Annotated in this window: 43 protein-coding genes (1 of these 43 running past the window's edge); 21 read left to right on the plus strand and 22 right to left on the minus strand. The window is 72.3% G+C overall.

The features are described 5' to 3' along the window. Positions 1 to 491: 491 nt before the first annotated feature. Both FRCN3DRAFT_RS0205875 and FRCN3DRAFT_RS0205880 read left to right on the plus strand, forming a co-directional pair. The gene (locus tag FRCN3DRAFT_RS0205875) at positions 492 to 1,994 is read left to right on the plus strand and encodes an SCO6880 family protein (protein WP_007516926.1); all 1,503 of its coding nucleotides are present in this window, start codon (positions 492 to 494) and stop codon (positions 1,992 to 1,994) included. Further along, positions 1,991 to 4,048 (plus strand): hypothetical protein, encoded by a 2,058-nt coding sequence (locus FRCN3DRAFT_RS0205880; protein WP_007516928.1) that lies wholly within the window; start codon positions 1,991 to 1,993, stop codon positions 4,046 to 4,048. Before FRCN3DRAFT_RS0205875 ends, FRCN3DRAFT_RS0205880 begins: the two co-directional genes overlap by 4 nt. A 125-nt stretch (positions 4,049 to 4,173) precedes the next feature. Here the strand turns inward: FRCN3DRAFT_RS0205880 and FRCN3DRAFT_RS0205885 are convergent, their stop codons facing one another. Beyond that, complete coding sequence (locus tag FRCN3DRAFT_RS0205885) at positions 4,174 to 4,974, minus strand: nuclease-related domain-containing protein (RefSeq protein WP_007516929.1); 801 nt, start codon at positions 4,972 to 4,974, stop codon at positions 4,174 to 4,176. A 542-nt stretch (positions 4,975 to 5,516) separates the two neighbouring features. Here FRCN3DRAFT_RS0205885 and egtA point away from each other — a divergent pair. From egtA to FRCN3DRAFT_RS42885, 5 genes are all read left to right on the plus strand, one after another. Then, on the plus strand, positions 5,517 to 7,061 hold the full coding sequence (gene egtA, locus FRCN3DRAFT_RS0205890) for an ergothioneine biosynthesis glutamate--cysteine ligase EgtA (protein ID WP_007516930.1): 1,545 nt from the start codon (positions 5,517 to 5,519) through the stop codon (positions 7,059 to 7,061). Beyond that, positions 7,058 to 8,563 (plus strand): ergothioneine biosynthesis protein EgtB, encoded by a 1,506-nt coding sequence (gene egtB / locus FRCN3DRAFT_RS0205895; RefSeq protein WP_007516931.1) that lies wholly within the window; start codon positions 7,058 to 7,060, stop codon positions 8,561 to 8,563. The genes egtA and egtB overlap by 4 nt, the downstream gene beginning before the upstream one ends. A 3-nt stretch (positions 8,564 to 8,566) precedes the next feature. After that, the gene (gene egtC / locus FRCN3DRAFT_RS0205900; protein WP_007516932.1) at positions 8,567 to 9,478 is read left to right on the plus strand and encodes an ergothioneine biosynthesis protein EgtC; all 912 of its coding nucleotides are present in this window, start codon (positions 8,567 to 8,569) and stop codon (positions 9,476 to 9,478) included. A gap of 41 nt (positions 9,479 to 9,519) precedes the next feature. Continuing rightward, complete coding sequence (locus tag FRCN3DRAFT_RS0205905; protein ID WP_007516933.1) at positions 9,520 to 10,674, plus strand: L-histidine N(alpha)-methyltransferase; 1,155 nt, start codon at positions 9,520 to 9,522, stop codon at positions 10,672 to 10,674. Positions 10,675 to 10,939: 265 nt separating this feature from the next. Beyond that, positions 10,940 to 13,303 (plus strand): WD40 repeat domain-containing serine/threonine protein kinase, encoded by a 2,364-nt coding sequence (locus FRCN3DRAFT_RS42885; RefSeq protein ID WP_232793938.1) that lies wholly within the window; start codon positions 10,940 to 10,942, stop codon positions 13,301 to 13,303. A 65-nt stretch (positions 13,304 to 13,368) separates the two neighbouring features. On the opposite strand, the gene ilvD is transcribed toward FRCN3DRAFT_RS42885, so the two are convergent. The 3 genes from ilvD to FRCN3DRAFT_RS42890 all read right to left on the minus strand — a co-directional run bounded on the left by ilvD (position 13,369) and on the right by FRCN3DRAFT_RS42890 (position 16,666). Continuing rightward, entirely contained in the window at positions 13,369 to 15,222 is a 1,854-nt protein-coding gene (gene ilvD, locus FRCN3DRAFT_RS0205915; RefSeq protein ID WP_007516935.1) for a dihydroxy-acid dehydratase, read from the minus strand. 423 nt (positions 15,223 to 15,645) lie between these two features. After that, positions 15,646 to 16,332: a hypothetical protein gene (locus FRCN3DRAFT_RS0205920; RefSeq protein WP_007516936.1), complete on the minus strand. Its 687-nt coding sequence runs from the start codon at positions 16,330 to 16,332 to the stop codon at positions 15,646 to 15,648. A gap of 28 nt (positions 16,333 to 16,360) precedes the next feature. Next, positions 16,361 to 16,666, minus strand: coding sequence for an antibiotic biosynthesis monooxygenase family protein (locus FRCN3DRAFT_RS42890; RefSeq protein WP_483414344.1), 306 nt, complete (start codon positions 16,664 to 16,666; stop codon positions 16,361 to 16,363). Positions 16,667 to 16,878: 212 nt separating this feature from the next. Between FRCN3DRAFT_RS42890 and FRCN3DRAFT_RS0205930 the strand changes: the two genes are divergently transcribed. Then, positions 16,879 to 19,395 carry a WD40 repeat domain-containing serine/threonine protein kinase gene (locus FRCN3DRAFT_RS0205930; protein WP_007516938.1) on the plus strand — a complete coding sequence of 839 codons (2,517 nt, stop codon included), beginning with the start codon at positions 16,879 to 16,881 and terminating at the stop codon, positions 19,393 to 19,395. Positions 19,396 to 19,485: 90 nt separating this feature from the next. On the opposite strand, the gene dnaB is transcribed toward FRCN3DRAFT_RS0205930, so the two are convergent. The 6 genes from dnaB to FRCN3DRAFT_RS49210 all read right to left on the minus strand — a co-directional run bounded on the left by dnaB (position 19,486) and on the right by FRCN3DRAFT_RS49210 (position 23,954). Next, complete coding sequence (dnaB, locus tag FRCN3DRAFT_RS0205935) at positions 19,486 to 20,844, minus strand: replicative DNA helicase (RefSeq protein WP_007516939.1); 1,359 nt, start codon at positions 20,842 to 20,844, stop codon at positions 19,486 to 19,488. A 696-nt stretch (positions 20,845 to 21,540) separates the two neighbouring features. Beyond that, positions 21,541 to 21,987, minus strand: coding sequence for a 50S ribosomal protein L9 (rplI, locus tag FRCN3DRAFT_RS0205940; RefSeq protein WP_007516940.1), 447 nt, complete (start codon positions 21,985 to 21,987; stop codon positions 21,541 to 21,543). A 15-nt stretch (positions 21,988 to 22,002) separates the two neighbouring features. Next, positions 22,003 to 22,239 carry a 30S ribosomal protein S18 gene (gene rpsR / locus FRCN3DRAFT_RS0205945; RefSeq protein WP_007516941.1) on the minus strand — a complete coding sequence of 79 codons (237 nt, stop codon included), beginning with the start codon at positions 22,237 to 22,239 and terminating at the stop codon, positions 22,003 to 22,005. Positions 22,240 to 22,432: 193 nt separating this feature from the next. Continuing rightward, complete coding sequence (locus FRCN3DRAFT_RS0205950) at positions 22,433 to 23,086, minus strand: single-stranded DNA-binding protein (RefSeq protein WP_007516942.1); 654 nt, start codon at positions 23,084 to 23,086, stop codon at positions 22,433 to 22,435. Positions 23,087 to 23,114: 28 nt separating this feature from the next. Beyond that, entirely contained in the window at positions 23,115 to 23,441 is a 327-nt protein-coding gene (gene rpsF / locus FRCN3DRAFT_RS0205955) for a 30S ribosomal protein S6 (protein WP_027140301.1), read from the minus strand. A gap of 201 nt (positions 23,442 to 23,642) precedes the next feature. Beyond that, complete coding sequence (locus FRCN3DRAFT_RS49210) at positions 23,643 to 23,954, minus strand: hypothetical protein (RefSeq protein ID WP_007516944.1); 312 nt, start codon at positions 23,952 to 23,954, stop codon at positions 23,643 to 23,645. 191 nt (positions 23,955 to 24,145) lie between these two features. On the opposite strand from FRCN3DRAFT_RS49210, the gene FRCN3DRAFT_RS53885 reads away from it, so the two are divergent. Beyond that, on the plus strand, positions 24,146 to 24,502 hold the full coding sequence (locus FRCN3DRAFT_RS53885; protein WP_157845175.1) for a hypothetical protein: 357 nt from the start codon (positions 24,146 to 24,148) through the stop codon (positions 24,500 to 24,502). A gap of 63 nt (positions 24,503 to 24,565) precedes the next feature. On the opposite strand, the gene FRCN3DRAFT_RS0205970 is transcribed toward FRCN3DRAFT_RS53885, so the two are convergent. The 5 genes from FRCN3DRAFT_RS0205970 to FRCN3DRAFT_RS0205990 form a co-directional block, all read right to left on the minus strand. Further along, complete coding sequence (locus FRCN3DRAFT_RS0205970) at positions 24,566 to 25,801, minus strand: hypothetical protein (RefSeq protein WP_007516946.1); 1,236 nt, start codon at positions 25,799 to 25,801, stop codon at positions 24,566 to 24,568. Further along, positions 25,798 to 27,843, minus strand: coding sequence for a glycosyltransferase family 87 protein (locus FRCN3DRAFT_RS0205975; RefSeq protein WP_007516947.1), 2,046 nt, complete (start codon positions 27,841 to 27,843; stop codon positions 25,798 to 25,800). The genes FRCN3DRAFT_RS0205970 and FRCN3DRAFT_RS0205975 overlap by 4 nt, the downstream gene beginning before the upstream one ends. A gap of 246 nt (positions 27,844 to 28,089) precedes the next feature. Then, complete coding sequence (locus FRCN3DRAFT_RS0205980) at positions 28,090 to 30,816, minus strand: transglycosylase domain-containing protein (protein ID WP_232793939.1); 2,727 nt, start codon at positions 30,814 to 30,816, stop codon at positions 28,090 to 28,092. A 664-nt stretch (positions 30,817 to 31,480) separates the two neighbouring features. Continuing rightward, positions 31,481 to 32,554, minus strand: coding sequence for an inositol-3-phosphate synthase (locus tag FRCN3DRAFT_RS0205985; RefSeq protein ID WP_007516949.1), 1,074 nt, complete (start codon positions 32,552 to 32,554; stop codon positions 31,481 to 31,483). A 71-nt stretch (positions 32,555 to 32,625) separates the two neighbouring features. Next, a complete protein-coding gene (locus FRCN3DRAFT_RS0205990; RefSeq protein WP_007516950.1) occupies positions 32,626 to 33,297 on the minus strand; it encodes a PadR family transcriptional regulator in 672 nt (223 codons plus the stop codon). A 392-nt stretch (positions 33,298 to 33,689) separates the two neighbouring features. On the opposite strand from FRCN3DRAFT_RS0205990, the gene FRCN3DRAFT_RS0205995 reads away from it, so the two are divergent. Continuing rightward, positions 33,690 to 34,124, plus strand: coding sequence for a DUF5318 family protein (locus tag FRCN3DRAFT_RS0205995; RefSeq protein WP_007516951.1), 435 nt, complete (start codon positions 33,690 to 33,692; stop codon positions 34,122 to 34,124). A 14-nt stretch (positions 34,125 to 34,138) separates the two neighbouring features. Here FRCN3DRAFT_RS0205995 and FRCN3DRAFT_RS0206000 read toward each other — a convergent pair whose 3' ends face one another. After that, positions 34,139 to 36,025 carry a substrate-binding and VWA domain-containing protein gene (locus FRCN3DRAFT_RS0206000; protein ID WP_007516952.1) on the minus strand — a complete coding sequence of 629 codons (1,887 nt, stop codon included), beginning with the start codon at positions 36,023 to 36,025 and terminating at the stop codon, positions 34,139 to 34,141. A gap of 415 nt (positions 36,026 to 36,440) precedes the next feature. Between FRCN3DRAFT_RS0206000 and FRCN3DRAFT_RS0206010 the strand changes: the two genes are divergently transcribed. Next, positions 36,441 to 37,883: an MFS transporter gene (locus tag FRCN3DRAFT_RS0206010; protein ID WP_007516953.1), complete on the plus strand. Its 1,443-nt coding sequence runs from the start codon at positions 36,441 to 36,443 to the stop codon at positions 37,881 to 37,883. A gap of 9 nt (positions 37,884 to 37,892) precedes the next feature. On the opposite strand, the gene FRCN3DRAFT_RS42900 is transcribed toward FRCN3DRAFT_RS0206010, so the two are convergent. Then, positions 37,893 to 39,437, minus strand: coding sequence for a CCA tRNA nucleotidyltransferase (locus tag FRCN3DRAFT_RS42900; protein ID WP_051466156.1), 1,545 nt, complete (start codon positions 39,435 to 39,437; stop codon positions 37,893 to 37,895). 274 nt (positions 39,438 to 39,711) lie between these two features. On the opposite strand from FRCN3DRAFT_RS42900, the gene FRCN3DRAFT_RS0206020 reads away from it, so the two are divergent. Further along, positions 39,712 to 40,182 (plus strand): NUDIX hydrolase, encoded by a 471-nt coding sequence (locus FRCN3DRAFT_RS0206020; RefSeq protein WP_027140303.1) that lies wholly within the window; start codon positions 39,712 to 39,714, stop codon positions 40,180 to 40,182. Positions 40,183 to 40,205: 23 nt separating this feature from the next. Next, complete coding sequence (locus FRCN3DRAFT_RS0206025) at positions 40,206 to 42,821, plus strand: DUF6049 family protein (protein WP_269799850.1); 2,616 nt, start codon at positions 40,206 to 40,208, stop codon at positions 42,819 to 42,821. Positions 42,822 to 43,125: 304 nt separating this feature from the next. On the opposite strand, the gene FRCN3DRAFT_RS55935 is transcribed toward FRCN3DRAFT_RS0206025, so the two are convergent. Further along, positions 43,126 to 43,800, minus strand: a complete 675-nt coding sequence (locus FRCN3DRAFT_RS55935; RefSeq protein ID WP_035924384.1) for a hypothetical protein — start codon at positions 43,798 to 43,800, stop codon at positions 43,126 to 43,128. On the opposite strand from FRCN3DRAFT_RS55935, the gene murJ reads away from it, so the two are divergent. The 8 genes from murJ to FRCN3DRAFT_RS0206070 all read left to right on the plus strand — a co-directional run bounded on the left by murJ (position 43,799) and on the right by FRCN3DRAFT_RS0206070 (position 53,322). Beyond that, on the plus strand, positions 43,799 to 45,367 hold the full coding sequence (murJ, locus tag FRCN3DRAFT_RS51080; RefSeq protein WP_035924386.1) for a murein biosynthesis integral membrane protein MurJ: 1,569 nt from the start codon (positions 43,799 to 43,801) through the stop codon (positions 45,365 to 45,367). The genes FRCN3DRAFT_RS55935 and murJ overlap by 2 nt on opposite strands. A 228-nt stretch (positions 45,368 to 45,595) precedes the next feature. Next, entirely contained in the window at positions 45,596 to 47,464 is a 1,869-nt protein-coding gene (locus tag FRCN3DRAFT_RS0206035; protein ID WP_007511656.1) for a protein kinase family protein, read from the plus strand. A 36-nt stretch (positions 47,465 to 47,500) separates the two neighbouring features. Further along, a complete protein-coding gene (gene sigM, locus FRCN3DRAFT_RS42920; protein ID WP_007511658.1) occupies positions 47,501 to 48,241 on the plus strand; it encodes an RNA polymerase sigma factor SigM in 741 nt (246 codons plus the stop codon). Then, positions 48,231 to 49,340: an anti-sigma factor family protein gene (locus FRCN3DRAFT_RS0206045; RefSeq protein ID WP_007511660.1), complete on the plus strand. Its 1,110-nt coding sequence runs from the start codon at positions 48,231 to 48,233 to the stop codon at positions 49,338 to 49,340. The genes sigM and FRCN3DRAFT_RS0206045 overlap by 11 nt, the downstream gene beginning before the upstream one ends. 154 nt (positions 49,341 to 49,494) lie before the next feature. Continuing rightward, positions 49,495 to 50,466 (plus strand): thioredoxin-disulfide reductase, encoded by a 972-nt coding sequence (gene trxB / locus FRCN3DRAFT_RS0206050; RefSeq protein ID WP_007511663.1) that lies wholly within the window; start codon positions 49,495 to 49,497, stop codon positions 50,464 to 50,466. A gap of 34 nt (positions 50,467 to 50,500) precedes the next feature. Beyond that, the gene (gene trxA, locus FRCN3DRAFT_RS0206055; protein WP_007511665.1) at positions 50,501 to 50,827 is read left to right on the plus strand and encodes a thioredoxin; all 327 of its coding nucleotides are present in this window, start codon (positions 50,501 to 50,503) and stop codon (positions 50,825 to 50,827) included. Positions 50,828 to 51,100: 273 nt separating this feature from the next. After that, entirely contained in the window at positions 51,101 to 52,252 is a 1,152-nt protein-coding gene (locus FRCN3DRAFT_RS0206060) for an N-acetylmuramoyl-L-alanine amidase (RefSeq protein ID WP_007511667.1), read from the plus strand. 416 nt (positions 52,253 to 52,668) lie between these two features. Continuing rightward, positions 52,669 to 53,322, plus strand: coding sequence for a hypothetical protein (locus FRCN3DRAFT_RS0206070; RefSeq protein ID WP_007511669.1), 654 nt, complete (start codon positions 52,669 to 52,671; stop codon positions 53,320 to 53,322). A gap of 163 nt (positions 53,323 to 53,485) precedes the next feature. On the opposite strand, the gene FRCN3DRAFT_RS0206075 is transcribed toward FRCN3DRAFT_RS0206070, so the two are convergent. The 4 genes from FRCN3DRAFT_RS0206075 to FRCN3DRAFT_RS0206090 all read right to left on the minus strand — a co-directional run. Then, the gene (locus FRCN3DRAFT_RS0206075) at positions 53,486 to 54,427 is read right to left on the minus strand and encodes a ParB/RepB/Spo0J family partition protein (RefSeq protein WP_007511670.1); all 942 of its coding nucleotides are present in this window, start codon (positions 54,425 to 54,427) and stop codon (positions 53,486 to 53,488) included. Next, positions 54,424 to 55,200, minus strand: coding sequence for a ParA family protein (locus tag FRCN3DRAFT_RS0206080; RefSeq protein WP_007511672.1), 777 nt, complete (start codon positions 55,198 to 55,200; stop codon positions 54,424 to 54,426). The genes FRCN3DRAFT_RS0206075 and FRCN3DRAFT_RS0206080 overlap by 4 nt, the downstream gene beginning before the upstream one ends. A 139-nt stretch (positions 55,201 to 55,339) precedes the next feature. Next, complete coding sequence (gene rsmG, locus FRCN3DRAFT_RS0206085) at positions 55,340 to 56,212, minus strand: 16S rRNA (guanine(527)-N(7))-methyltransferase RsmG (RefSeq protein ID WP_007511674.1); 873 nt, start codon at positions 56,210 to 56,212, stop codon at positions 55,340 to 55,342. 155 nt (positions 56,213 to 56,367) lie between these two features. Next, positions 56,368 to 57,671, minus strand: the 3' portion of a protein-coding gene (locus tag FRCN3DRAFT_RS0206090; protein WP_007511675.1) for a hypothetical protein. 688 nt of this gene lie beyond the right edge of the window; 1,304 of the gene's 1,992 nt are visible here — the last part of the coding sequence; the start codon falls outside the window, past its right edge; the stop codon is at positions 56,368 to 56,370.

Here is a 57,671-nt window from a genome sequence, read left to right on the forward strand (position 1 = left end):
CGGCCATCGCTTCGGCCGCCGGCAGCACCGGTGGCGTTGGCGCCGGTACCAGTGCCGTCCGGGGACGCGCTCGCTCCGCGGCCGCCGCGCTGCCCCCGGCGCAGCCTCGGGTCGGCGCGTCGCGCGCAACGACATCGGCCACCAGCACGTCACACGGTGCGGCCGCGCGGCCGCCGGTGACACAGCCCGCGCGCACCAGGGTCCCCGGCGGCTCCACTCGTGGCAGCTGAACCGCCGGCGCGCTGGCTGGGCGGGATGGCGGTCCAGCCGCCGGCGCCGTACAGGCCTCCGGATGGCGGCACGGCCGACAGGACGGCGGCACGGCCGGGGCGGCAGGGGCAGCGGCAGGACATACGGCAACGACCAGGTGGCCTCGCCGAGCCAGACAGCCACGGCTGGTGCGGCTGGTGCGGCTGGTGTTGTGCTACCGGCGGCACTCGCCTATGACCGCGTTGGAGTAGAGACGTCGCGTTGGAGTAAAGACAGGGGTCATGGTCGCGGAACGCAGCTATAGGTTCGGCCCGCTCGAACGGGGTGGGATCCTGCTCGGCCTGCGCTGGCCGCAACTCGGCCTGATGGTCGGGGTGATGCTCTGTGTGCTCGGCGCGCTGCGCTCACCGTTGCTTCTCGCACCTGCCTGGGTGCTGGTAGCGGTAGCCCTGGGCATCATCGCGTTCATCCGGGTCGAGGACCGTAACCTCGATCAGTGGGTGCCGATTCTGTTCGGCTACACGATGCAGAAGGTGACGGGCGAGACGTTGTTCCGCGGGGGAGTGTTCCGGCTCGGGCCGGACGAAGACCAGATCACCAGGACCGTTCTGCCCGGCCCACTTGCCAACCTGGTCATGCTGTCGGTCCCCGTCGGCAACGGGCGCTACGTCGCCGTCGTCAAGGACACCAAGAAGCAGACCTACACCGCCGTTCTGCAGGTCCAGGGCAGCCAGTTCGCACTGCTGGAGTCCGGCGACCAGCAGGCCAGGGTGGATGCCTGGGGCGAGCTGCTCGCCGGGCTCACCGCCGGTGGCGGCCGGCTCGCGCGCATCCAGTGGCTGGAGCGGACGTTGCCGGACTCGGGTGACACGTTGCAGCGGCACTGGCGGGTGCGGGGCCACCACGACGACTCCTGGGCAGCGGAGGCCTACCAGGAGATCATCGACGCGGCCGGCCCGGTGGCGCAGCGCCACGAGACCTACCTGTCGTTCCAGCTGCGCGCCCGCGACGCCCGCCGGGCGATCCAGCGGGGCGGCGGCGGCGACCGCGCGGCCTGCGCGGTGCTGCTCGGCGAGCTGCGCACGATGGAGGCGGCGCTCGCCAGGGCGCAGATCAGCACGGTCGGCTGGCTCCCGCCGCGGGCACTGGCGGCGGTCATCCGCACCACCTATGACCCGTACTCCGTAGACATGATCGACGCGCGCGGCGGCGCCACGCACGACCTGGCCGGTGGTCTGAAGGGCCTGCCGTCGGGGATCGACCCGGCGGTCGCCGGCCCGGTGCGCGCGGTCGCCTCCTGGGACCACTACCGCACCGACTCCGGTTTCCACACCACCTACTGGATCAACGGCTGGCCACGGGTGCCGTCGCCGGCCGCGTTCCTCGCCCCGCTGCTGATGGAGACGACCTGCCGGCGGACCGTGTCGCTGGTGGTCGAGCCGTTGCCTGGCCGCAAGGCCGAGCGGGCGGTGAACCGGCGCCGGATGACGCACCTCGGGGAGCAGGAGATGCGGGACAAGTTCGGCAAGGTGACGACCCAGCGCGACATGACCGAGGCGGATGAGGTGGAGCGACGCGAGCAGGAGCTGATCGCCGGCTTCGGCGCGTTCCGGTTCCATGGCTTCGTGACGGTGTCCGCCGACGACCTCGACGGCCTCGCCGACGCCTGCGGCGAGGCCGAGACGCTGGCCTCGCGCAGTCGGCTGGAGATGGTGCGCCTCGTCGGCGAGCAGGACCAGGGTTTCCACGTCGGTGCGCTGCCGCTCGCGGTGGGTGTGTCATGACGGACTCCGAGCCGGCCCGGCCGTCCATCACTGACGGCCGCGGCCACGCGAGCCGAGCGGGCGTCGCCGACGGCGCGAGCGCGGTCGACGACAACGACGGCTTCGACGAGGCATACGGCGACGGCCAGTACGACGGGCCCAACGGCCACGGCGAAGGACCTGGAACGGCCGATGGACGGGCGGCCGTGGGCGATGGCGGGTACCACGCCGCAAGCATTGGCTACCCCGACGACGACGGCTACGAGTACGACGCCGGCCCGCTGTCCGGTGACACGGCCCCGGATGGGCCGGTCAGGGGACCGGACTACGACCCGGGCCGGGACGCGACCGGCTACGTCGACCTCGGCGGAAACCCTCGCGGCAGGCGCCGGGCCGGCCGGCGCGACGGTGGGGGGTCTGCTCGCGGAGCACGCCGGGCGGAGAAGTCGGCCGCGGCGGCCGAACGGGCCGACCGCGCGGCGACGCGGCGCGCGCAGGCGGCGCTGCGCCGAGGGGCGCAGCCGCCGCGGACCAGTGGCGCGTTCCGGGGTCAGACGTTCCACAAACTGCGCCTACCAGCGCACATGGAGACGACGGCACAGATCGCCGGGATCTATCCGTTCGTCGTCGACTCAGGGCTGGACGCGCCGGGCATGTTCATCGGCCGGCACGTCTGGTCGGGCAACTCCTTCGTGTTCGACGTCTTCGAGCTCTACCGCCAGCAGGTCATCGAGAACCCGAACTTCGCCGTCTTCGGCGCGGTCGGCTCACGCAAGTCATCGCTGCTGAAGACGCTGATGTCGCGCGGCGCGGCGTTCGGCTACCAGGCGGCGGTGCCCTGTGACCCGAAGGGCGAGTACACCCGGCTCGCCCGCCGGCTCGGCTGCGAACCGACCTACATCGGCCCTGGCATGTCGACCCGGCTGAACCCGTTGGACGCGCCGCCCCGTCCGCGCGGCATTCACGACCACGACTGGGCGCGCGAGGTCAAGCGGGCGCGCTCGTCGCTGCTCGCGTCACTGATCGAGACGGCCAAGGGTGTGCCGCTCACCCCGGCGGAGCACACCGCGATCGACCTGGCCCTCGACGTCGTCAGCCGGCAGATCACCGGCGCGACCACGGACCGCTGGGCGACCCCGCTCCTCGGGCACGTACTGGACGCGATGACGGAGCCGAGCGAGGCGGACTGCGTCGGTCTGCCGATGACGGCCACCGAGCTGCGCGACGCCTCCCGGGATGCCACCCTCACGCTGCGCCGGCTCACGGGTGGGGCGCTGTCCGGCCTGTTCGACGGGCCGACGACCTCTCCACTCGACTTCGACCGGCCGATCGCCGTGCTCAACCTGGAGCGGGTGCAGGGCTCGGACGAGATGATCGCGCTGATCATGACCTGCGCGCAGGGCTGGATGGAGGCCGCGCTGATGCGCCAGGACGGCGTGCAGCGCTACGTGGTCTACGACGAGTGCTGGCGGCTGATGCGGTTCGCCGGGCTCGTCCGAAGGCTGTCGGCGCAGCAGAAGCTCGCCAGGCAGTGGGGCTGCGCGAACGCCATCGTGGCGCACCGGATCTCCGACCTGCTGTCCGCCTCCCCCGACTCGGTGGAGATCGCCAAGGGCCTGCTGGCCGAGACGTCCACCCGGATCCTCTACAAGCAGGCGACCGACCAGGTGGCGGCGACCCAGCAGGCGCTCGGCCTCACCGACGTCGCCGCCGACCTGCTGCCGCGCCTCGACCCCGGGTTCGCCCTCTGGCTGATCGGGCAGCGGGCGTTCTACGTCGAGCACGTCGTCGGCGATCTGGAGATTCCCGTCGTGCTCAACGGCTCGAAGATGCACGGCGAGGTCGACGACATCAACCTCGTTCCCGACGACCTCGACCCCGCCGAGCTCGACCCGCCGGGTCTGGGCCCGGAGGACTTCGCCGGTCACCTGCCCCCCGGCGGTGGAGACGACGGGATGGATGATCGCCTCGACGGCGACGGCGAGGACGTGTTCGACGTGTCCATCGCCTACCGCGACGACGAGGAGCCTGACGGCACCGGCGTCCGCGTCCCGCCTGGCTATCCCGGCTTCTGAGCTCGTTCGCGTCCGGGTGGGCTAGGCCGCGCCTGACGGCCTCCGGCCACGCGAGGCTCCGCCATTATCGCCGCAGGGTCCCCGGGAGGTCAGCGCCAGCCTATCTTTCGTGGGAGCGACTTTGGCTAGAGGCGTTCGCGGCGGCGCAGGCCGCGCAGCTTGGACAGGGCGGACCAGGTCGGCGGCGGGCCGGTTACCTGGTAGGCGGGCAGGACCCGCTCGACGACGTCGACGAGCATCGCGACATCCAGCGGGCGCAGCACCACCCCGGCGGACAGCACGTACTCGGCCACGCCCGCGGCCGGCAGCAGGAGAACGCCGTCGACCAGGGCGAGCCCGCCGGGGACGTCGGCACGCGCGAACGCGAGCACGGTCTGCGCCTGCAGCTGCCAGCCGTCGGGGAGCTCGGCGAGCAGGGCCGTGCTGACCTGTTCACCGGTCCACGCGACCAGTCCCAGCCGGGCGCGGAGCGGTACCTTGCCCACCCACACGCCGGCGCTGCTCTCCCGGACCGGGCCGCGGTGCGCGTCGGTCTCCACCACCCAGACGCCCGAAGGCCCGATGATCAGGTGGTCGATGTTGCCGGCCGACTCGGCTGTCGACCGGTCGTGCAGCACCGTGTAGCCGGCTCGGGTCAGCCGGTCGAGCGCCCTGGCGGTGTGCCGCTCGGCCCCGGCGTCCTGCCGCCAGGCCTCGATCTCCGGCGGGATCCGGTAGAAACGGACCGCCGCGACCACCAGGACCACCAGCGCGACGGCGATCCCGGCGCGGACCAGCGTGACCGCCGAGAGGTTGAGGGCGAGCCCGACCAGCACGACGGCGAGCACGGCACCGCCCGCGGCGAGGCCGGCGAGCACGGCGACGCGGATCCGCCGATCGTCCCGTTCGGCCGTGTACAGGGCCCGACGCCGCTGGTACTCCGCCATCGCCGAACGTCCAGGAGTCGCCCGGTTCCCGCTTCCCGTCAACCGTCCTCCCCAGGGTTCCTGCCGGATCGTCGGAGCCCGGGTTTCCGCCTGCCCGGCTTCGCCGAGCTGGCGGGTCTGCTGGGAGGTCCCCCGATCAGCCTGGTCTGCGTGTCCCGCGAATTCGGCGCCGGCAGGGGTCGGAAGCGGCTCGGTGGAATCCCCATGCTTCCGCCTGGTCTGCGTTCGTCCGCAGGATCACACGGTAAGGCAAGGACGTCACAGACGGCGCACTGGGCAACGGTTGTCCGTGTCTGCCCCTTGGGCTTGTCGTCACACGCGCGGCGAAATGTCGCGGCCCACCGGTTTATCCGCCACGCTCGGGGTGTATCGACGCGTCGGGTGACTGGGCGGCACGCCTGGCCGGGCACCTGGAAGGTCAGCGGGCGGCCAAGCCCGATCGCGGCCGCGCGGAAGTGACGTCGAGTCGGAAGGCGGCCGCGAGAGTGGACGCCAGCTTCCGCCCGTGGCGTGCGGGCCGTGGGCGATCCCGGGAGGATCCGATGCCACCACATCCGACCTCGTCCCCATCCGCGCCGACACCGGTGGCACCGGACGCCGCGCGGGCGGGCGTCCCGGTCGCGGGGGGCTCCCCGCGCCGCTCGCTCGCCGGGCTGACCGTGGACGACGTGTTGCGCTACGCGGCCAGCTGCCTGCCCGCGCGCCCCGGTCCGCGCACCGTCGGAATCGAGACCGAGTGGCTGGTGGTGGACCGGGCGGCGAGTGACACCTCGGTGCCACCGGAGCGGACCTGGGGCGCCCTGGCCGCGCTCATCGGGCGTTCCGGCGAGGCCAGCCGGCAGGGCTCGCCCGCCGGGGCGACCGAGGCCCCTGGCACCGCCGGCGGGGGCATCCCGACCATCGCGGCCGCGGCAGCGGTGCTCGCCGGGGGCAGCCGCGTCACCTTCGAGCCGGGCGGGCAGCTGGAGCTGTCGGGACCGCCATCGCCACTGCCGCTGGCGGTCAGCCGGCTGGCGAGCGACCTTGCCGCCGTGCGCGCGGCGCTCGCCGACGCCGGCCTGGGGCTCGCCGGTCTGGGGCTCGACCCGCTGCGCCCGCCCGTGCGCTGGCTCGCCGCCGACCGCTATGCCGCCATGGCGGGCTACTGGGCGGCGAACGGTCACGAGGCCGGCGAGATCATGATGTGCTCCAGCGCGTCGGTGCAGGTCAACCTGGACGCCGGCCACGACCAGCCCGACGTCGCCCGGCGCTGGCGGCTCGCGCACCAGCTGCAGCCGGTGCTGGCGGCGATGTTCGCCGCCTCTCCCGCCCGGCTCGGCGCGCTCACGGGGTTGCGCTCGGGTCGAACCCGGGTGTGGGAGGCGCTCGACCCGACCAGGACCCGGCCGGTTGGCCACGCGCACATGGCGGCGGCCGACATGACGTGCCGCTGGGCCGAGTATCTGCTCGCGGCCCGCCTCATGATGATCCGCGCCCCCGAGACGAACGCCCCCGCCCCGGACGGCTCCTCCCCGGACGGCCCCGACGGGCCGGGCCAGCGCCCGGCCCTCTCCCGCGACGCGGACGACCACGGCGAGGGCCTGCTCGTACCGGTGCGTGACGGGTCCACGTTCGGAGACTGGCTGCGCGGCGCCGGGCCGACGAGCCGCCCGCCCACCCTCGACGACCTGGTGCTGCACGCGACGACGGTGTTCCCGCCGGTACGGCCCCGCGGCTGGCTGGAGATCCGCTACCTCGACGCGCAGCCGTTCGACCTGTGGATGGTGCCGGTCGCGGTCACCACCGCGCTGCTCGACGACCCCATCGCCGCCGCGGGCGCGGCGGCCGCGTGCTCCGACGCGGACGAGGGGTGGTCCGCGGCGAGCGCGCACGGGCTCGCCGACGACACGCTGCGCACCGCGGCGCTGACCTGCATGGACCTCGCGCTCGACGCGCTCGGGCGCCTCGGCGCGGGCGACGACCTGCGCGCGGTCGTCGCGAGGTTCCGGGACGACTACCCGGCCCGTGGCCGCACGCCGGCCGACCGGCTGGCTGAACGCTTCGCCCAGGTCGGCCCCGCCGGCCTGTTGCGCGAGGAGACCCGGTGACCACGACGGCGGCCGGCTGGGCCGCGGCGCTGGAGGGCAGCCGTCGCCGGACACTCGCCTACACCGACCTCGACGACGACGAGTTGCTGCGCCAGCATTCGCCGCTCATGTCCCCGCTGGTGTGGGACCTGGCCCACGTCGGCAACTACGAGGAGCTGTGGCTGATACGGGCGCTCACCGGAGCCGACCCGCTGCTGCCTGGCATCGACGACATCTACGACGCCTTCCGGCACCCGCGGGCCGACCGGCCCACGTTGCCACTGCTCTCCCCGTCCCAGGCGCGCGCCTATCTCGCCGACGTACGCGACCGGGCGCTCGACACCTTCGCCACGCTTGACGCCAGGGGCACGCTCGCCCCACCGGACGTCGCGCTGGCCGAGTCGGCGCAAGCGGCCGGAGCGGCCAGGATCGCCGGGCCGGCCGCGCCCCCGGCGGCCGCCGTCCCCGGTCAGACCACCCTCGACCTGCCAGGCAGGCTGCTCACCGGCGGCTTCGTCTACGGGATGGTCGTCCAGCACGAGCATCAGCACGACGAGACCATGCTCGCCACGCTGCAGCTGCGCGCCGGCGAGCCCGTGGTCGACGAGGGCGCGCCCCCGCCGCCCGGCCGGCCGGTACCTGGCGACGACGAGGTGCTGGTTCCGGCCGGCGAGTTCGTGATGGGCACGAGCACCGACCTCTGGGCGTATGACAACGAACGCCCGGCCCATCGGGTCGCCCTGCCCGACTTCCGGATTGGCCGGCTGCCCGTGTCGAACCGAGCGCACCTGGCGTTCCTGGCGGACGGCGGCTACGACGACGAGCGGCTCTGGTCCGCGGCCGGCTGGGCGTGGCGGTGCCGCGAGGGGCTGACGGCACCGCTCTTCTGGCGCCGCGACGGCGCGGGCGGCTGGCTGCGGCGCCGCTTCGGCCGGGACGAGCCGCTCCCGCTGGACGAGCCGGTGCAGCACGTCTGCTGGTACGAGGCGCAGGCGCACGCCCGCTGGGCGGGGCGACGGCTGCCGACCGAGGCCGAGTGGGAGAAGGCCTGCGCGTTCGACCCGGCGACCGGCCGCTCACGCCGCTTCCCCTGGGGCGACCAGGCACCGGCGCCGGAGCACGCGAACCTCGGCCACCGGTCGGCGCGGCCGGCGCCGCTGGGCGCGTATCCGGCCGGCGCGAGCCCCTGCGGCGCCGAGCAGCTCATCGGCGACGTGTGGGAATGGACCTCCTCCGACTTCGCCGCCTACCCGGGCTTCGCCGCCTTCCCGTACCGGGAGTACAGCGACGTCTTCTTCCGGCCGCCCGCCGACCCCGCAGACGCCGTCGCCGGCCACGGCGCCGCGAGCGCGGGCGCGGGTACCCCCACCGACATCGAGCGTGAGTTCCGCGGCTACAAGGTGCTGCGCGGCGGCTCGTGGGCGACCGATCCCGGCGCGGTGCGCGCGACGTTCCGCAACTGGGATCACCCGATCAGGCGGCAGATCTTCGCCGGTTTCCGGCTCGCGAGGACAGGTGCCTAGCGCATGTGCAGACACCTCGCCTGGTTGGGCGCCGAGCGGACGCTGGCCGAGGTGGTCGCCGAACCGCCGTTCGGGCTGCTGCGTCAGTCATGGGCGCCTCGGCGGCAGCGGCATGGGCGGATCAACGCCGACGGGTTCGGCGTCGGCTGGTATGCGCCGGCCGTCCGGCCCGAGCCGGCCCGCTACCGGCGAGCAGTGCCGATGTGGACCGACGCCTCGTTCGCGTCGTTCGCCGGGGCGGTGGCGTCGGGTTGCGTCCTGGCCGCGGTTCGCGACGCCACGGTCGGCATGCCGATCGAGGAGACGGCCACGGCGCCGTTCGCCCATGGGCCGTTGCTGCTCAGCCACAACGGCCGCGCCGACCCCGCCATCCTGACCGCGCTGCTCGCCGGCCGACCGGACGCGCCGACGCCGGACTCGCGCTGCGACTCGGCGCTGCTCGCCGCGCTGGTCTGGGAGCGGACGATCGCCGGGGTGGGGCTGGCGGAGGCGGTCGCCGAGGTGGTGACGACGGTCGGGGCCAAGGCGGCCGCCAGCGCGGGGGCCCGCGAGGCGGGTGGCCAGGTGCCGCCGACCAGGCTCAACGTGCTCGTCACCGACGGCCGCCAGATCGTCGCCACCACCTGGAACGAGACGCTCTGGTACCGGCTCGGCCCCGCGGGGGTGCTGGTGGCGAGCGAACCAGACGACGACACCGTCGACGGCCCGGCCGGTGCCGGGCCTGGTCACGGCGACGACGCCACGGCGCTCCAGGCGTCGGCCTCGGTCTCGATCGAGGAGGCACCGTTTCCATCGGGCGCGGCGGACGCGGCGGGGCAGCCCAGCCCCGGTCCGGACGTCTGGGTCGAAGTACCGAACCACCGCTTGTTGGTAGCCGACACACGCGAAGTAACTCTAAGTAATTTGACCTTGTAGGACGACTACCCTGAGTTGACTAACTGACGAAGGACGTCCGCATGACTTCGAGGACACCGCAAGCCACGCGTACCCCGACCCCGGCCGACGTGGCCGCTCTGTTGAAGGCCCGAGGCGGCATCACGATCGAACGGCACCTGACCGAGGCGCAGCGCGCGGCGGCGCTGGCGGCCGACGCGCGCGCGGGGCTCACCGCCACTCCCAAGGAGCTGCCGCCCACCTGGTTCTACGACACGACCGGCAGCATGCTCTTCGGGAAGATCACCGAGCTGCCGGAGTACTACCAGACGAGGACGGAGCGGGGGATCCTGTCGGCGCACGCCGCGGACCTGTCCGCCGCGCTCGCGACCGCGCTGCCGGGCGGGGGAGCCGACACGCTGGTGGAGCTGGGCTCAGGCACCTCGGAGAAGACACGGATGCTGCTGGCCGCCCTGGCCGGTACCGGTCGCCTGCGCCGCTTCGTCCCGCTCGACGTCGACGCCGACGCGCTGTCCAGGGCGGGCGCCGCGGCCAAGGCCGCGCACCCGGGGCTCGCCGTGCACGCGGTCGTCGGCGACTTCCGCCAGCACCTCGGCCTGCTGCCGACGGCGGGCACCGCGACGAGGACCACCACGCGGCCGGAGGGTGCCGCTCTCGGCGTCGAGGCGCCGGGTGAGGGCGCGCCGGGCATGGGCGACGCGCCGGCTGGCACGCTGGTCGCCTTCTTCGGAGGCACGATCGGCAACCTGCGCCCGCCCGAGCGGCACCTGCTGCTGACCGGACTGCGGGAGCGGGTAGGCCAGGACGGCGCGCTGCTGCTCGGGACCGACCTCGTCAAGGATCCGCGCCGCCTGGTCGCCGCCTACGACGACAGTGCCGGCGTCACGGCGGCGTTCAACCGCAACGTGCTCACCGTGCTCAACCGTGAGCTCGGCGCCGACTTCGACCTGCGCGGGTTCGCGCATGTCGCCCGATGGGACCCCGAGAACCGCTGGATCGAGATGCGGCTGCGTTCGGTGCGGGCGCAGACCGTGCGCCTGACGAATCTGGACCTGACCGTCTCGTTCGCCGACGGCGAGGAGATGCGTACCGAGATCAGCGCCAAGTTCGACCGGGCGACGGTGGAACGCGAGCTCACCGCCGCGGGCTGGCGTCTGACCCACTGGTGGACCGACCCCGAGGACGACTTCGCCCTCTCCCTCGCCATGACGAGCTAGGCCGTCTCCTGGCGCTGATCCTGCCCGGGCGGTCACCCGCCCGGGCAGTCGGGCCGCCCAGGTACCGGGTCGCCACGCCGCGCCGGCCGAGGAACGACCGGTCGAGTTGCCAACCGAAACCGACTAAAGCCGGCCAGCGATAGTGGTATCGGGTGGGCTAACCTTTGTGATGGACGATCCGGTACGCGATTCATCGGGAGATGAATGACCGGATCGGCCAATCCGGGGGGCAAGGGTGGTCGGTAAGAGCGACGACGCCAAAAACGTGGCGGCGTTGGGCGAGAGCGACCCGGCCACCGTCGGCCCGTACACGCTCCTTGGCCGGCTCGGCGCTGGCGGCATGGGCACCGTGTACCTCGCCCAACCCACCTCCGACGCGGAGGCGGACAACGACCAGGGCGCCGGAGTCACCGCGCCGCGGCTGCTGGCGGTGAAGGTCATCCGGTCGGACCTCGCCCGCATTCCCGAGTTCCGCAGGCGCTTCCTGCTGGAGGCGCAGTCGGCCCAGCGCGTCGCTCGGTTCTGCACCGCCGAGGTTCTCGACGTCGACACCACCGGCGAACGCCCTTACCTGGTCACCGAATACATCAAGGGACCGACCCTGGCCAGGGCGATCCGGGACCGCGGGCCACTACCGCCGACAGAGCTGGAACGGCTCGCGGTCGCCGTCGCCTCGGCCATGACGGCGATTCACGCGGCCGGAGTCGTCCACCGGGATCTCAAACCGGGCAACATCCTCCTGTCGCCGACCGGCCCCTGCGTCATCGACTTCGGCATCGCCCGCGCGCTCGACGCCGCCAGTGCCATCACGACGGCGACGAGCGCATCCATCGGCACTCCCGCCTTCATGGCTCCGGAACAGGCCCTCGGTCAGGCCATCACCCCGGCGGTCGACGTCCATGCCTGGGGCGCGGTGATCCTCTTCGCGGCCACGGGACGCCCGCCCTTCGGCAACCAGGCCACCTCGACGGTCCTTCGTCACGTCGTCCACAGCACCCCCGACGTGACCGCGTTGCCACGGAGGCTGCGCTACCTGGTCGCCCATGCCATGGCCAAGGACCCGGCTGCCCGCCCCACGTCACGCGAGCTTCTGCTGCATCTCATCGACACCGACCCCTCGGTGATCGGGCTGGCCGAGCTCACCGACCCGGGTACGGAGGACCGCTCGGCCACCATCCTCGAGGAGGTCACCGGTCGGCCGGAGATCCCCACGAACCTGAACATCCCCACTCAGGCGTCGATGCCGACGACGGACTCCGAACCGCCGCCGGTCGTCGGCCGCGCAGCGGGCTCGGCGCGGCCGGCCGACCGGCTCCCCGAGGTGGCCGGCCAGCGCGGTGACGTCCCCGGTTTCATGGGTCGCCCGGCCGTGTCCACCGGCCAGGCCGGGCCGTCCGCTGGCCCGGGGCACCCGACCGACCAGGACTCGACGTCGGGCAGCGGCCAGCCCGGCATCGTCACCGGTCCGGCGACCGTCGAGGACCCCGACGTACCCGTCGACGCCACGGCCACCGATCCGCCTGGGCGGCGCCGGAGTCCGCGGCGCGGCCTGGTCGTCCTGGTCGCCATCCTGCTCGCCGGCGTGGCGGCCGGCGCGGCCGCCGTCATCCTGACCATCAACGCCCGCCAGGACACGTCGGGCACCCGAGCGGACGCGTCCGGCGCGGGCCCGCTGGCGCCAGCCAGTCCCGTCAGCACCGTCTACACGGGCCACACCGCCCCGGTGGCATCGCTGGCCTTCTCGCCGGACGGCAGGCTGGTGGCCACCGGCAGCTGGGACACCACCGTCCGGCTCTGGGACATCAGCAGTCCCGCTAGCCCGCTGGCCGTGGGGGCGCCGCTCACCGGCCACTCCATCGAGGTCCGCGACGTCGTGTTCTCGCCGGACGGCAAACTGCTTGCCACCGCCAGCGACGACACCACCATCCGCCTGTGGGACGTCAGCGACCCGGCCCACGCCGAGCAGATCGGCGCGCCGCTGCGGGGCCACACCGGCGGCGTGCGGTCGGTGGCGTTCTCACCTGACGGCAAGCTGCTGGCCACCGGCAGCCTCGACACGACCGCCCGGCTGTGGAACATCACCAACCCGGCGAAACCCGTGGCGGTCGGCCGGATCACCGGGCACACCGACGCCGTCCGGTCCGTGGCGTTCTCACCCGACGGCAGGCTGCTGGCCACCGGCAGCTGGGACACCACCGTCCGGCTCTGGGACATCACCAACTCCGCGAACCCCCGGGCCATCGGCGCCCCGCTCACCGGTCACACCGACCAGATCCGGGACGTCGCGTTCTCGCCGGACGGCAGGCAGCTGGCCACCGCCAGCGACGACAGGACCATCCGGCTCTGGGACATCGCCGACCCGGTGTCTCCCAGGTCGGACGGGCTGCTCACCGGCGACAGGAGCGCCGTGCGGTCCGTCGCGTTCTCCCCCGACGGTCACCTGCTCGCGACCGCCGGCGACGACAAGACCATCCGGTTGTGGGGCGTCACCGACCTCGCGCACCCGGTGGCCTACGTTCCGCTCACCGGGCACGGCGACGTCGTGTGGTCCGCGGTGTTCTCACCCGACGGCACCCTGCTGGCCAGCGTCAGCTCGGACCGGACCCTCCGGCTTTGGCGCGTCGAGTAGCCCGACAGCGGTTATCTGTCAGCAGGCAGGGTCAAGCGGGTCAGACCGGTGGGTGGTCGGTGGGATCAGCCGCCGAGGAGGCTGACGTCGCGGGCGGCGCCCGTGGAGGCCGACGTGGCCATCGCGGCGTAGGCGCGCAGCGCCGCCGAGACCTGCCGCTCCCTGCCGACCGGCCGGAAGCCCTGGCCGGCCTCGAGCTCGACCCGGCGGGCGGCCAGCTCCTCGTCCGGGACCATCAGCGCGAGCCGGCGGGCCGGGATGTCGATCTCGATCCGGTCACCGTCGCGGACCAGCGCGATCGTGCCACCGTGCGCCGCCTCCGGCGAGACGTGCCCGATCGACAGGCCCGAGCTGCCGCCGGAGAACCGTCCGTCGGTGATGAGCGCGCACTTCGGCCCGAGACCGCGGCCCTTGAGGTACGCCGTCGGGTAGAGCATCTCCTGCATGCCCGGGCCGCCGCGCGGACCCTCGTACCGGACGACGATGACGTCACCCGGCTTCACCCGGCCACCGAGGATCGCCTCGACGGCCTCGTCCTGGCTCTCGACGACGACCGCCGGGCCGGCGAACGCCCACTGGTCCTCGGGGACACCGGCGGTCTTCACCACGGCGCCGTCCTCGGCCAGGTTGCCGTGCAGCACGGCGAGGCCGCCCTCGGCGGAGTAGGCGTGCTCGACCGAGCGGATGCACCCGTCCGCGGCGTCGGTGTCGAGGGTGTCCCACCGGTTCGTCGAGCTGAACGGCTCGGTGGTGCGCACCCCGCCCGGCGCGGCGTGGAAGAGCTCGACGGCGTCCGGCGCGGGGCTGGCGCCGCGGATGTCCCAACGGTCGAGGAACTCGCGCAGGCTCGCCGAGTGCACGCTGTGCACGTTCGGGTCGAGCAGCCCGCCCCGGTCCAGCTCGCCGAGGATCGCGGGGATGCCGCCGGCGCGGTGGACGTCCTCCATGTAGTACTTCGTCGAGCTGGGCGCGACCTTGCACAGGTTGGGCACCCGCCGGGAGATCTCGTCGATGTCGGCGAGGGTGACCTCGACACCGGCCTCGACGGCGGCGGCGAGCAGGTGCAGCACGGTGTTCGTCGAGCCGCCCATGGCGACGTCGACGGCGAAGGCGTTGCGGAAGGCGGCGGCGCTGGCGATCGAGCGCGGCAGCACGCCCTCGTCGTCCTTCTCGTAGTAGCGGCGGGCGAGGTCGACGACGAGCCGGCCGGCCTCGACGAACAGCTCCCGGCGGGCGGCGGCGGTGGCCAGCGTCGAGCCGTTGCCCGGCAGTGACAGGCCCATCGCCTCGGTCAGGCAGTTCATCGAGTTCGCGGTGAACATCCCCGAGCAGGAGCCACAGGTCGGGCAGGCGGAGCGTTCGATGATGCTGAGGTCGGCATCGCTGACGTCCGGGTTGACGGCCGCCGTCATCGCGTCGATGAGGTCGAGCCGGGAGCGGACCGTGCCACCCTGGACGACCGCGTTGCCGGACTCCATCGCCCCACCGGAGACGAACACGGTCGGGATGTTGAGCCGCAGCGCGGCGAGCAGCATCCCCGGGGTGATCTTGTCGCAGTTGGAGATGCAGACCAGGGCGTCGGCGCAGTGCGCGTTGACCATGTACTCGACGCTGTCCGCGATGATCTCTCGCGACGGCAGCGAGTACAGCATCCCGCCGTGCCCCATCGCGATCCCGTCGTCCACGGCGATCGTGTTGAACTCGCGCCCGACGCCGCCGGCCGCCGCGACCGAGTCAGCGACCAGCCTGCCCAGGTCCCTCAGGTGCACGTGCCCCGGGACGAACTGGGTGAAGCTGTTGGCGATCGCCACGATCGGCTTGCCGAAGTCGTCCTCGGTCATGCCGGTGGCCCGCCACAGGGCGCGGGCGCCGGCCATGTTGCGGCCATGGGTGGTCGTACGGGAACGCAGTGCGGGCATCTTGTGACCTCAGGACCTTCGACTGCCGGGGATCCGGGGCGTCCCCCGGGATGACATTGCGGGCCTCCAGGAAAGCGACCGCTGGTCGGCGACCAGGCACGGCGCCTCGGCGTGCGGCCGGCGAGCGCGGCGGGGCGGGGTCGCGCGGCCCGGTCGCTGCACTCGTGGCGGCGCGCGCCAGGCCCGGGCTTGCCACTGGGTTCGCCAACTGGGTTCGCCAGCGGGCCGCCAGCACGCGGGGGCACGCACCCGATTCGGTTCCGCGCCGCTTATCAGCGTATCCGCCGCGGCCGCCATCCTGACCTCAGGACGGGGCCGGTCCGAGCCGGCGGCGAGTCAGCTGGTCGACCCGCGCGCCGTCGCGGGCTCCGCGTTCCGCCGGACCCGCATGACGTCGAGGACGTGGAGGACGCCGCCGAACCGTCAGTCGGCGGGGTGCGCCGGAGGGGGTGTGGACGGCCCGGGGGGCGGGACGGCCCAGGGCAGGCCGGGGGGGCGGGGCGGTTCGATGGCGGTGGGATCGCCGTCTGGCGGGGGAGGCGGGGTGGGCTGCCCTAGCTGGCCGGGCTGACCGGGCTGACCGGGCTGATGGGCCGGTGGGAAGGCCGGATAGCCGGGGTAGCCAGGGTGCGGGGCATAACCGGGGTGCGGGGTGTAGCCGGGCTGGACAGGCGGCGGGAAGGCCGGGGGCTGGCCGTATCCGGGGTGACCGTAGCCGGGATGGCCGTAACCGGTCCGGCCAACCCCGGGGTAGGTGGGCGCCGGCGGCCCGCCTGGTCGAGGGCGACGGGGGAAGCGCTTGCGCAGCAGGCGCTGAATCCACCAGGAGAGTGCCAGCGACGCCAGCGTGCCGAGGATCGGGCCCGCCTGGTGGTGGCGCCCGCCGCCGTCCGCCGCGCTGAGCTTCGACCCGACGACGAGCAGATAGATCGCCGTGATCGCGATGAAGACGTAGCCGGTGACGAAGAAGTGGAAGAACCGCAGGTTCAGCCGGGCGAGCTGGTCGCGCAGGAACACGGCGGGCAGGACCCAGATGCCGACCCCGAACACCGCCGCGGTCAGCGGCGCGAAGATCAGGAATCCGAAGAACTGCTTGAAGAACTCGGCCATCGCTCCCCCGGTCGTCTGCCCGGCGCCGTCAGGCCGAGCCGACGGAGGCGGAGGCAGCGGACGAGGACGAGACGTCCACGCCGGCGACGTGCTCCACGGTCGGCGTGCCGGCGAAGTACGGGCTGATCGCCGCCCGCCAGCGGCCGTAGCCGTCGGAGCCGCGGAACCCCTCGGTGTGCGCCTCCAGGCTGTCCCATTCGACGATCAGCACGAACGAACTCGGTGACTCGACACCCCGGCTCATCCGCATCGAGCGGCAGCCGGGCGAGGTCGCGATCTCGTGCCGGACCGTGTGGTACGCGGCGATGAAGTCGCTCTCCGTTCCTGGTTTCACGTTAAACCTTGCGATCTCCGTGACCGCGGACTCAGGGCCACGGGTGCCGTCCGCGGCCGCCCCGGATGCGCTCATGCCGCAAGTCTGGCACCCGCCGCGACGGCGCCGCCGGCCAGCCGGACATCCCGGGTGCCGTCGAAGCGGAGTAACGGCGGGTTGGCACCGAATATCCTCTCAAGCCAGCGGTTTCCCAGGGCGACAGGGGCGTCGGCATGGTGGTCGGAGACGGCACGGTCGAAGGCCCGGGCGGCGGCGGGGTGGAACCTCTCGACGAGGACGACCCGACCAGGCTTGGTCCCTACGAGCTGCTGGGGCGCCTCGGCCAGGGCGGGATGGGCACGGTGTTCCTCGGCCGCCGGGCAGACCCCGACGGGGCTGATGACGGCGAAACGGCGGCAGGCGCCGCCGCCCCGGACAGGGCCGACCCTCGCGGGAGTGGCCGGGAGCGGCTCGTCGCGGTCAAGGTGATCAGGCCCGACCTGGCGCGCGAGCCGGAGTTCCGGGAGCGGTTCGGCCAGGAGGCGACCGCGGCCCGCCGGGTCGCGCGGTTCTGTACCGCCGAGGTGTTGGACGTGGACGTCGCGTCCCGCCGGCCTTACCTGGTCACCGAGTACATCGAGGGGCGCACGTTGGCCGCCGCCGTCCGCGAGGACGGGCCGCTGCCGGGCGTCGAGGTGGAGCGGCTGGCGGTCGCGGTCGCCTCGGCGCTGACGGCCATCCATGCCGCCGGCCTGGTCCACCGTGACCTGAAACCGGGCAACATCATGCTGTCGCCATCGGGCGCCCGCGTCATCGACTTCGGCATCGCCCGGGCGATGGACGCGACGACCACGTTCACCCATGCCGGCGTCGGCACGCCCGCGTTCATGGCACCCGAACAGGCGCTCGGCGGCGTGGTCGCCCCGCCAGCCGACATCTACGCCTGGGGTGGGGTCGTGCTCTACGCGGCCACCGGTCGGCTGCCACACGGCGACGGCCCCAGCCCGGTGGTGCTCTACCGCGCCGTCAACGAGGAACCCGACCTGACCGGCCTCGACCCGGGCCTGCGGGAGCTGGTCGCCCGGGCGATGGCGAAGGACCCGGCCACGCGCCCGACCGCCCAGGGCCTGCTGCTGCTCCTCGTCGGCGCCACCCAGCTCGACGACGAGGAGAACAAGGAGGACGACGAGGAAGACGCGCCGCTCGAGCCGGAAGAGCCGGTCGAGCCGGTCGCCGCGACCGCGAGACCCGACGCGGCGCCACTCCCGCCTTCTCAGCGGCCGTCGTCGGCCAACCCGTCCGCCGGCGCGATCTTCCCAGCCGCGCCATCTCCACGACGGGTCGCGCGGTCGGCGATGGAAGAGGCGCTGGCGCTGGCCGCGGACATCGCCCGGGACATCGACGCCGGTCGCGCCGCACTGGCGAGGCCGCGCCCGGCCAGCGTGTCCCCGGCCGGTCCGGGCACCCACGCCGCCGGCGAGGAGACGACCGCCCGGGCCCTACCGACAGATCCTCGCGGGCGCGCCGCCCCCGCCCGGCCGGCCGCGACGACCGACCCGCCCACCCGGGAGGCGACCACCTTCGTTCCGCCTCACCTGGCCGGCGGGACGCGGCCGCCCGACGATGCTCACCGACTCGACGATGGCCGCCCGGTCGACGGCGGCGCGGACCCGGCCGGCCGCCGCCGGCCGACCAGGCGGTTCGGCGTGCGCCGCGCCGGGCTGGTCGGGCTCGGACCGGCCGTCGACGCGGTCCCGCTCGGCGAGCCGCTCGCCGGCCACACCGGCCAGGTCACGTCGGTCGCGTTCGCCCCCGACGGCCGGATGCTCGCGACGGCGAGCGTGGACGGCACCGCCCGGGTGTGGCGGCTCGCCGGCGAGACCGACACCGGCGCGTCCCCGCTGGGTGAACCGCTGCGCGGCCACGAGGGGCGGGTGCTCGCGGTCGCGTACTCGCCGGACGGGCGCGCGCTGGCGACCGCGGGTGGCGACCACACGGCGCGGCTCTGGCTGCGGGCGGCCACCGGCTCCGAAGCGCGGCCCGCCGTCGACGGCCATGGCTACCACCCGCTCGGGATCGCCCACGGCCACTCCGACCAGGTGACCTCGGTGGCGTTCGCCCGCGGAGGCCGGCTGCTCGCCACCGGCGGCCTCGACGGGACGGCCCGGCTCTGGCAGCTCGACCTCGACGGCGCCAGCCGGGACGCCGTCCGCCCGCTCGGGCGCCCGCTCGCCGGCCACCAGGGGAAGGTCCTCGCCGTCGCGTTCTCGCCGGACGGCCAGATCCTCGCCACCGCCGGGACGGACCACACCGCGCGGCTCTGGGACCTGACGTCGTCGGTCCCCCGCCCGCTCGGCCCGCCGCTCGCCGACCACCGCTGGCACGTGCGGGCGCTCGCCGTGTCACCCGACGGTGTCACCCTCGCCGTGGCCGCCGGCTTCGGCGCCGTCCGCCTGTGGGACCTGACCGACCCGGCGCATCCGTCAAGCCTCGCCGAGCTGGCCAGCCGGCAGAGCGGCCAGGTCCGGGCGGTCGCCTTCGCCGCCGACGGCCGCACCCTCGCGGCCGCCGTCGGTATCGGCGCCGCAGTCAGCCTGTGGAACGTCGAGGACCCGGCGAGCCCGGAGCCGCTCGGCCAGCTCTCGACCGGTCACGTCGGCACCGTCCGGGCGCTCGCCTTCTCCCCGACCGACGACATCCTCGCCACCGCGGGCGACACCTCAGCCCGCCTCTGGCGCCCCGCGGAGTAGCTCGACCGATTCCGACCACCAGCCGGACGGATGACGAGGAAGGCTCAGCCAGGACGAGCCGCCAGGACGGGCTCAGTAGCCCATCGGCGGTCAGTTCGCCATGTCGACGAAGCGGGAGTAGTGACCCTGGAACGCGACCGTGACGGTGCCGGTCGGGCCGTTACGGTGCTTGGCGATGATCAGGTCGGCCTCGCCGGCCCGGGCGGATTCCTTTTCGACGGTGTCCTCGCGGTACAGCAGGATCACGGCGTCGGCGTCCTGCTCCAGGCTGCCGGACTCGCGAAGGTCGGAGACCTGGGGCCGCTTGTCGGCACGCTGTTCGGAGGCGCGGTTCAGCTGTGAGATCGCCACGACGGGAACCTCCAGCTCCTTGGCGAGCAGCTTCAGCGACCGGGAGATCTCGCTGACCTCCTGCTGCCGGCTCTCCACTCTCTTCGGCGAGGACATGAGCTGCAGGTAGTCGAGGATGACGAGGCGAAGGTCATGGCGCTGGCGCAGCCGGCGCGCCTTCGCCCGGATCTCCATCATCGTCAGGTGCGGGCTGTCGTCGATGAACAGCGGCGCCTCGGCGACCTCGCCCATCCGCCGCGCCAGCCGTGCCCAGTCGTCGTCGGTCAGCCGGCCGGTCCGGATGTTCTGCAGCGAGACCCGGGCCTCCGCGGACAACAGCCGCATGGTGATCTCCATGCGGCTCATCTCCAGCGAGAAGATGACGGACGTCATTCCGTGCTTGATGGAGGCCGCCCGCGCGAAGTCGAGACCCAGAGTCGACTTCCCGACCGCCGGGCGGGCGGCGACGATCCACAGCTGTCCACCGTGGAGTCCGTTGGTCAGCTCGTCGAGGTCGGTGAAGCCGGTGGGCACGCCGGTGAGGGCGCCCTCGTGGCCGGCGATCGCCTCGATCTCCTCGAGGGCCGGGTTGAGCAGGTCACCCAGCGGCGAGTAGTCCTCGGTGGTGCGCCGCTCGGTGACCTCATAGACGGCGGCCTGGGCGCGGTCGACCAACTCGTCGACATCGTTCGACGGGCCGTAGGCGAGCTGGACTATCTTCGTGCCGGCCTCGGCGAGGCGGCGCAGCACGGCCTTCTCCGCGACGATCCTGGCGTAGTAGCCCGCGTTCGCGGCGGTCGGCACGCTGGAGATCAACGTATGCAGGTAGCCGGGGCCGCCAACGCGATCCAGCAGGTCACGCCGGCCGAGCTCCGCGGCGACGCTGACCGTGTCGGCCGGCTCGCCGCGACCATAGAGGTCACCGATGATCTCGAACACCGTGGAGTGCGCCGGCCGGTAGAAGTCGCCCGCGCGCATCACCTCGATGACGTCGGCGATGGCGTCCTTGGACAGCATCATGCCGCCGAGCACGCTCTGCTCGGCCGGCAGGTCGTGTGGGGGTGTGCGGTCGAACTCGACGGGCTGGCCGCCACCGCGCGCGATGTCGGTGACCGTCACCCGCCTCACCCCCCGTCCACGATCTTCCAGCACGGCCCGACAACGCTACGTACCGCCCCCCGGCTGACCAGGCCGGTCAACCAGTGCTGGTCAACCGGGGCCGGTCAACCAGTGCTGGTCGACCCAGGCCAGTACCGTGCATCGAACAAATGTTCGATGAGGCGGCCGGCCTGTGTCAAGCAGGAGCGCTGGGACGGCCGCGCGCGCCGGATGGGGACGAACGTGCGTGCGCCTCCCCGCGCGTCGCCCTCGGAGCCCCGCGGCGATCCCTGAGTGGCCGACTTTAGGGAACACAGCCCCCGACCAGCAAAAAGTTATCCACAGGCATGTGTGGAAAACCTGTGGGCAACGCCGGTACGACCTGGGGAGGACCTCGGGACGACGGCCGATGAGCTGTGGACAGACTAGCGGCTTACCGGCCAGGATCGGCTGTCAGGCTGGGCATTCTCCCCGGCGCCCTGTGGACACAAAAAAAGTTCACCAAAGTCTCCGAACGGGGCCCCTGCAGGGAGAGCGTCGCCTTACGAGGGCCACTTGTGGACCACGCGACGTGCCGACGCCGACATTCGATGACACGGACAGGCCGGTCCGGAGACGACGATGCCCGGTGCCCCGGACGTTTCCGGGACACCGGGCAGGTGTCGTGCGGGGGCTCGGCGCCTGGGCGCCGAGCCCCCGCGTGACCGCTTCCGCGCGTCAGGCCGCGGCGACCTTGACGGTCAGCTGGGCGGTCACCTCGGGGTGCAGGTGCACCGCGACGGTGTGCTGACCGACGGCCTTGATCGGCGAGGTCAGCTGGACCTTCCGCCTGTCCAGCGCCGGGCCGCCCGCCTTCGCCACGGCCTCCGTGACGTCGCCGGCGGTGATCGAGCCGAAGAGCCGGCCTTCCTTGCCCGCCCGGCTGGTCAGCGTCACGGACAGCGCCTTGAGCTGCGCGGCGATCTCCTGCGCGTGCCCCAGGTCACGGACCTCGCGGGCCGATCGGGCCCGCTTGATCTGCTCGACCTGGCGCTCGATGCCGCGGGTCGCGATGATCGCAAACTGCTTGGGAACCAGGTAGTTACGGCCGTAGCCGTCGGCCACCTCGACGATATCGCCGGGGCTGCCGAGACCTGGCACCTCCTGGGTGAGAACGAGCTTCATGTCCCGTCACCCTCCTCAGCGCGCGGTGGAGGTGTAGGGCAGCAGCGCCATCTCGCGGCTGTTCTTCACCGCGATGGCGACGTCCCGCTGATGCTGGCTGCAGTTGCCGGTGACCCGGCGGGCACGGATCTTGCCGCGGTCCGAGATGAACTTGCGCAGCAGCGACGTGTCCTTGTAGTCGATGTACTCGGTCTTGTCCTTGCAGAAAACGCAAACCTTCTTCTTAGGCTTGCGCACAGCCGCCTTGGCCATGGTTGTGCACTCCTAGATTCAGACGAAGTCGGGTGAGGTCCCGGAGACCTCGTCAGGCGCGAGGCGCCATCGAGGTCCGGGTCCGGTCCCGGGCAGCATCGCGGCCTGGGCGAAGTCGCCAAGCGCGCGGCGGGCAGGCTCAGCCGGCTCGGCGCGCGCCGGGCGAGAGACGCCCGGACACCACGAACGGGCGCTAGAAGGGCGGCTCGTCGGAGTAGCCACCGGACGGCTGCGACCAGGGGTCCTCGACGGAGCCGCCGGAATAGCCGCCCCCCGAGGAGGACGAGCCACCGCCGCCACCGCCGCGGTAACCACCGCCGCCGCCACCGGGGCCGCTCGCGCCGCCGGCACCGGCCGCGCCGCCGTTGTAGCCACCGGCGCCAGCGGCGCCAGCGCCAGCACCAGCACCAGCGCTTGCGCCGCCTCGGTACCCACCGTCCGACGGGCCGTCGTAGCCGCCGCCACCGCCGGGACCGCCACCGCGCGCCGCGCGGACGACCTTGGCCGTCGCGTACCGCAGCGACGGGCCGATCTCATCGACGTCGAGCTCGATGACGGTGCGCTTCTCGCCCTCACGGGTCTCGAACGAGCGCTGCTTGAGTCGACCCTGGACGATCACGCGCGCGCCCTTGGTCAGCGACTCCGCGACGTGCTCGGCCGCCTGCCGCCAGATCGAGCAGCGCAGGAACAGCGGTTCGCCGTCCTTCCACTCGTTGGTGGCCCGGTCGAGCGTGCGCGGCGTCGAGGCGACCGTGAAGCTGGCGACGGCAGCCCCGTTCGGGGTGAACCGCAGCTCCGGGTCGCTGGTCAGATTGCCGACGACTGTGATGACGGTCTCACCGGCCATGGGATGTGCCCCCTGTCCCGCGGGTGTGTCAGGCGGCCGGCCGGCGGGCGACGCGCGGCTTCTTCGCGTCGGGCAGCCGGATGACCTTGGTGCGGATAACCGACTCGTTGAGCGTGAGCTGACGGTCGAGCTCGGCGACGACGTCAGGATCGGCGTGCAGATCGATGACGGCGTAGATGCCCTCGTGGCTCTTGCGGATCTCGTAGGAGAGCCGGCGCCGACCCCAGACGTCGACCTTCTCCACCGCGCCGCCGCCGTTGCGGACGACGGACAGGAACTGGTCGAGGGATGGCGCGACGGTGCGCTCCTCAAGATCCGGATCGAGGATGACCATCAGTTCGTAATGACGTGCCAAGGCTGAACCCACCTCCTGTGGACTCGGCGGCCACGGGTTGCACCCATGGCAGGAGGGAATGATGCGCGCTCTCGCTACCGCACCCCCGCTGCCGCGCCGTTGGTACCGGGACATCCCTGGTACCGGGGCCGTAGTGGTGGGTCACGGCGGAGAACGCGCCGACGGCGCCCGCGATAAGGCAAGCACCGTGCCGCGTCGAGCTTACTCGACGTGCTCGGCGTCCCGGCCGGGCAGGGCACCCCGGTCACCGGGCTGGCCGTCCGCCGCCGGCCCATACCACACGGTGCGCGCCCACCCCCAGACGACCGCGAGCAGGCCGACGATCGCGAGCAGGATGAGCAGGCCGCGCAGGTGCCGCCCGGGCGACGGGTCGACGGCCGCCAGCACGATGACGCACAACACGGCGGCGGCTGCCCCGCCGGCGAGCGGGTAGGCCAGCGCGTTCCTGGCCCGCTCGCCGTCGCCGGCCGGGCCTCCGGCCGGGCGTCCTTCTAGGTCACCGCCTGTACTCATCGTCCCCATCCTGGCGCACTCACGACGCGATTCGCCTCGTGGTGGCCGTATCGGCGGGGCGCGTCGCCCGCCGACGGCGCTCGGCCCGCTCGCCCACGCCGCGCTCCCCAACATGACCGTCACTCTGGGTTACCGTCCGCGCGATGCCAGCGCACGGACGGGCCGACCCGGGGTAAGGAGTGGCGACGGCGGTGGTGACCTCGCATCGGCAGCGGCCGGCGCACGGCGCGGACGAGGCGCCCGTGATGCCGTACCCGGCACAGGCCATGGCCACGTTGCTCGCTGGTGTCGTCGTGGCCGGGTTCGTCCTGGTGGCGGGCGGCGCGTTGGCGCCGCCCGCCGGGGGCACCGAGCCATCCACCTCGGGCCGGTTGGCGGCGCGGCCGACCTCGACGGCGGCCGCGCCGCCACCGCCGGCCGCGGCGCCGACGCCCACGGTCAGTCCGGCACACGGGCCGGTGGCCCAGCCGCCATCTCCAAAACGACTACCCACAGTGACGGAGAAACTGGTTCGAGGCGGGGGCTCGCCGACGCCCGGTCGGCACTGACCGGCCCGACTGGGCCGACTGGGCCGAGTCCAACCCGACTCGACTCGACGGCATGGTCGTCGGTCAGTCGACCCAGCGGCCCTGGGTGAAGGCGACCACGAAGGCGGCCATCACCGGACCGGACAGCCACAGGTAGGCGGGCGCCGCCCGGGGGAACCGGCCGGCGAGCCGCGCGAGCAGCAGGTAGACCGGGAACGCGACCAGCATCGTGCGCACGCCCGACGCGTAGTAGTTGGTCGCGGCCATCAGCACCGTGGCGGTACCGATGAACGTCGCCTCGGCCCACCGGCGGCTGTACAGCAACGCGATCGTGACCACGATGCCGAGGACCACGGCCAGCAGCTCGGCCCGCCAGAACCAGGTGAACGTCGTCGAGCCGTCCGGCCCCGGGAAGGCCGACTCCCAAGTCGCCTTCCAGCCCGACCATGGCCAGTCGACCCAGCGGTGCCAACCCTCGCGCATCGCGACCGTGTATGCGTTCCACTCCCCGGTCTTGCCATGCAGGTACCAGAGGAAGCCGAACACGGGCAGCGGCGGGAGCGCCAGCGACAGCGCCGGCAACGCCAGCACCGGCAGCCCGGCCCGGCGACGTTCGACGAGGTACAGCACGACGAGCCCGCACCACAGCGGAATGCCGGTGACCCGGGTCGCGGCGGCGCCGGCGGCGAGCGCGCCGGCGAGCCACCACCGGCCGCGCCGGCCGGCGAGCCACGCGGTGCTCGCGAACGCCAGGAAAAGCGCCTCGGAGTAGCCGGCGAACAGGAACACGGCGTACGGCGCGAAGATCATTGCCAGCACCGCCGCCCGGCCGGCGGCCGGGCCGCCGTCGTCCGTGGCCAGCCGCCAGATCGCCGCGGCCGAGACCGCCCCGGCCAGGAACACGACGATCAGTCCCGCGACGATCCAGTTCGGCACGACGTAGTGCACCAGCCGGATGGCGAGCGGGAAGGCCGGGAAGTCGACCTCGGTCTTGTCGGAGTAGTGCGGCGAGACGTAGCCATAACGCGCCACCTTGGTGAACAGGCCGACGTCCCAGCGGTCCCACAGCTCGGTGAACCGGGGCACCTGCCCCAGCGCGCCCTCGACCACGACCCGCGCCGCGGCGAACGACAGCAACGCGACCGCCACCCGGCTGGCGCACCACAGCGGCAGCGTCGCCCGCGCCGACTCTGGCAGCCGAGCCCACCACCCACTCGCGGACGACGACAGCCGGGCCAGCGAGGTTGCCGAATCCGGCGGGCCCGGCGGCGCCGACGGGCCCGCCGGGTCCACCGGGTCCACCGGGTGCAGGGGTCTCACTGGGGTTCGGGATCAGTCCGCCGCGGCCGGAACAGCGCGCCAGGTTCCAGGACGTCGCCGTCGGGCGCGCCGGTGGGACCGGCCGCGCCGCCGGGAGCGCCGGGAGCGCCGCCTCCGTCGGTCTGCCCGCGATCGTCGGCGACCGTCGCCGCATCGGCCCAGAGGCCACCGGAGCTGGACGGGCCGTCGACGACCTCACCGACGAGGACCCGCGCCGGCCGCCGGTGCGGGCCGTAGGCATCCGCGGCTTCGTCCAGAACGCCGCCGGCCGGGTCGTCCACCCCACTGGCCCGGACGACGTCGAGCTCGGGGCGCAGGATCTCGCGGACGACGAGACCAGCGAGTACCAGCAGCACCAGGTCACGCAACGCGACCGCGCCGACGAACCAGCCACGGGCGACCCCGCGTGCCCCGTTGGTGTCGTTGTAGATGAAGTGCATGAAGCGCATGAACAGCAGGTAGGCCTCGGCGGCCTGCCAGACCAGGAACGCGCGCCACTTCGGTCTCGCCAACGCGTACAGCGGCAGCAGCCACAGCGTGTACTGCGGCGAGAACACCTTGTTGGTCACCAGGAACGCGACCACGAGCAGGAACAGGACCTGCGGCAGGCGCGGGCGGCGCGGCGCGAACCAGCACAGCCCGGCGATCGCGGCGATCGAGGCGATGAGGGCGATCGAGGTGAGGGCGTTCAGCACCGACACCGAGATGCCGTGGTCACGCACCGCCGTCAGCACGACCGGCGTGGCGATGACCACGACCAGCCAGGCGGCGGCGCCCACGGCCAGCGTCGCCCCGCGGACGGCGCCACTCGCTCCACTCGCGCCAGTCGAGACGCCGGCCGAGTCATCCGCCTCGTCGTCCCCGGACTCGTTCCAGCGCGCGCGTACCAGTGGGCCGGCTGCGACGGCGGCGAGGCCGAACGTGGCCAGCGCGATGACGATCAGGTGCGGACCACCGAACCAACCGGGGTCGTACGCCCCGGACAGCCACTGCACCGCGAACGCGAGCGAGTCCCAGTCGGCGGGGCGGTGCTCGTTGAGGTCGATGAAGCGCGCCACCGCGTTCTGGGCGCCGCCCGCGTGCCCGTCGAGCATGCCGAACCAGCCGCCGGACCCCAGGCTCGACAGGATGCCGTCGTGCGACTTCTTGTCACCGATGAAGTAGCCGGCGATCAGGTAGGTCGGCAGCACGACGACGGCGACGGTCGCCGCGGTGGCGGCGACCAGCCGGCCGAAGGCCCGCAGCTGGCCGGTGCGCAGGCACAGCATGCCGATCGCGACGAGGAAGAACACCGGGTAGAGCTTGGTGGCCACTCCGAGGCCGAGCAGGACGCCGGCGGCCACCGGCGCCCGTCTGGACCAGGCGTAGACGGCCAGCGCCCCGAACGCGACCGCGACGATGTCCCAGTTGGTCAGCAGGTGCAGCACCATCGTGGGCGCGAGCGCGAACAGCGCCGCGTCCCAGACCCGCCTTCGGCCGGCGGTCTTCGCGACGGCGACGACCGCCGCGCAGGCGAAGCAGAGGAAGACCAGCGCGGTCAGGTCGTAGAACAGCGCGGACCGGGCGTCGATGGTCCAGTGGTCGATGACCTGGTCACCGTTCTCGGTCCGGTAGACCGGCCGCTGCGACGGCGCGACCCGCGAGACGGCGGCCACCACCTCCATGGTGGCGCCGATCAGCGGCGGGTACTCGGTCGGGTAGTCAAGGTAGGGGACCTTCCCGTCCTTGAGGCCCTCCTGCGAGTAGAGCGCGACGACGTCCGAGTAGCACATCCGCGTGTACTGGTACTCGTGTGTCCAGTTCCGGGTGTCCCGGCAGGTGGACTTCTGCGCGTAGCCGAGGCCGCACACGACGATCGTCAGTGCGAGCAGCACCCGCACCGGCGTCCACCAGGTCCACCGGTCGGGCAGCACCGCGTGCCGCCCCGGCGGCCCACCGATGAGCTCGCTCGCGCCCCGCGCCATCGGATCCTCGAGGCTGGGGCTCACCGCCTCGTCCGCCGTCATAGCCCGGTCGGTGACCGGTGCGTCGGGGGTCGTCATACCGGCCGCCTCATCCGCGCCCCGCTGTCATGCGCCCATTGTGATACACGCTCCGGTCCGCCCTGACTCCGGCGATCCTGACTCCGACAATGCCTGCACCTTGGCTGGCGGGCTCGCCCGTCTGCCGCCGCCCGGTCGGCCACCCTTCGAGGGCCGACGGCGGCGGCCAGGAAGGCCGGCGACGGCGCACGCCGCCGCCACCGGCTTCTCCCTGGTCAGCCCATCCGCCGTCCCCGGTCCGGATCCCTATCCGACGTGGAAGATTCCGCCGCCCCCGGCGGGGGTGGGACTGGGCGTGGGGGCGGCGGTCTCGGTCGTGCCGTCACCGCCGCCGTTGCCACCGCCGTTACCGCTGCCGTCTCCGCTAGTGCCGCTGTTGGTCCCCCGGCCGCGGTTGATGCCGAGCGGGTCCAGCGGGTTGTAGGTCATGCCGGGCAGACCGGGCAGCTGGCCGTCGGTCGGCGACGTCGGCAGGTCGGGCGTCGGGGTCGGCGACGGGGAGGCGTTCGTGATCTCGCCGCCGTAGACCGGCGGATCGAACTTCTCGGCCGGCTGGCCCTTGAGCGCGGCGTCCATGAAGACCTTCCAGATCTTCGCCGGCCAGTCCCCGCCGTAGACGCCCGGGCCCGTGATCGCACCGGCGACATGCGCCAGTGACTGGTCCGGCAGTGGATGGCCGTCCTTGTCGACCTTGGCGTCTCCGCGGAACATGTTCACGCAGGCCGCGATGTTGTTCGAGCCCGCTGTGTAGCCGCAGAACCAGGCGGAGCGGTACTCCTGCACGGTGCCGGTCTTGCCGGCGGCCTGCCGGCCATCGGCGAGCTTCGCGTTGGTCTTGCCGGTGCCGTTCGGGCTCGCGATCACCTGCTCCAGCGCGTACGTCGCGTCGTTGACGACGTTGGGGGGGAGGACGGTCGCCGCTTCCGACTGGCCCTGGTAGATGACGTGGCCGTCATTGTTCAGGACCTTGTCGACGATGTGCGGGGTCGTGCGCACACCACCGCTGGCCAGCGTGCTGTAGACCGAGACCATCTCGGTGGCGTGCACCGAGTCCTGGCCGAGCGTGACACCGGCGACGTTGTCCAGTGGGGACGTGACGCCCAGATCCTTCGCCATCGCGATGACCTTCGAGACGCCGATGCTCTGGCCGAGTGGCACGTACACCGTGTTCAGCGATGCCGCGGTGGCGGTGGCGAGATCGGTGTACCGGAAGTTGGGATCGCCCTCGTCGTTGTGGACGACGTAGTCACCCTCCGTCGTGGTGCCCTTCAGCGTCACCTCGTCCGGCGCCTCATATGTCGATTTCAGGCTCGCGCCGTTGCTCAGCGCCGTTATCAGGGTGACGGCCTTGAAGGTCGAGCCGGACGGGATCGCCGCCCCGGAGACGTTGTCCAGGTACTGTTCCTGGCCGGTCGTCGGACTCTTGCCGTACAACGAGCCGCCGTACCACGCCAGTACCTTGCCGGTTTTCGGGTCGACGGCGACCAGGCCCGTCTTCAGGTTCGACAGCTTCGGGTAGACGGGACCGATCACGCTGTTGACCGCGTTGAAGGCCGCCGCCTGGCGGCCGTAGTCGATCGTCGTCGTGATCCGCAGCCCGGCGGTGCTGACCTGGTCCTCGGAGATGCCGTGCGCCTCGAGCTCGCGGATGACCTGGTCCTGAATGTATCTGCCCTGGTCGGAGCTGTTGGAGTTGTTCTTCTTGTCCAGGACGTTCTCCGGGTAGGCCGGTTTCTCCTTCAGCCAGCCTTCGGAGATCATCGTGTTGATGACCTCGTTCCACCGCTGCTTGGCCTTGTCCGGGTTCTTCTTCGGGTCGAGGTTGTTCGGCGAGCGGATGAGGCCCGCGATGACGGCGCCCTCGGCGGCCGTGAGCTGGCTGGCGGGCTTGCCGAAGTAGGCCTGGGAGGCGGCCTCGATGCCGTTCGTCTCCCGCCCGAAGTAGATCGTGTTCAGGTAGAACTCGAGGATCTGGTCCTTGGAGTACTTCTGGTCCAGCTTGACCGCCATCACGATCTCCTTCATCTTGCGGGAGAACGTGCGGTCCTGGGTGAGGAAGGCGTTCTTCACGTACTGCTGGGTGATCGTCGAGCCGCCCTGCTGGACACCGCCGCCCTTCACGTTGGCGACCATGGCGCGCGCGATACCGCGGTACGAGATGCCCGGCTCGTTGTAGAAGTTGTGGTCCTCGGCGGCGAGCACCGCGTGCTGGGCGTCCTTGGAGATCTGCGACAGCGGCACGTTCTGGCGGTCGACCGTGCCGATCCTGGCCAGCTCCTGCTGGCCGCCGGCGTAGTAGATCACGGAGGTCTGGTCGCCGGTCTTGATCTCGTCGGGCAGCGGCACCTTGGTCATCGAGTACAGGATCGCGAGCCCGGCGACGACCAGCAGCGCGCTGGACAGCGAGCCGAACACCACCAGCCGACGTAGCCACAGCGGCCGTGCCCGCCACCACTTGGGCCCATGCGTGCCGAGCCTGCGCCCCGGCTTGGCGCCCGCCGCCGCGGCGGCGCGCCTGGGACCGGTGCCGTCGGGACCGGTCAGACCGTCCGGGCCCGCCGGGCGGCGGTGGTTGCCGGAGCCCGCCGGCCGACGCGGCCCCACCTGGGTCGCGCCGTCCGAGGCGACGCGGCGATAGGTGGTGGCCTGGTCGTCGCGATCGCTCAGCTCGATCCGGCTGAGCGCGGCCTGGTCGACGGTGTCGTAGAGGGCGTCCTGCTCGGCCGGGTGCATCGGCCGGCGACCCCGGTCGGAGACCCCCCGCGTCCTGCTGTCGACGGCCATGGTGGTGGTGGCCCCGCCGCGCGCGCGGTTGGCCGTGGCGCGCGGGTGATAGGACGGGCGGTCCGACGGCTGCTCGCCGGCCGCGGCGCGGGCGCCGGTCCGGTCTCCGCGGCCGGCGACCGGCCGGCGGCCGGTGGGGGTCGCGCCGCCAGTCTGGCCGGGGGCAGCACCCGCTCTGGGAGCGCCCACCGGGCGGGGACCGCCGTTCGGGCCGGGGCGCGGGCCACGGCCGGCGACCGGCCGCTCGGGCCGGGCCGTCTCGTCCGCGCGCTCGGGCCGACCCATACGGTCGGGCCGGCCCGGCAACTCGTCGAGGTCCGGCCGCTCATACCGGTCAGGTCGTCCAGGGCGAGCACGGCCGTCATAGTCGCGTGGGCCGCCGGCGGCGTCATCCAGGTAGCCGCCCGCTGGGGGCGCTGGGCGCCGACGGACCGGTTCCTGATCGTTCGGCAGGCTCAAAGCCGTCCCGTCCTTCCCGCACCGCGACCGGGGCAAGGTAGGAGGCTCGGTCGCGTTCGGTACATGGCAGCCCAGGATCTCATGCCAGCCCGACCGCCCCGGCAGGCACCCCTGCCCCGATCACTTGCCTCTACCGCGCTGTCGTCCTCAGGCCCCGGTCACCTGTCGTCCAGGCGGTGGCCGGAGCCCGAAAACCCAGCGTCCGGCACCGGACGCCTCCCAGGCAGACGCGTCAGGCCATCGGGAAGTTGCCTCGCGGCGGGTTTGCCGGGCAGGTGCGCTGACTTGCGCCGAAACGGCGACGAGGGCCGGGCATCCCCCTCCGGATGCCCGGCCCTCGTCGCCGTGCGTAACCGACCGCATGCGCGGCCGTCTCCTACTCCTCGCCGAGTTCCTACTCCTCGTTGAGGATGAAGGCTTCCACCTTGTCCCGGGCGACGCTGTCGCGGTACTGCTCCGGCGGGGACTTCATGAAGTAGCTCGACGCCGACAGGATCGGGCCGCCGACGCCCCGGTCGAGGGCGATCTTCACGCAGCGGACGGCGTCGATGACGACGCCGGCGCTGTTCGGGGAGTCCCAGACCTCGAGCTTGTACTCCAGGTTCAGCGGCACGTCACCGAACGCGCGGCCCTCGAGCCGGACGTAGGCCCACTTGCGGTCGTCGAGCCACGCGACGTAGTCCGACGGGCCGATGTGGACGTTGTCCTTGCCGAGGTCGTGCGAGAGCTGGGAGGTGACCGCCTGGGTCTTGGAGATCTTCTTGGACTCCAGCCGCTCGCGCTCGAGCATGTTCTTGAAGTCCATGTTGCCGCCGACGTTGAGCTGCATCGTGCGGTCCAGGATGACGCCCCGGTCCTCGAACAGCTTGGCGAGCACCCGGTGGGTGATGGTGGCGCCGACCTGGGACTTGATGTCGTCACCGACGATCGGCACGCCCGCGGCACGGAACTTCTCGGCCCACTCGGGGACGCCCGCGATGAAGACCGGAAGGCAGTTGACGAAGCCGACGCCCGCGTCGATCGCGCACTGGGCGTAGAACTTCGCCGCGTCCTCGGAGCCGACCGGCAGGTAGCAGACCAGCACGTCCGCCCGGGTCGAGCGCAGGACCTCGACGACGTCCACCGGCTGCTCGTCGGACTCCTCGACGGTCAGGCGGTAGTACTTGCCAAAGCCGTCGTAGGTGTGGCCGCGGGAGACGGTGATGCCCGTCGGCGCGACGTCAGCGATCTTGATCGTGTTGTTCTCGCTGGCGACGATCGCCTCGGCCAGGTCGCGGCCGACCTTCTTCGCGTCGATGTCGAACGCGGCGACGAACTCGATGTCGGAGACGTGATAGTCACCGAGCTTCACGTGCATGAGCCCGGGTACCTGGTCGGACGGGTCGGCGCCGCGGTAGAACTCGACCCCCTGGACGAGAGACGCAGCGCAGTTGCCCACGCCGACGATGGCGACACGAACCGAACCCATGACGGTCTGCTCCTTCTGACTACTCGGGAATATGTGTGCAGGACCGGATGCGCCGCGCCGGCAGGCGAAGCTCACCGGGCCCCTGGGACCTCACCGTCGGGGTCCTGGGACGTTGCAGGGGGTGGCGTCAGCGGCGGAACGAGCGGCCGAGGCGCCGACGGCTGCGCGGAGGGTTGAGACCCTGGCTCTGGCAGATCCAGATTCGCCGCCCCCGGCCGGGCCTGGGCGCGTTCGGTCTCGATCAGCTCGGTGAGCCAGCGAACCTCGCGCTCGACGGATTCCAATCCGTGGCGCTGCAGCTCGAGCGTGTAGGTGTCGAACCGCTCCCGGGTGCGCGAGAGCGCGGAGCGGACCTTCTCGCGCCGCTCCTCGAGCCGGTTGCGCCGGCCCTCGAGGATGCGCAGCCGCACCGCGGCGTCCGTCTTGCCGAAGAAGGCGAAGCGGACGCCGAACATCTCGTCTTCCCACGAGGACGGGCCGCCCTCGCCAAGCAGCTCCGCGAGCCGCTCCTTGCCCTCGGCGGTGAGGGTGTAGACGACCCGGCTGCGCCCACCGATCCGGCTCGCCGCGCCGGCGTCGTCGGCGGTCACGTAGCCCTCGGCCTGCAGCTTGCGCAGGCCCGGGTACAGCGAGCCATAGCTGAACCGGTGAAAGGCGCCGAGCACGGCCGCGAGCCGCTTGCGCAGCTCGTACCCGTGCATCGGGCTCTCGGCGAGGATTCCGAGCACCGCGAGCTCCAGCACCGCGTGCCCTCCCTCCGCATCGCCGTCGCCGTCTGACCTGCCAGGAACAGCCAGGGCGCCTCAGCTCCGCGCCCTGACCTCTCACCTCGACTGTGTCGGCTCGACTGTGTCGGCCCAACATGTCGACTCAACATGTCGTCCGAACATATCGAGGCGATACATCGACCATAGACGAGTCGGGACGACCATGGCAACAGGGGATGTCTCACTGGCGTCCGGCCAGAGGCACACGAGTGACGCCCGATCTATCTGGCCTGGTCACGCACGGACCCGGAGCTCCTGGCGGATCGGGCCGCCGCTTGCCCGCCTGGTCCCGGCTCGCGCCGAACGTCACGACAAGCGCTCATTTCGGCTATGGCGGAGCGGTGGGGGGCCGGAGGTACCGTGACTGCATGGGACCGCGGTCGGTCATCGACTACGCGCTCGTCCGCCGGGCGACGCTGGCCGACCTGCACGCCGGACGGGTCTCCCAGCAGGACGTCTGCGACGCCAACCCGTACCTGCTGCGGGCGGCGCGCCACCACGGCGAACAGACCAGCAAGAGCTGCCCGGTCTGCCACGCGGGCGACCCCCAGCGTCCGAAGCCCGGCGAGCCGCTCGTGCATGTCACGTACAGCTACGGCGACGAACTCGGTTCGACCTCCGGGCGGGCCTGGGCGTCGAGTGACCTCCCCGAGCTGGCCGCCCGGTTCAGCGATCTGCAGATCTACGTCGTCGAGGTGTGCGCCTCGTGCGGCTGGAACCACCTCGTGACGAGGTACACCATCGGCACCGGGGGCCCGCCGGTCCGGCGCGCCGCTCGTCGCGCCGCGCCGGACCGGAACTGACGACCGGACGGAACCTAACGATCCGTAAGGGCGTTGACCATCACCTGGAAGATCGAGTTGGGATCCTGGGCGGGGTAGTACTTGGAGCCGGTCGCCTCGGAGATCTGGTTCAGGGCGCTCTGGTCGACGTCCGCGCCGTAACCGATCGTGATGATGTGGACGGGCCTTTTCGGGTCGAACTCGTTCTTCAGCGTCTGGATCAGCTGGGCGAGGGTCAACGTGCTGGACTTGTCCTCGTCCTGTCCGTCCGTCAGCAACACGACCTGGTTGGGCTTCTCCGGCTCGTACTGCGCGGACAGCGCTCGGAACGCGGCGAGGGCGGTCACGTAGAGGCCGGTGCTGCCCTTCGCCCGCATGCCGTCGATCGCGGTGAGGAGCGCCTGCTCGCGAGGCACACCGGCCACCGACTCGCTCATCAGCCCGACCGGCACCAGATCTCGGTACGGTTTGGCGCCGTCGAGGCCGGTCGAGAACTGCCAAAGCCCCAGGCGGCTGTCCTTGGCGAACAGCGGGATCGCCGCATGCGCCGCCGCGACGGCGATCTGTAGCCGGGTCTTGCCACCGCTTTCCGGCACTATCAGGTCCATCGACCCGGACGTGTCGAAGACGGCCAGAGTGTTACCGCGCTGGTGAATGCCCAGGAAGGTGCGCCGGGCGCCGTCGATCGTCTTACCGTCGAGATCGGTGCGTGGCGTGGTCCGTAGCGCCGGGACGAACCCCGCCTTCTCGGTGAGTCTGGAGTTGGTCCGGTCAGGCGAGCGATAGCCCGCGGCGGCCAGGGTCGCCTGGCCGGAAGATCCGGTCAGCTCGGCCAGGAAGTCCTGGGCGGCGGCCGCGCGGTCGGAGCCGGCGGGCAGCGCCAGCGGCTGGTAGGTGGCCTCGTCGACGACCAGACCGTCGGTCGGGTAGGCGGCGGCGAGCGGGACCTCCGCCGGATCGTGGCCGTACTGCCCGCCGGGGAGCGCGTCCGCGTCCGCGTCCGCGTCCGCGTCGTCCGCGGTCGCGGTGCCGGTGCCCATGTTCACCTGGTAGACGAGGCTTTCCGGCAGTACGAGCGCGGACATGTGCGCCGGCGCATCCTTGCCCCAGCCGATGTAGGCGGAGACCAGGTCGGTGTCCGAGTCGGTGACCAGGTCGGCGCCGCGCTCGAAGGTGAGGATCGCGCCCTTGGTGTTCAGGTCGCCGGAGAACTGCTCCGCCGTCAGGGCCGACGACGGTTGGCCCACGTTGCTCGCGACGACGTTGAGAACCGCCGCGAGCCCGGCGGACGACGTCTCCGGGCTGGGGAATCCGATCTTGAATGTGCCCCACTCCGGATGCCCGCGGTCGGCCCAGAACGAGGCCGAGCCCTCGTTGGCCCGCAGGTCGGCCCAGCTGAGCTGGCGGCCCGGCCAGCCGAGCGCGGTGGCCATCGGCCGCGGCATCGCGAGCACGACCGGCGAGCTCGCCACCACCGTCCCGCCCTCGCCGAGCATCTTGGCGCCGGCGGCGCTGGTCTTCGCCAGCGCCATCCAGTCGGCCGACTCGGGTACCCAGACGTCGGGCGCCGCGCCGTAGGCGGAGTCCGTCCAGCCGGCGGCGATCGCGCTCGCGGTCTGACCGCTGTCGACGGTCTCCACCTTGACCCGGACGCACTTGCCGAGCACCTGGTGGTGTCCGTTGTTGTAGCCCGTGGCGGCCTGGGTCAGCGCCGTGGTCAGGGCCGGCCCGGTACGCACGCTGATCATCATCGTCGCCGCGCAGGCACCGCCCGCGCCCTTGCCGCCCAGCAGCCGGGTGCCGGTGAGGTAGCCGCCGCCGGCCAACAGCAGCACCACGAGCGCCGGGATCAGGATCCTCGCCGGTCGGGTGGAGCGCTCATCCGCGACACGATGACGGGAACGATGACGTGCATCGGCCATCGGGCGGGACCTCCGCGGGCTGCCTCGGTTAAGGGTCCGCGGCGACGCCGGGCCCCGCCACTGTCTGGCGCGACCACGGCCCTCCGGGGACGAGAGGCCGAACATAACGCATAGTGAAGGATCATCGCGACCCTCAACACACGTTGTGACATAGTTGGGCCATCGTTCCCGCCCGTGGGCCACGTTTCGTGACAGTTGCCCGACGCAGAACGACGATGGGCTGGCTCGCGATGACACAGAGTGGTGTCGTCGACCGCCCCCTGGACAACGGGCCCCAAGCTGGCACCCTCGGCGACGCGGATTCCGCCAGCCCTCAGGACACCACGCCCGCGCCCCGCCGCCCGGGCACTGAACGGATGCCCAACCAGCACCTCCCGCACGTTTCCCACCCGACCGGCTTCTAGGCTGCTGGGCTATGGGATGGGCCGGAAAACTGCGGGAGCTGCTGGGCGTGCCCGGGTTCCGGGCGCTGTACGCCGCCAGGCTGACCTCGCAGACCGCCGACGGGATCTTCCAGGCCTGTCTCGTGAGTTACGTGCTGTTCTCCCCGGAACGAGCGGCTTCCCCCGGCGCGTTGGCCGCCTCGCTGGCGATCGTGGTGCTGCCGTTCAGCGTCATCGGGCCGTTCGCCGGGGTCGTGCTCGACCGGGTGTCCCGCCAACGGGTGTTGGTTGTGTGCTCGCTGACCAGGGCCGCGCTACTGATGATCCTGGTCACGCTGATCGCCGCCGGCCACACCGGCGCGGACTTCTACGTCATGGCGCTGGCCGTGGTCAGCGTCAACCGGTTCGTGCTCGCCGCGCTTTCCGCCGGCCTGCCGATAGTGATCGACGTCGACCGGCTGATCGGCGCGAACGCGCTGTCGGTCACGTCGGGCACGGTGGTGACGCTGGTCGGCGCGGGCGCCGGAAGCGGGCTGCGCAGCCTCACGGGCGGCAGCGACTCCTCGGTCGCACTGGTGGCCGGCCTGGCCGGCCTCGCCTATCTCGGCGCCGCGACGACGGCCGCGCGGCTGGCGAACCGGCACATGTTCGGCCCCGAGAAGATCATCGGCTGGGCCGGTATCACCACCCAGTTCCGCCAGGTGGCCCTCGACCTCGCCGACGGAGCGCGGGTGCTCTGGCGCACCGGACCGGTACGGCGGGCACTGGCCGCGCTGACCGCTTCCCGGGCGGCCTACGGGCTGGTGCTCGTCATGACGATCCTGCTGTACCGCAACTACTTCACCGGAACCGGCGGCGGGCTTGGCGGGCTCGCCGTCACCGTCGCGGCCAGCGGCGTCGGAACGGTGACCGCGGCCGTGGTCACCCCGAGGGTCACCGGCCGGATCCCCAAGGCCCGCTGGATCATGATCGTGCTCGTCGCCGGCGGCGTGGTGGAGATCGTGCTCGGTCTGCCGTTCTCGTCACCGCTGTTCGTCGCCGCCGGCCTGTTGCTCGGGTTCTCGGCGCAGGCGAGCAAGATCTGCGTCGACACGATCGTCCAGGAGGAGGTCCCGGACGCCTACCGCGGCCGCGCGTTCTCTCTCTACGATCTGCTGTTCAACGTCGCCTTCGTCGCCGCGGCCGCCCTGGCCGCCGTCGTAGTGCCGACGAACGGCCGTTCGTCGCCGACGATCGTCGCCGCCGGCCTTGGCTACCTGCTCGCGGGCGTCGTCTACTACCGCGCCGCCCGCCGCCACCTGGTCGACATGCGGATCCGGGCCGTCGGCGCGCCGGCTGGCCCGGCCCTGGACGAATCCCCGGCCATCTCGGTGCCGGTGGGACAGGCGGCGGCGGGGCAGGCGGCAGGCAGGCCGCCCGCCGCCCGTCCCGCCGCCGACGTCCTCGACGAGCCTGTCTCCGGCCGCCAGCAGTAACCCGCCCGGCTACTGCCCCTCGGCCTTGGCCTCGGCGTCACCCGTGGGCACGGGCGCCGACCCGGACGGCACCACGCCGTCGGCGGCCTCGCTGGGGATCTCCAGGCCGCGCTCGCGGGCCCAGCGCACCAGCTCCGCTACGGCCGCGTCGCGGCCGACCATGCCCATGTCGAAGCGGAAGTCGAGCATGTGCTGGCGCGCCTCACCGACGAGCCGGGACGGCCGCAGGCCGAGGATCTCCATGATGTCGTCGCCGGAGAGCTCCGGGCGGATCGCGGAGATCTCCTCCTGGGCGGCCAGCGCCGCGATCCGCTCCTCCAGCGAGTCGTAGTGGCGGGCGAGCATCGCCGCCTTGCGCTTGTTGCGGGTCGTGCAGTCGGAACGCACCAGCTTGTGCAACCGGCGCAGCTGCGGCCCCGCGTCGTGCACGTACCGGCGGACCGCCGAGTCGGTCCACTCACCCGTGCCGTAGCCGTGGAAACGCAGGTGCAGGAACACCAGCAGCGTGATCGCGTCGGCGACGTCCTTGGGGAAGCGCAGCGCGACCAGCCGCTTGCGGGTCATGTCCCGTCCGACCACCTCGTGGTGGTGGAACGAGACGCCGCCACCGGGCGCGTGCCGCCGGGTGCGCGGCTTGCCGATGTCGTGCAGCAGCGCGGCCCAGCGCAGCACCTCGTCCGGGCCGTCGTCCTCCAGGTCCATCGCCTGGCGCAGCACGGTCATGGTGTGCGCGTACACGTCCTTGTGCTGGTGATGCTCGTCGATCTCCATCCGCAGTCCCGGCAGCTCGGGCAGCGTGACGGCGGCGGCACCGACGTCGACCAGCCGCCGCAGACCGCCGACCGGGTCTGCGGAGACGACCAGCTTGCGCAGCTCGTCCCGGATCCGCTCCGGCGAGACGATCCGCAGCCGCTCGGCCCGGGCCGTCATCGCGTCGACCAGCTCCGGGGTGGGAACGAGGCCGAGCTGCGCCTCGAACCGGATCGCCCGCAGGATCCGCAGCGGGTCGTCGTCGAGCGAGACCTCGGGCGGCCCGGGGGTGCGCAGCACCGCGCGGGAGAGGTCGGCCATACCGCCGAACAGGTCGACGAACTGGTGGTCGGGGACCGACACCGCCATCGCGTTGACGGTGAAGTCGCGCCGGACCAGGTCGCCCTCGAGGCTGTCGCCGTAGGAGACGGTCGGGTTGCGCGAGTCACGGTCGTAGTTCTCGGCGCGGTAGGTGGTCACCTCGAGGCGGGCGCCGCGACGGGCGAGCCCCACGGTGCCGAAGGCGATCCCTGCCTCCCAGGTGGCCTCCGCCCAGGCACGCGTGATCTCCAGGACCCGCTCGGGCCGCGCGTCGGTGGTGAAGTCCAGGTCCGGGGCGCCACTGGTGCCGCCGACCCCGGTCAGGCGGCCCAGCAGCGCGTCCCTGACGGTGCCGCCGACGAGGTGCAGCGCGTGCCCGTGCGCCGCGAAGATCCGCCCGAGCTCGTCGGCGAGCGGCGGTACCTTCAGCATTCCGGCGACCACGCGCTCAGCCGAGTCGCGCGGGTTGTCGAGACTGATCACAGACACCTGCCTAGGGTAGCGGCCATCGTCGGCGCCCCCCACCGGTTTTCTGATCATGACCAGGACCGGCGCGGCGCACGGTTCCCACCGGGTCCGGTCTCACCGGCTTCGATCCGCCCCGCCGCCATCCGCATGGTTCGCCACCAGCTCAACCACCGCATCGACACCGAACCGGCTCCAACCATCGCCAACCGCGTCCGCCTGCCCCAGCCCTCATTCGGACAAGCCGGACAGTCGCCGGGGACGGCTCATCCGATGCTCGTACGATCGTTTTATGCCGGCGCCGTCCTCCTCCCGTGGCCGTCGCCGGCTGCGCCGGACGGAGGAGACGTCGGCCGGTGGTCTCGTGCTGGACGGCCGCTCCAGCCACGCGAACGCGGCTCTGATCGCCCGGCGGGATCGACGCGGCCGGCTGCTTTGGTCCCTGCCGAAGGGCCACGTCGAGGGCGGCGAGACCAACGAGGAGGCCGCGGTCCGTGAAGTCGCCGAGGAGACCGGCGTGACAGGGCAGATCGTGGCGCCGCTGGGCACCATCGACTTCTGGTTCGTCGCGGGCCGCTCGCGCGTGCACAAGACCGTGCACCACTACCTGCTGCTGCGCACCGCCGGCGAGCTGTCCGACGCGGACGTCGAGGTCAGCGCCGTCGCCTGGGTACCGCTCGACCAGGTGGCCGGCCGGCTCGCCTACGCCGACGAACGGCGGCTCCTGCAGGACGTTCCCGCGCTCCTGGCGGCCAGCGCGTGACCCACTCCGGCCCCCGGCAGCGGGTGGGCAGGCGGCCCGCGTACCTGGCGGCGGCGGTGGCGCTGGTGGCGACGCTGACCGGACTGCCGGCGGCGCCGTCAGCTGCTTCATCCACAGCATCCACAGGGTTGTCCACAGCCTCATCCACAGGCAGGACGGCGACGCCTTCCGCCGGCGCCTCGAGCGCTTCTGCCAGCTCGGGGACGGGCGCCGGGACGGGCGCGGCCGCGGCGGTAACGAAGACCAGCGTCGTCCTGGACAGCTACGTCCCGATCGCTTCTCCGGGGGTCCCGCTCTCGCTGAGCGGACACGTGGACCTGGCGCCCTCGGACTCGGGGCAGGATCTCGTGGTCGAGGTGGCGGTGATGAACGGTGGTGTCAGTGGCGTTGGCGGCCGCGCCAAGCTCGAAGAGGTGCGTGACAAGCCGACGAGCGTCACCTACCGCGCCCCGCTGAGCGAGGTGCCCCTCACGCCCGACCACACGTTCACGCTCGATGCCCAACTGGATCAGAAGGTGAGCAAGACCCAGCTGACGATCTATCCGATGCGGGTCTCGGTCATGAGGTCGGGAACCCTGATCGCCGCCGCCTACACGTTCCTCGTCTGGGCACCGCCGCAGCCGTCCGTGAAGCCGACCGCGATCTCGACCGTGCTGCCCATCTCGGCCCCCCCGAGACTGCGTTCGGACGGGATGCTGACCGACAACGGGCTGGCCGAGGACATCAAGCCGGCTGGCCGGCTGGCCAGGCTGCTGGAGGCGCTCGCCCCGACCAGCGGGCAGCGGTCCACGGTCGCGCTCGCCCTCGACCCGACGCTGTTGAAGACCCTGCAGGTGATGGCCGGCAGGGACACGTACGACGACATCGCGGCCGTGTGCACGACGGTCCGCGCGCCCTGCTATCGCTACGCGAGCCCGGGCGGCGTGCGGGAACAGCCTCCGAGCGCGGACGCGGCCACCTTCCTGGACCACCTGGGCGCGTTCGCTAGGACCCCTGGCAACACCGTGTTCGCGCTGCCCTGGGGCGACGTCGACCTCGCCGCGCTCGTCCACGCGGGCAAGCTCTACGACGCCAACTGGGCGGTGAACACGGGTCGCACGGTCGTCGCCGACGTGCTCGGCCCCGACGTCTCAGCCAACGTGAAGGTCGCCTACCCCGTGGACGGACTGGCCGACGACGCGACGCTGGCGTTCCTCGCCGATCAGACCGTCGGGATGTCGACCGTCATCCTGGACGACCGGCTGATCCCGGCGACCAGCAAGAACGTGACCCCCACCGCGCTCACCAGCCAGAAGACCTCGGCGGGCCCGATCCACGCGCTCGCCGCCGACTCGAAGCTGACCGAGCTGGTCACGACGCCAGCAGCCGAGTCGAACGAGCCGAAGGCCCTGGGCGACGTGCTCGCCGAGCTGGCCATGATCACCCTTGAGCGAGCGAGCCAGAGCCGTCTCACCGTGCTGGCGCTCCCCCGCGACTGGAACCCGTCGGCCGAGGTGGCCCGGCAGGTGCTGCAGGCCCTCGGCGCGCAGGCGAACCCCGGCTACCAGCCCTTCTACCAGCCGACGGTGCTGCCCACCGACCCCGTGGGCACGGCGGAGGCAGCGGGCCGGGTTGGAGGTTCGACCGGGGGTACCGCACCGTCCGCCACCACGACGACCGCGGGTACCACCCGCCGCGAGCCGACCTACCCGCAGTGGGCGGCCGACCGGGAGATCCCGACCTCCTATGTCGAGGCGGTCGAGCACCTGCGCGACGAGGCGGCGCTGCTCGACCCGGTCCTGTGCACGCGAGTCGTCTCCGAGGCCAACCCGGTGGTGACGACCAACCCCCCGAACTGCAAGCTGCGCGAGACCGTCGTCAAGCCCATGAAGGACACGCTGCTGACCGCGCTGTCGGTGAGCTGGCGCGCCGACCGCCCCGGTGCCGTGCGACTGAGCCAGGAGGTCGACGGCCGGACCAACCTGATCCGTTCGGGCATCCAGGTCGTCGCCTCGGCCAAGGTCACCCTGACCAGCCGCGAGGGCACGGTGCCACTGACCGTGAACAACCTCAGCGACACCCATGAGGGCAACGCGTACCCGATGACGGTCATGGTGTCCCTGTCGGCCAACGACAAGACCAGGCTGCGCTCGGCGTCCAGGATTCCCGTCACCGTCCAGCCGGGTGGCGTCAAGCAGGTACTGATCTCTGTCAGCTCCGACGCGGCGGGGTCGTTCCCCGTCTTCGTCCAGGTGCTGACGCCGGATGGCCAACAACGGCTGACGACCCAGCCGGCGCGGATCCTGGTGCGCTCCACCGCCTACGGCACGATCGCCACCGCGATCACCTACGCCGCCGTCGGGCTGTTCGCCGCCGCGGTCCTGCTGCGCCTGGTCCGCCGGCGCCGCCGGCGCTCAGGCGTAGGTCGCCACGACGGCGGCGGCTCCAACGGGCCGCCGAGCGGTGGGCCGCCCATCGACGAGCCCCCGGCAGTGGCCGACGTCACCGGAACCGGGCCGCATCCGACGTGGGCCACGGAGGCCACTGACCAGGCGACAACACCCGTGCGCCGGATCCAGGCGAACGCGGCAGGAACACAACGGACCGAGTCCCAACGCGCCTACGCTGGCGGGGTGCCAGCCAACCCGAGCGAGCCGTGAGCCCGGCCGACGGTCCCGACGGCCCCTCGGGGCCGCGGCACCGCCGGGGGACAGGCCCGACCCGCCGGGACGACCTGTACCGCGAGGAGCCCTACCGGGACGACCAGTACCCCGACGCCGAGCACCCGGATGCCGCCGGCTACGGGGACGCCCGCCGTCCCGGCGCGCGGTACCGGGAGGACCAGTACGGGGACGGTCGCTACCGCGACGGGCAGTACCAGGGCCGTTACCGGGACGAGCACCTCCCGGACGACGGCCCGCGCGGGCCCCGTCGCGCCGACGAGCGGTACCGCGAAGATCCATATCAGGACGACCGGTACCCCGGCGATGCCCCGGCGGGCCCGACCCACCGGCTGCCGGCCGCGCCGCGGACGCCCCCGCCGCCTGTACCACCACCGCCGCCCGTGCCACCGCCCCCACCTGTGTCGACGCCCCCGCCGGCCGCGCGGCCGCGACGGCCCTCGGTGCCTCCCCCGTCGCCCGCGCCGTCGATGAGGCCGCCCCAGCGCTCGGTACCCCCGGTACCGCCGGTACCGCCGCCGACGCCCAGGCCGACCGCGACGCCCTCCATGCCGCCCCCGGTCTCACCGCAGGGGCCGACGAGCCGGCTGGGGGGGCCACCGAGCACGCCGCCGCGGGCCGAGGCGCGCCCGACGACGCCGGTCTCCCGCCGCGACGGGCGGCCGCTCGGCGCGCACCGCGCCGGTGGCCGCCGTGGCACCCCGCCGCCGGAGCCGCCGCGCCAGCCGCGCCAGCGCGCGCAGGAGCCGGTCAGGCCGGCCCGGCCGCCCAGGCCGGTGCCGCCGGATCGCCCGGTGGCGCGGACGGACCGCGCCGCCGGCCGGACGCCCGACCAGACGATGGTGGTTCCCAGGTCGGGCACGGGCCCGCGCCCCGCGCGGAAGGCCGCGCAGCCGGGGTCCTCCGCGCCGGCCGGCGGCCGGAAGAAGGGCGGCCTCGGCCGGGCCAGCGGCGTCATGGCGCTCGGCACCATCGCCTCGCGGGCGACCGGCTTCCTGCGCACCATCGCGGTCGCGGTCGCGCTCGGCACCGGGGCGGTCGGTGAGGCCTACAACGTCGCGAACACGATCCCGAACATCGTCTACGACCTGCTGATCGGCGGCATCCTCACCAGCGTCGTCGTGCCGGTCCTGGTCCGGGCCTCCAAGGAGGACCCGGACGGCGGTGACCGGTTCGCCTCGTCGCTGCTGACGCTGATGATCCTGCTGCTCGGCGGGGCGACGATCCTCGGCATGGTCCTGGCGCCCGAGATAGTCGCCCGCTACATCGGCCATCCGGGTCCGGAGCGTGACCTCGGCGCCCAGATGCTGCGCTGGTTCATGCCGCAGATCCTCTGCTACGGCATCGGCGCGACGGTCGGCGCGATCCTCAATGTGCGTGGCTCGTTCGCGGCGCCGATGTTCACGCCGGTCCTGAACAACCTCGCCGTCATCGCCACCTGCGTCGCCTTCACCTACGTGATCTCCGGGCCGCGGCCGCCGCAGGTCACCGGCCCGAAGACGATCACCGGCACGCAGACCGCGGTGCTCGCGGGCGGCACGACGCTCGGCGTCGTGCTGATGACGATCGCGTTGCTCCCGTCACTGCGCAAGGTCGGTTTCCGCTACCGCCCGCGGCTGGATCTCTCCCACCCCGGACTACGCAGCGCGCTTCGGCTCGCCGGTTGGACGGTCCTCTGGGTGCTCGTCAGCCAGGCCGGCTACGTGGTCATCACCCGGCTGTCGACCGCCGTCACCGCCAACGTCATCTACGCCTACGGCTACCAGCTCTTCCAGCTCCCGTACGCGATCATCGGCGTTTCCGTGATCACCGCGCTGCTGCCGCGGATGAGCGCGCACGCCGCCGACGGGAAGCGCGCCCTGGTGCTCGACGACCTGTCGACGGCGACCCGGCTGAGCCTCACCGCGATCGTTCCGGCGGCGCTGTTCCTGCTGGCGCTGGGCCGCCCCATCGCGGTGGCCGTGTTCAACCACGGCGCCGTCGAGCACGACTCGGCGGTCGCCATCGGCGACACGCTCTCGGCCTTCGCCGTAGCCCTGGTGCCGTTCTCCGTGTTCCAGCTGCACCTGCGGGTCTTCTACGCCCATCAGGACAGCCGGACGCCATCGCTGGTGAACATCGGTGTGGTGGCGATCAACGTGCTGGCCGCGGTGGTGCTGAGCCATCTCCTGCCACCGGAGCACCGGGCGATCGCGCTGGCGCTCGCCTTCAACGTCGGCTACCTGGCCGGGCTGTGCGTGACGGTCGCGCTGCTGCGCCGCCGGCTCGGCGGGATGGACGGCGACCGGGTGATCGCGACGCTCGCCCGGATCGGCGTCGCCGCCGGCATCGGCGCGGCGGCGGCCAGCGCCGTCGCCCACGGGCTGCGCGACGTCCTCGGCGACGGGCTCCTCGGCTCCTTCACCGCGGTGTTCGTCGGCGCGCTGGTCGGCCTGCCCCTGTTCGTCGGGACGGTCACGCGGATGGGCCTCCCCGAGGTCAGGGCGCTGACGCGGATGGTCTCCCGACGTTTCAGCCGGGGCTGAGAGAACCATCGGGGCGATCCCCGTAAACTAATCTGGGAACATCGCCAAACGGCCAGCAAGAGCCAACGTGGGTGCGCCAGACTCAGGTCAAGTGGCGCCCAAGCGGGTGACGCGGGCAGACGAGGCCATCGGGTGCGCCACCAGGCGGCGCGGCGTTGGCATCGTCGGCCGCTGGTGGGGCGAGCGCAGTGGCGACGGCGCCACGTAGCTGGGGACGACGGAGGCGTTGTGGTCGAGGCAGGCAACCGGCCGCAGTCCGCGGACGTCGACAACGACGTGACAGTTAACGCCTCGTCCGGGGCAGACGCGGCGGGCGGTGGCACCCTGCTCGCGGAGTCCGTCCTCGACCGCCGCTACCGCCTCATCGGTGTGCTCAGCTCCCGCGGCCCGGTCACGCTCTGGCGTGGTGACGACACGGTACTCACCCGGCCGGTCGCGGTCCGCGTCGTCGAGCATGTGGACGACGATCCCGCCCGCCATGAGGCCGCCCAGTCGCTGCTCTCGGCGGCGGTGAACTCCGGTCGGTTGGTCCACCCGGGCGCCGCGTCGACCTACGACGCGACCGTGACGACCACCGAGAACGGCCAGGTCTCCTACGTCATCACCGAGTGGGTCGATGGCCGCACCCTGCGGCAGCTCGCCGAGGAAGGCCCCCTGCGGCCGGAGCAGGCCGCGGCCGTCGTCCTCGGCGCGGCCCGCGTGATCGCCGCCGCGCACGAGCGCGGGCTGCGCCACGGTGGCCTGCGCCCCGGTGACGTGATCATCTCCGGCCACGGCACGGTCAAGGTCATCGACCTCGAGGTCGGCGCCGTGCTGGCGACCATCGACGGAACGGCGCCGGCCGGCGGCGAGGACCGCGCCGGCACCGAGGCCGCCGACGTGCGCGCGCTCGGAGGTCTGCTCTACGCCGCCCTGACGGGCTACTGGCCGTTGCCCGGTGACACGGGCCTGCCAACGGCCTCCTACGGCACGTACGGCCGCCTTCAGAGCCCGCGCCAGCTCAACCACACGGTCCCGCGCGACCTGGACGCGATCACCATGGCCGCGCTCAGCGGCGACGAGTCGGCCGGCGAGCCGATCACGACGGCCACCGACCTGATCGCCGAGCTGGAGGCGGTCACCCCGGTCGAGGCGCTGCACGACACCGGCCTGATGACGTTCGGCGACGAGCCACCGGGCACCGAGGCGATGACGCCGGGCTACGGCGGCTCGGACGGCTACGGCCCCGATACCGCGAGCCTGCCGTCGACGGCGGGCTTCGCGACCCCCAGCCGGGACGACTACGGCCGCGGCGGCTACGACGACGGTGGCTACCGAGGCGGGCGTTACCAGGACGACTACGACGACGGCTACGACCGCCCTCGGCGCGGTGGCGGCTACGACGACAACGGCTACCCGCCACAGCAGCGCGGCTACCCGCCGGCCGGAACCGGCGGCCAGCGGCCGCGTTCGGGCCATGCCCCGGACAACCGGCAGCAGCCCCGGCGACGCGCGCTTCCGATCATCATCGCGATCGTGGTGGTCGCCATTCTCGCCGCCGGGATCGTGCTCGCCCTCCAGCTCGGCGGTGGAGGGGACGGCGGTAACGCGGACAACCCGACCTCGTCTCCCACAGGCACCACCGCCCAGCCCTTCACACCGAGCGGTGTTGTCTCCTTCGACCCGCAGGGATCCGCGCCGTACGACGAGAAGCCCGAGCAGGTCAAGTTGCTGACCGATGGGAACCTGGCTACCGAGTGGACGACAGAGGGTTATAACCATCGGGACAACGGCGCCCAGTTCGGCGGCCTCAAGAGCGGCGTCGGCTTCAAGGTCTCGTTCGCGCAGCCAGTGCACCCCAGCCAGGTAGTGGTCACGGTCGGGACGCTCGCCCCGGTCACCTTCGAGCTGCACGCCGCGAACGCCGATGGCACCGACATCGGCGCGTTCCCGATCGTCGGAACCGCGCAGACTGGCACCGCCGGCCAGTCCGTAACGATCCAGATCCCGGCCGACGCCGCGCCCGCGCAGTACTGGGTGGTGTGGCTGACTCACGTGCCCACTGGCTCGGACGGCAAGGACAAGGGCTCGATCGCCGAGATCAAGTTCCTGTCCTGACCTGGGCGTCGGCGAGCACCGTCCCGGCCGCATGCGATGCCTGACCAGACCGGCGAACCCGTACCAGGCAGCTCCCTCGGCGTGCCCGCCAGACCCGGCCAGGCTCAGAGCACGGCCGAGTCGGAGTCGCCCCCGGCCGATCCTGCCGACGCTGGCTCGGCGTGGTCGGACGACCCGGACGCGGCGCTGCTGCGCAGGCATGTCGACGGCGACCCGGCGGCGTTCGCCGAGCTGTTCCGGGCCAACGCCGACCGGCTCTGGTCGGTCGCCTACAGGCTGCTGCACGACGCCGAGGACGCGGCCGACGCGGTCCAGGAGGCGATGCTCTCCGCCCACCGGCGCGCTGCCGGGTTCCGCGGCGAGTCGACGGTGCGCACCTGGCTACATCGGATCACGGTGAACGCCGCGCTGGACCGCCTGCGCCGCAAGGCCGCCCGCCCGCTGACCGTGCCGATGCCGACCAGCCCGGACGGGGTCGAGCACGAGCCAGCCGACCCACGCGACGCGCACGCCGAGGGTGAGCTTCGCCTCGACATCGAGGGGGCGCTGGCGCGGCTTCCACCGGCGCTGCGGGCCGCCGTCGTGCTCGTCGACGTCGAAGGAATGCCCGTAGCCGAGGCCGCGGCGGCGCTTGGCGTGCCGGTCGGGACGGTCAAGAGCCGGGCCGCGCGCGGCCGGGCTCGGCTCGCGGAACAGCTCGGGCATCTCCGTCCGGGGAACCAGCAGGCCGTCCGCTCCGTCTTGGAGAAGGGGGAGGTGATGGACGGTGGGGTCTGACGCGCGCGGTGAGCCGGTGTCGCGCCATCCGGACGGCGAGCTGTTGGACGCCTACGCGGACGGCGAGCGCACGCCGGCTTCCGTCGACCGTCATGTTCGGGCCTGCGCCGACTGCCAGCGGGCCGTGGTCGCGCTGCGCAACGTCCGCGTCGAGCTCTCCCGGCTCGCGCCCGTGGCCATGCCGCCGGATGTCGCCCGCCGCATTCAGGCCGCCCTCTCGACGGCTCCGGCGCCGGCGTCTGGCTCCGGCTCGGATCGCGCCGGATCGGACGGCCACCGTGACCGCCGAGCCGAGCGGCGCGCGCCCGGCCGGACGCGCCGGCCACCGACCTACGGCGCCACCGCCAGACACCTCGCGCCCACCCGTGCCCGGTCGTCCGTCCTCCCCCGCTCCACCCGGCCCGAGCGCCTCGCGCTGCTCGCCGTCTGCCTGCTGGTCGTGGCCGCCGGAGCTGGGCTGTTCGCCGTCTGGGGGCACAACAGCGCCTCCTCCGATCACTTCGCCAGCTCGAGCGCGGCCATGTCCGCGGCTGACAGCGCGGCGGGGGCGGCGGGCGGCGAGGCGGCCCTTGCGCCGTCGGTGCGGTCATCGGTCGCCAGCAAGGTGATAAGCGTGGCCGACAGCGGCGTCCCGCTGGACCCGGACGCCGTCGCCCAGCACGCCAAGGACCTGCTGGCCGGCCGCGTACCGTTCGCCGGCTACAGCAGCCTGGACACCCCCGTGGCGGCCCTGGGACAGGCCACTGGCGGCCCGGCGGCGTGGGAGGCGGTTCTTACCCCCGGGCTGCTCGGCTGCTACGAGAAGCTCGTGACGAGCTTCGGCGCCGTACTGGCGATCGACCGGGTCAGCTACCGTGGCCGCGATGCCGTGCTGGTCGTACTGGAGATTCAAGACACATCAGACATAACGGATGAATCTGGTACCTCCGCGACGTCGAGTGATGATGAGCCTGCCGGCCAGGGCGGAGCTGCCGCCGCGGCCCCGGGCACCGTCCCACCCGGCCAGGACCGAATCCAGCTGACCGTCGTCGATCTCGGCTGCGACGCCGGCCACCTGGCCGACGACACCTGGTACGCGGGAACGACCACCAAGGCTTGATAGAGAGGTCCAGGCCGGCAGGCGGCATCCGAAGGCGGCATCCGACGAGGGTGCGTGGACGGCCGGCCTGCCACCCGGTGCAGGCAGGAATCTCTGATAACCCGGCGCGGTTAGCGTGTCAGCGGCTTAGGTCGCGATGTGAAGGGAGCAGGGCGTGACAGCGCAGGACAGCGGGGTCCGGGATGTCATCATCATCGGGTCCGGCCCGGCGGGCTACACGGCGGCCATCTACACGGCGCGCGCCAACCTGCGGCCGCTCGTGTTCGAGGGCGCGGTCTCGGCGGGTGGCGCGCTGATGACCACCACCGAAGTGGAGAACTTCCCCGGTTTCGCGGAAGGCATCCAGGGCCCGGAGCTCATGGACAGCCTGCGCAAGCAGGCGGAGCGCTTCGGTGCCGAGCTGATCCCCGACGATGTGACCGAGGTCGACCTGACCGTCACTCCGAAGGTCGTGAAGGTCGGCGAGGAAGTCCACTACGCCAAGACCGTCATCATCGCCACCGGCTCGGCCTACCGGAAGCTGGACGTCCCCGACGAGGACAGGCTGCTGGGCCGCGGTGTCTCGGCCTGTGCCACCTGCGACGGCTTCTTCTTCCGCGACCAGGACATCGCGGTCGTCGGCGGCGGTGACTCGGCGATGGAGGAGGCCACCTTCCTGACCCGGTTCGCGAAGTCCGTGACGGTCGTCCACCGCCGGGACAAGCTGCGCGCCAGCGCCATCATGGCGGACCGCGCGGCCGCGAACCCGAAGATCAAGTTTCGTTGGAACGCGGTCGTGACCGGACTGGAGGGCGACCACAAGCTCTCCGGCGTCCGGCTGCGTGACACGGTGACCGACGCGGACGACAAGCTGGACGTGACGGGCATGTTCGTCGCGATCGGCCACGTGCCGCGCTCGGAGCTGTTCCGCGGCCAGGTGACGCTGGACGATGAGGGCTACGTCCTCGTCGATGCCCCATCGACCAGGACGAACCTGGACGGCGTCTTCGCCGCCGGCGACGTGGTCGACCACATCTACCGGCAGGCGATCACCGCCGCCGGCACCGGCTGCGCCGCCGCCCTCGACGCCGAGCGCTGGATCGCCGACCACGAGACCGGCGACAGCTCGACCGCGCCAGCGGCCTGACACGACACCGTCCCCACGACCCAAGGAGAAAGCGATGGCAGGAGCCACCACCCCGGTGACGGACAAGACGTTCGACTCCGAGGTGCTCAAAAGTGACAAGCCCGTACTGGTCGACTTCTGGGCCGAGTGGTGCGGGCCGTGCAAGATGGTCGCCCCCGTCCTGGAGGAGATCGCGGCGGCTCACGGCGACTCGCTGCGGGTCGTCAAGCTCAACATCGACGAGAACCCGCAGACGGCGCGCGCCTACCAGATCATGTCGATCCCGACGATGGCCGTGTTCGTCGATGGCGCGATCGCGAAGAGCATCGTCGGCGCGAAGCCGAAGCGTGCCCTCCTGAACGACCTCGCCGAGTTCATCTGATCCCGCCCCACGGCCCGGCCTCCGGGCCGGTCCCGGCCAGCGAGCCCCCACGGCCCGTCGGCTTCGCCCTACGTGGCGAGGCCGACGGGCCGAACTCGTTTCCGATCGCTTTCTCGGCCGCTCGAACCGACGCCCGGCCGAGCGGACGACCGGCCCGTGCCCGCAGCGGTCCACCCCCCTGGGGCCGGGCGGAATCAGGAGGAGCCAGAACTAGCGGGACGGTCACGCCCGCGGCCCCCGCTCGGCCGGCCGGATCGCCTACGCTGATGTCCCGTGAAGCTGCTCCGGCTCGGTGACCGCGGTCCGGGCGTGGCCGATGCGCGCGCGGCCCTGACCCATCTGTCCTTCCTCCCAGCGGCTCCGCGGCAGCCCGGTGGTGAGGGCTCGGAGACGCCCGGGGCCGACCAGTTCGACGACAGCCTGGACCGTGCCGTGCGCGCCTTCCAGCAGAGTCGCGGGCTGTCGGTCGACGGGATCATCGGGCCGGACACCACCCGTGCGCTCGACGAGGCACGCCACCGGCTGGGCGACCGGCTGCTCTACTACGCGACCAGCCGCCCGTTCGTCGGCGACGACGTCGCGGCGCTCCAGACGCGGCTGTCGAGCATGGGCTTCGACGTCGGCCGCAGCGACGGCATCTTCGGGCCGCGCACGGAGGCGGCCGTCCGCGACTTCCAGCGCAACCGGGGCCTCGAACCGGATGGCCGCTGCGGTCCGCAGACCCTGCGCGAGCTCAAGCGGTTGGAGCGCACCGTCACCGGCGGCCGCCCGGACGTCCTGCGCGAGTCGACACGGCTGCTCGTGCGCGGGTCCTCGCTGCTTGGCACGGTCGTCGCCATCGACGCCGGCCATGGCGGCGAGGACGCCGGCGCCGTCGCCCATGGACTGAACGAGCGTGACATCGTGGCGGACCTGGCCAACCGGCTGGAGGTCCGGCTGCGGTCGTCCGGCCTGGAGACCTTTCGCGTGCACGCGGCCGACGAGGCACCGGACGACGCCGAGCGGGCCAGGCGAGCCAACGAGCGTGGCGCCGACCTGCTCATCTCGCTACACGCCGACGCCAGCGACTCGTCCAAGGCCGAAGGCGTCTCCTGCTATTACTTCGGCAACGCCCATGGCTCGTCGGCGGTGGGCGAGCGGCTCGCGACGCTCATCCAGAAGGAACTCGTGTCCCGCACGGACATGCTCGACTGCTGGACGCATCCCAAGACCTGGGAGCTGCTGCGCCGGACTGCCATGCCGGCCGTGCGGATCGAGGTCGGCTACCTCACCAGTCCTCGCGACGCGACGGCGCTCGGCTCGCCGGTGTACCGGGCGGCCATCGCCGAAGCCGTCCTCACCGCCATCCAGCGGCTGTACCTGCCGCCCGAGCAGGATCCGCCGACCGGTCAGCTCCGGGTCCCCCGGGTCGTAACTCGTTCCTGAGGCTTGTTCGGGCCGGCAATTCATGCGGCACGTGTGTCGGTGTCTCACCAACTCCGGCGTCACCGTGACCGGGTGTCTCGGACGGCGCAATTCCGGGACGCCACGGGCGAGGAGGTGTGGGCGGCGGGGGCGGTGCGGCGGGCCGTCTGGCTGCGCGATCCGGCGATTTCCGTCGACGCGCGTTTCACGTGAAACAACGCTCAACTCCTACCCACCCACTCGCCCCTTCGCCTCACCCCAAGCCCGGGCGAGCCGGTGCGGCCCGGGCTGGCCGTGCATCACGCCCGATTGGTCGCGCAATGCCTGAAGGCAGGGGCGCCCCGCGCCCACATCCACCCCGTCCACCAGGAAGATTCCTGGTACGGCGCCTAGGCTAGGGCCAGCTACTGGATCCCTCGACGTGCGGAGCGCCAGCAATGAGTCGTCGCGTCGCGAATATTACGCTCGACAACATCGATGACCTGCCCCAGCGGTGTCGCCGGTGCGTGTTCTGGGAACTCGACCCGGTTGCGCGCAGCCGGGCCGAGGAGGCCGGCGGCACTGACCTGGAGAAGGAAGCCTGGGTCTCTTCGGCGCTGCTGGAGTGGGGAAGCTGCGGGAAAGTCATCTACGTCGACAACGTGCCCGCAGGCTTCGCGATGTACGCGCCGCCTGCCTACGTGCCTCGTTCGATTGCCTTCCCGACCAGCCCGGTGAGTTCTGACGCCGTTCTGCTGATGACGGCGAAAATCGTCGACGAGTTCGCCGGGCAGGGGCTTGGGCGCGTTCTCATCCAGGCGATGGCGAAGGACGTCATCCGGCGCGGCTACCGTGCCATCGAGGCGTTCGGTGACCTTCGCCAGGACGAGGGCACCCGCTGCGTCGTGCCGGCCGACTATCTACTCGCTGTGGGCTTCAAGACCGTCCGTCCGCACCGCCGCTGGCCGCGGCTGCGACTCGAGGTGAAGAACGCCGTCACCTGGCGCGAGGACGTCGAGGTCGCCCTGGAACGCCTACTGGGCTCGATGAACCCAGAAGGCATCCTCCGCCCCATCGGCGGCACGCCCTCCCCGACCCCCGCGCCCGCATAGACCAAACGCCGGCTTGTGGGTCCCGCGCCAAGCCGAAGGTGGTCTCGCAAGGTTCAAGCGGGACGTAACCGAGCTGGCTCGTAGGGGAGCCTCCGCGGAGGCTCCCCTACGAGCGAAGCGAGCACGGGACCGGAGCGCCGTGCCCGCACGGAGCGAACCAATGTCACAGCTCGGTCGGGACCATGGCGGCGACGATGCGTTCCAGGTCCTCGAGGCTCGCGAACTCGACGGTGATCTTGCCGCGGTTGCGGCCCATGTCGACCTTCACCTTGGTGTCCAGCCGGTCGGCCAGGCGCTCCGCCACCTGGGAGAGTGCCGGCGGCGCCTGGCGCGGCGTCCGGGGCGCCCGCTTGCGCGGGCCCTCGTCGCCCATCGCCACGATCTCCTCGACCGCCCGCACGGAAAGCCCCTCCGCGACGATGCGGGTGGCTAGCCGGTCCTGCGCCTCCGAGTCGCCAAGCCCGAGCAACGCCCGGGCATGGCCCGCGGACAGCACCCCGGCCGCGACCCGGCGCTGGACGGCCGGCGGCAGGCCGAGCAGCCGGATCGTGTTCGTGACGTGCGACCGGGACCGGCCGAGCTTCGTGGCCAGCTGGTCGTGGGTGGCGCCGAACTCGCGCAGCAGCTGCTCGTAGGCGGCCGCCTCCTCCAGCGGGTTGAGCTGCTGGCGGTGCAGGTTCTCCAGGAGCGCGTCGCGCAGCATCGCCTCGTCGGCGGTGTCCCGGATGATGGCCGGTATCTCGGTGAGACCCGCGAGCTTGGACGCGCGCCAGCGACGTTCGCCCATGACCAGCTCGTACTGATCCGGCAGCACCTCGCGGACGACGATCGGCTGCAGCAGCCCGACCTCGCGCAGGCTCGCCGAGAGCTCCTCGAGCGCGTCCTCGTCGAAGTTCGTGCGGGGCTGGCGCGGGTTCGGCGTCACCGAGTCCACCGGGATCTCCCGGAACACGGCTCCGTGGACCGGTACCGGATCGGCACCGATCCGGGAGCCGTTGGTACCCGCGTTACCCGCGTAGCCGTCGTAGCCGCCCGGCGGCGCGGTCGGGATGAGCGCGCCGAGCCCCTTGCCGAGTCCGCCGACCCGCCGAGCCGGGGGACTCATCGGGTCGCCGTTCCGCGCGGCGCCTCGACGCCGCGCTCGGCCAGCTCGCGGGCAGCCGCGAGGTAGGAGAGCGACCCGCGGGAGACCGGGTCGTAGGTCAGCGCCGACTGGCCATAGCTGGGGGCCTCGGCGAGCCGGACGTTGCGCGGGATCGTCGTGCCCAGCACCCGATCGCCGAAGTGCTCCTTGACCTCCTGCACGACCTGGTCCGCCAGGCGGGTACGGGAGTCGTACATGGTGAGCAGGATCGTCGTGAGCCGGAGCTCCTGGTTCAGGTGCGCCTGCACCAGGTCGACGTTGCGCAGCAGCTGGCCTAGTCCCTCGAGCGCGTAGTACTCGCACTGGATCGGGATGAGCAGCTCCCTGGCCGCGACGAGCGCGTTCACGGTGAGCAGCCCCAGCGACGGCGGGCAGTCGATGAAGACGTAGTCGACCTCGTGGGTCAGCGACGCGATCGCGCGGCGCAGCCGGCCCTCCCTGGCCACCATGGAGACCAGCTCGATCTCCGCGCCGGCGAGGTCGATCGTCGCGGGGGCGACGAAGAGGCCGTCCGCCTCGCCGGACTTGGCGATCACCTCATCGAGCGGCCGGTCGCCTAGCAGCACCTCATAGATGGACGGCACCCCGGAGCGATGGTCCACGCCGAGCGCGGTCGAGGCGTTGCCCTGCGGGTCGAGGTCGATGACCAGCACGCTGACGCCGTGCATGGCCAGGGCGGCCGCCAGGTTGACGGTCGTCGTGGTCTTGCCGACGCCGCCCTTCTGGTTGGCCACCGCGAAGATTCGCTGTCGGGTCGGTCGTGGGAAGGGTCGTCGCCGTTCCATAGTCAGTGCTTCCACCGCCGCTGCCGCCGCCGCTCCGATCGGGGTCGATGGGTCCAGAGGGTCCAGCCCCAGCCCCGTCGACGCTGTTTCACGTGGAACACGCCGGTCCGCGCTCCCGCCGTTGCTCTCGTGTCGTCTGTCCCCGTTGTTGTTCACGCTGCCTGCCATCGTGCCGATCTCCGACGCTGCGTCGCCCCGCCCCATCAGCCATTCGTTCCGCCGAGACCAGGCGGGTGGGTTCGGCCAGCCGATCTTCTCCACACTTGAGGACCCGCAAATCCCGCCATCCTTGCGAACGGAGGCCGTCTCGCGCCTCGGCGAGTTCCTCATCGACTCGCGAACCGCGCATGGCAAGCATGACACCCCCGGGCCGGACGACTGGAAGCAGCATGCCGCCCAACCGCTCCAACGGGGCCACCGCTCGGGCTACGGCCACATCCCACCGTAGCCCGTCTTTCCCGACACCGACATCCGGCGCACGCCCCCGCAGCACGGACATCCGGCTCCCACCATCCAGGGCGGCGACCACCTCTCGAAGAAAGACGGTCCGGCGCTCCATCGGATCGAGGAACACCACCCGCAGATCCGGCCGGGCCAGCGCCAGCGGCACCCCGGGTAGACCGGCGCCGCTACCGACGTCGACGACGGTCACCCCGGACGGAACGACCTCGGCGAGCACCGCGCAGTTGAGCAGGTGCCGGTCCCACAGCCGGTCGGCCTCCCGCGGACCGATCAGCCCGCGCTCGACGCCCGCCGTGGCAAGCAGCTCGGCATACCGGATCGCGCTGTCGAGCGCCTCGCCGAACACCTCGGCCGCCATCGGCGGCGGAGTCAGGACCTCACTCACCGGGCCGCCGCGCAGGCCAACGGGGACGCGGACGGGCACCGGGACAACGGGGAACAGGACAAGGAACAGGACAGGGAACAGGCCGCCGAGCAGCCGCACAAACGCCGCACCCACCCAGCATCCACGACGCGCCCGGCAACATGCGCGAAGCCATGCCGACGTACCCGCTCACAGGAGCCATTGGTGATCCGGAGGCAACGGCCTCCGGGCCCTCTAGGCAATGCCGGAAGCCTCGGGCCGGCCGGCCAACGACCGACCCAGCCACCGGCCTAGCAGCGAACCAGGACGGTGAGGGTCCCGGTCAGGGCGAAGCCGTGAGCCTCGTCCGGACACCAGCCGGCACGCCGGAGGTCATCCAGGTCCGAGCGAGCGGCCACCGTGTCCGGCTCGAAGACGAAGAGCAGGATGCGCCGCGGACCGGGCAGGCGAGCCGCGACCCCACGGGCCACCTCGCCCTTGCCCGGTTCGGAGAAGAACAGTGTGTCCGCACGGGGAATCCGGGCCGGCTCGTCCGGGGCGTCCCGGGCGGGGAGAGCGGCCGGACGCATCGGAGCATCGTCGCTGGCCTCCATGGCATAGATCCAGCCGGGGCGCATCAGCCGGCCGCCCACCACCACGAGGTCACCCGGCCGGTAGAGCCGGCGTGCCGCGGTCGCGGCGTCGACGGTGAGGTCCAGGCCGCGCAGTCGGTCACGCTGCTCGTAGAGCCGGCCGTCGCGCGCCGCCGAGGACACCTGAGCTCCGACCCCGACGGCACCAAGCGCCACGACGGCCAGGACCGCCGCCACGCGGCGCAGCGGCCTCCGCCGTCCCGTAACCAGGCCTACCTGGGTGGGGACCTGGCTCGCCGGGGAACGGGCGTCATCCGCAGCGGTCGTAACCGAAAGCGATGGAGCGATTACGTCTCGGCCTAGGGTAGGGGTACCGGCTCCGACGATCTTAAAAAGACGTCGAATCAGGTCGGCGGCACCCGTGACGACGACCAGAACGATCAGTGGGACCAGGAACAGATTGGTCCGGGTCGGTCCGAAGGGCCAGAATCGGACCGCGCTCGCCGCGAGCATCGCGAGCTGCGCGCCACCGAGCGCGGCGAGCACCTGCCGGCCGTCGTGCCGCCGGGCAAGCCTCACGACGCCCGCCAGCGCGCACAGGACGACCACCGGGGCGAACAGCCAGACCGACACCCAGGACCCGTCGGTCGGCGGGTGCAGCAGGCTCGGGTCGTAGCGATCGATACCGGGTGGCGTGCCGGTCACGAAGTCACCCAGCTGGCCGCCGATGAACGAGAGCCCGCCGCCGATTCCTCGCCCGGCGAGGAACTGCGCGTCCCAGTAGTGCCCCAGTCGTTGGCTGGACTGATGCCCGACGAAGAACAGCGTGTTCGCCCCGGTGAGCACCAGAGCGGGCGCGGCTTCCAGGGCCCGCCACCCGGCCGCCGCGACGACGCCGGCGGCGCCCTGCCGAGCCCGGGAGGCCCGGCGGGCGCGGACCGCCCCGGCCACCACGTCGGCCGCGGCGAGCGGGGCGATGACGAAGACGGCCGGCACGGAGAACAGGCCTACGAGGCCGGCAA

It is taken from the genome of Pseudofrankia saprophytica, assembly GCF_000235425.2.
In the GTDB taxonomy this organism is placed as follows: Bacteria; Actinomycetota; Actinomycetes; order Frankiales; family Frankiaceae; genus Pseudofrankia; species Pseudofrankia saprophytica.

Coding starts and splice junctions, on each gene's coding strand:
- FRCN3DRAFT_RS0205875 (WP_007516926.1), top strand. CDS start 492: ATGGTCGCGGAACGCAGCTATAGGTTCGGCCCGCTCGAACGGGGTGGG.
- FRCN3DRAFT_RS0205880 (WP_007516928.1), top strand. CDS start 1,991: ATGACGGACTCCGAGCCGGCCCGGCCGTCCATCACTGACGGCCGCGGC.
- FRCN3DRAFT_RS0205885 (WP_007516929.1), bottom strand. CDS start 4,974: ATGGCGGAGTACCAGCGGCGTCGGGCCCTGTACACGGCCGAACGGGAC.
- egtA (WP_007516930.1), top strand. CDS start 5,517: ATGCCACCACATCCGACCTCGTCCCCATCCGCGCCGACACCGGTGGCA.
- egtC (WP_007516932.1), top strand. CDS start 8,567: ATGTGCAGACACCTCGCCTGGTTGGGCGCCGAGCGGACGCTGGCCGAG.
- FRCN3DRAFT_RS0205905 (WP_007516933.1), top strand. CDS start 9,520: ATGACTTCGAGGACACCGCAAGCCACGCGTACCCCGACCCCGGCCGAC.
- ilvD (WP_007516935.1), bottom strand. CDS start 15,222: ATGCCCGCACTGCGTTCCCGTACGACCACCCATGGCCGCAACATGGCC.
- FRCN3DRAFT_RS0205920 (WP_007516936.1), bottom strand. CDS start 16,332: ATGGCCGAGTTCTTCAAGCAGTTCTTCGGATTCCTGATCTTCGCGCCG.
- FRCN3DRAFT_RS0205930 (WP_007516938.1), top strand. CDS start 16,879: ATGGTGGTCGGAGACGGCACGGTCGAAGGCCCGGGCGGCGGCGGGGTG.
- rplI (WP_007516940.1), bottom strand. CDS start 21,987: ATGAAGCTCGTTCTCACCCAGGAGGTGCCAGGTCTCGGCAGCCCCGGC.
- rpsR (WP_007516941.1), bottom strand. CDS start 22,239: ATGGCCAAGGCGGCTGTGCGCAAGCCTAAGAAGAAGGTTTGCGTTTTC.
- FRCN3DRAFT_RS0205950 (WP_007516942.1), bottom strand. CDS start 23,086: ATGGCCGGTGAGACCGTCATCACAGTCGTCGGCAATCTGACCAGCGAC.
- FRCN3DRAFT_RS49210 (WP_007516944.1), bottom strand. CDS start 23,954: ATGAGTACAGGCGGTGACCTAGAAGGACGCCCGGCCGGAGGCCCGGCC.
- FRCN3DRAFT_RS0205975 (WP_007516947.1), bottom strand. CDS start 27,843: ATGACGACCCCCGACGCACCGGTCACCGACCGGGCTATGACGGCGGAC.
- FRCN3DRAFT_RS0205985 (WP_007516949.1), bottom strand. CDS start 32,554: ATGGGTTCGGTTCGTGTCGCCATCGTCGGCGTGGGCAACTGCGCTGCG.
- FRCN3DRAFT_RS0205995 (WP_007516951.1), top strand. CDS start 33,690: ATGGGACCGCGGTCGGTCATCGACTACGCGCTCGTCCGCCGGGCGACG.
- FRCN3DRAFT_RS0206000 (WP_007516952.1), bottom strand. CDS start 36,025: ATGGCCGATGCACGTCATCGTTCCCGTCATCGTGTCGCGGATGAGCGC.
- FRCN3DRAFT_RS0206010 (WP_007516953.1), top strand. CDS start 36,441: ATGGGATGGGCCGGAAAACTGCGGGAGCTGCTGGGCGTGCCCGGGTTC.
- FRCN3DRAFT_RS0206020 (WP_027140303.1), top strand. CDS start 39,712: ATGCCGGCGCCGTCCTCCTCCCGTGGCCGTCGCCGGCTGCGCCGGACG.
- murJ (WP_035924386.1), top strand. CDS start 43,799: ATGGCGCTCGGCACCATCGCCTCGCGGGCGACCGGCTTCCTGCGCACC.
- FRCN3DRAFT_RS55935 (WP_035924384.1), bottom strand. CDS start 43,800: ATGACGCCGCTGGCCCGGCCGAGGCCGCCCTTCTTCCGGCCGCCGGCC.
- sigM (WP_007511658.1), top strand. CDS start 47,501: ATGCCTGACCAGACCGGCGAACCCGTACCAGGCAGCTCCCTCGGCGTG.
- trxA (WP_007511665.1), top strand. CDS start 50,501: ATGGCAGGAGCCACCACCCCGGTGACGGACAAGACGTTCGACTCCGAG.
- FRCN3DRAFT_RS0206070 (WP_007511669.1), top strand. CDS start 52,669: ATGAGTCGTCGCGTCGCGAATATTACGCTCGACAACATCGATGACCTG.
- FRCN3DRAFT_RS0206075 (WP_007511670.1), bottom strand. CDS start 54,427: ATGAGTCCCCCGGCTCGGCGGGTCGGCGGACTCGGCAAGGGGCTCGGC.